A 57,671-nucleotide genomic window follows, 5' to 3' on the forward strand; every position below is an offset into this window, starting at 1 on the left:
ACCAGATGTCTTTTTGTGTAAAAAAATATTGGTGTTCCTACACATTTCTGTGTAACAACACCAGATATCATAGACCCCCTAACGTTTGGCGGTCGCTATTTTTATGACTAAATACTTTTTTAATTTTCTTGTTGTAACTGAATAAATTGAGCAATCGCTTCTTTGGACTGTTCCAAGCCCGCTAGACTAGGCTCATAGTGTTGTGCTAAGTAATAATAAAATAAAATATCGACGGCATACAACAAATTTAAAAGCGTTGTAGTGGCGCCACTACGCAAAGGAACTTCTTGAGCTTGCGCGACACATAAAGGAATTGCCGCCAATTGCCGCAAGGAATTAGCCGTATTCTTAGTCAAAGAGACGGTGGTCATCCCTAATTTTTGCGCTAGTTTCATCAAGTGCAGTCCTTCTTTGGTTTCACCGCTATTGGAAATGCCCCAGTATAATGCGCTAGCCGGCGCCACGGCCATCATGGTAGCTAAGTCGTGTTGATCACTGGTACAAACCACCATCTTGCCTAAGCGACTAAATTTTTGTTGCAAATCGGCCCCCACTAAAGCTGAAGCACCAATCCCGTATAAAAAAAGCACTGGCGCCACTTCAATGGCGGCCGCAACTTTTTTTACTTCGGCTTCTTGTAAAACTTGATTGGTTTTTTCAAAATTAAAGACAGCGTCGGTAAATAATTTTTGCTTGAGACTACTAAGACTTTCGGCGGGCAAAATGTCCGTCTTTTTTTCTAAATGGAATTCTTTAGACATGGCGGAAAGCTGTACTTTTAAATGAATAAACCCTTTGACCCCCAAAGAGTGACATAACCGAATGACGGCCGCCGCTGACGAATCGGCTTTTTCCGCTAATTCAGCGGCACTTAAATTTAAGACTTCTTGCGGTGCAGCTAAAATACAAGCTGCAATTTTTTGTTCTGAAACAGGTAAAGTAGGTAACTTTTCTTTAATTGTAAATAAAATATTTTCCATGGTGTGCTCCTTAAAAATTTCCTCTCTTCTTCATGATAAAAGGAATTGACCGTAAAAGAAAGAGGAAGCACCACAAAAATAGTTGCCTATTTCGGGCGCTTCCTTTAATCATCTACCTTTTTAAAGATTACCTAAGAGATCTTCTGGTTTAGTACTAGAGGCATCACCGGATAATTCAGAAGGTTCCATCGCTTCTTTGGGCACACCGAAGAAGTAGGTCAAGACAAAACCACCAGCGTAAGCCGCTAATAAACCAAGGACATAGCCCCACCACATACCGTCAGGAATTAAAGGAATCAACGCGACCCCAGAAGGGCCAATGGCGGTTGCTCCGATATTGCCAATGGCGCCAATCACGGCACCACCAATCCCACCACCAAGACAAGCCGTAATGAAGGGACGTCCCAAAGGTAAGGTTACTGCATAAATTAAAGGTTCACCAATCCCTAAAATCCCTACTGGTAAAGATCCTTTAATGATGTTCGTTAATTTTTTATTTTTACGACATTTCATCCATAAAGCAAAAGCCGCACCCACTTGACCGGCACCAGCCATGGCTAAGACAGGTAACAATAAGGTTTTACCAGAACTAGCAATCATTTCAATATGCACCGGCGTCAAGATTTGGTGTAAGCCAAACATAACTAATGGTAAGAAGGTCGCCCCTAAGATAAAGCCTGAGAAGGCTCCCCCGACGTTTAAGACCCACGTAATGGCCCCCACCAAGTTAGTAGAAACAAAACCGGCAATCGGCATAATGATGAAGATGGTTAAAAGACCCACCACCAATAAAGAAATGGTTGGCGTAACAATAATATCCACCGCATCAGGAATAACTTTTTTCAAATTCTTTTCGACAATAGATAAGATATAAACAGCTAAGATTACACCAATGACCCCACCTTGGCCGGCAGCTAAAGGTTGGCCGGTGAAAATATTCGGTAGTGGCGTATCAGGATTCATCCCTACGAGGTAAACAACACCCCCAATAATTCCCCCAAGTCCTTCGGTGGAACCGAAGACTTTGGCGGCGTTAATCCCAATATAGACGTTTAAGTAGCCGAACAAGCCGCCTTGAATAATTTTCAAGACTGCCATAATATTGCCCCAAACAGTTGCATCAATCATGCCAGCGGTAATTAAGTTTTGAATAATGGAAGCAATCCCACCAATAATCCCAGCCCCAACAAAAGCAGGAATCAAAGGTACAAATATACTGGCAATCACTTTTAAGGCCCGTTTAAAAGGCGTGTTGTTTTTCTTTTTATATTCACTTTTCACGACAGCAGCTTTTTCTTTAGCTTCGGCTAGTCCAGAATTTAAATTTTTATCTAAATTCTCGTCTAAGGCTTCCCCTAAATGGATTCCGGAAAGTTTCGCCATTTCTCCAGCTACTTTACTAGCGGTTCCTGGTCCCACCACAACTTGCACGGTACCACTATCTTCGACTACTCCTAAGACCCCGGGAATTTCTTTTAAACCGGGAAAGTCCACTTGATCTTCATCCCGAATGTCAATCCGGACCCGCGTCATACAGTTGTAAACTTTGCTGGCGTTGGTTTGACCACCAATTTTTTCAAAAATCTTTCGACCCATTTGTGTTTCTTTGCTTTCGCTCATGGTTGCTCCTCCTTAATTTTAGTTATCCTTTAATGTGTTACGAATGAAGCCTTCACCAGAAACTAGTTTTGCCGTCGCCTCCTTTGCATCTGTTCCCGTCAATAGCATCACAATGGCTACTTTCACCTTCCTTTCAGCAGCAATAAAAGCGGCGCGGGCTTCTTCTTTCGTACAATCAGTCGCTGCTACAATAATATTTAATGACCGCTCTGCTAGCTTTTCGTTAGTGGGTAAAACATCCACCATCAAATTTTGAAAAACTTTGCCGATACCAATCATGGAACAGGTGGACAACATGTTTAACACCAATTTTTGCGCCGTTCCTGCTTTTAAGCGCGTTGAACCAGTTAAAATTTCTGGCCCCGCTGCCACCTCAATCGCAATTTCACTATACTTAGAAATTTCAGCGCCTTGATTACAAGCTAAAGAGACACAAGTTGCTCCTACTTCTTGAGCATACTGCAAGCCACCAATCACATAAGGTGTCCGCCCGCTAGCGGCAATGCCCACCACGGTATCATGTTTGTTAAGGTTTAACGCCTTGAAATCCGCCGCAGCTAAAGTCAGGGAATCTTCAGCCCCTTCCACCGCTACGGTCATGGCTTGTTCCCCTCCGGCAATTAGCCCCACCACCATTTCTTTAGGGACACCAAAAGTCGGAACACACTCAGCCGCGTCTAGCACACCTAAGCGACCAGAAGTGCCGGCGCCAAAATAAATCAAGCGCCCTCCGGCTTGAAATGACGCGATAATTTTAGTAACTGCTTGAGCAATTGCCGGTAGGGCGGCGGCTACCGCTACAGGTACTTTTTGATCTTCCTCATTCATGGTTTGTAAAATTTCTGGAATACTCATTTCATCTAAGGCCATGGTTTTTTGATTACGTGTTTCTGTCGTTAATTTGGTTAAATCCATCTTCTTCTCCTTTTTGCCACTGCAATTGAATTTGTTGATTACCCAAAACAAAGGCTAGCAATGGTCGATCTGCTGGTTGAACATAGCCTAAGACGTTCACTTTATCGTCTTTTGGTAGTGGAACTTTGGCGATTTGTACTTCCCCCATATAACGGCCATAGGCTTGGTTGTCAATCGTGATACTGCCGCTGGGTCGCGTTACTGCATCCTCAGGAACAATTGCCGTCGTAACTGCGGCTCGCGTTTCACTAAAACGCAGTACCGCTGCTGCTTCATCGGGACGATTGTTTAACGGCTCTTGTAAAAAGGGATAGGCCGTTAAAGACGTGGCGGCTGTGGCCCGTAATAAAATCGTGGCTTGTTTTTCGTAAGCTGTAAACTGGGCAATACTGAAGTCGGATAGTTCTGGATCGCCAATAAAAACTTCATCCACTGCTAAATGCTGCGTTAAATCTAGCATTGCAGCCAAAGGGTTCAAGTACCGCTGCTTTTCTAAAGTAGGGAGTCCAGCAAATAACGGTCCCCGTAATTTTTTGTCCCCTGCCACAAAGGCCACTGTTTTAAGACCGTGAGCGTGCAGCCATTGGTTTTTGGCTAAGCAGTATTCCGCAGCCAATCCCGTTTCAGGTCGCGGATAGTAATTGTGCCAGGCTTCCATTTGGGCAAAGTTGGCACCTAATTTTTCCAGCTCGCTTAATTCTGAAGCCGTCAAAGTAGAAGCATTGAGACCGACTGGAATTTGCTGTGATAATTGCGCGATTTCCGTTAAAGAAAAGCCATAATCTACCCGCAGACCAGTAATCCCGTATGCTTTTAGCTTAGCTAAATCAATGTCTTGTCCTAGCAGTTGGTTTAAAGCGTGCTTAGAAGTATCGGCCATCACGCCTAATTGATATTTTTGGGCCAACGCCCCCAGCTTTTTGATTTGTGTTAATTGTTCAGTGACATCTTCTTCCGGAATGTGCAAGGAGGTAAAAATCCGTTGAAAACCGGCTTGCTGCATTTTTTTAAAGTAGTCCTCTTTCGTCGTTAAATCTTCACTTAAAAAAACTGAAAAACCTTTCATGATAGCCTCCTTTGTAACCGTTTCCTTTACGCATTTACTATACCACTTTAAAATTTAATTTCAAGTTTAACACTATATTTTTATAAAAAAAGTTTTTAACACCCAAAGGTTGAAATTTAGTTTTACGAATTATCTTCATGATTATGGGCTTTGTCCTAAGTTAACGAAAGAGAATAAACAGTAACGCCCTTCGTTTTCTTTACTGAGGATACTATACCAAATCTTTCCCATGACGCCAATCTCTTTATGTCAGAAAAACTAACATAAAATTAAAAAGAGGATTTTAACAAGTCTTCTTTAAAAGAATTCGCTTGCAAGCTTATTTTTCTTTCGAAAAGAAAGCGCAAATTTTTGACTAGACCATTTCCGACAGACAGATTTCCCCCTAAAAATAGCAGAAAGTCGGCCCCATTTTTTCTTCGTTGCCCACTGTTTTTCAGTGCGCGCTTCCTTAAAAATATTAAAAAAGGTCTATTTCCCACTAAAGAGAAATAGACCTACTGACTAAAATAAATTTTTAATTACTTGTAAACCACCAATAATATTGCCTAAAGCACCCCCTAAAGACGAGGTAAAAAAGAGCAACAAGATGCGCAATGCACGATTTTGCATAAAACTTTTGACGTGTAAAATATCTTCTTGAATATTTTGGAAGTCTTTGACCCGCGGTTTACGGACCCAAGCTTCCACTAAAGCCACGAAAAAGCCCACCGCTAAAACAGGTGACAAGGTTCCAATGGGTGCCATGACAAAGGCCGTCAAGATAGCTAAAGGATGACCCCAAGCTAGGGCGGTAAAAAGAGCCGCTAAACTAGAATTCCACAATAGCCAAAGGGATAGCTGTTCCATCCCATGATCAAACCCGGCCACAAAAGACCAAGCCAAAAGGCCCACTAAAATGGCTGGAAAAAGCCAACTGAGGATTTTACTGGTCCATTTTTTCGGGGGAATGGTATCCATGGCGACTAAATCAAAATCTTGGGGGAACTTTTCCACAATACCCGCTAAATGAGCACGCCCCACTACGGCGACAATCTTTTTTCCTGGCGCATTTTTTATTTTCATGGACAAGTAGCTGTCTCGATTCGTAATCAACTCTTCATAAGGTCCGGGTAAACTTTCTTTTAAGCTGAGAAAAGTTGTATCCACGAGATCCGACTGATAAAAAGCGGCCAAGTTATCTTCATCTAATTTTTCATCATCAATGCCATCTAGCGCCATAAAAGGCAAGCGGATTTTCTCCCACCCAGAAAGAGCGCGCCACATTTTTTTAAAGGTCACTTGCACATCGCGGTCCACTAGTTCTAGTTGCGCTCCGACTGCTTGTGCGCTTGCAATCCCTTGTTCCATATCGCCACCAGCTTTTGGTGCGTGCATTTTTTTAGCCATCTTCTTTTGAAAAGCGCCATAAAAAAGTTGCACTAAAAATAAAATAGCTTGATGTTGACGAATGATTTTCACAATGTCGGTTTCTTCCCAGCGCTTTTGATTCATGCGGTTTTCGTAGCGCACAGGATCCAATTCCACACAAACGGTATCTGGTTGGATGCTCTCAATAGTTTCTTTGACGATAGTGGGAGAATCCGGGGCGGCGTGGTTCGTGCCCACCAAGGTAATAGTTTTATCCCCATAAGTGACGGTTTTAACTTCAGGTTCCATGAATATTCCTTAACTTTCTGCCAAAAATTTGACGATTAGGTCATAGACTTGTTGATGCTGCGGTTCATTTAAGACTTCGTGACGCATGTTGGCCACCATGATACTTTCCACTTGGGCATAGCCAATTTTTTTCAAGGTAGCCACCGTGTCATTCAAGCCTTTGGAGCCGCCAGTAATTTTTTTATCTAACGCTCCGGCGATACTTAAAATCCGCAGTTGCGGATTTTTTACTTGATAGTTTTTAAATTGTTTCAGTTGGTAATTGGTTTCCCAGATGGTGATACTGCTGCGCACAGGATAACGTTTCAGCATTTTAGGATCGGCAGCAACTTGTTGGTTAAAGGCCTGATCGGTAGTTAACCAGTCCGTGCCACCTTCTAAATCCCCGGTCATTTTCGCCACTAGCTTGGAGTGCCCCAAAGGACCATAGCGCTTAATAAAAAGCTTACTTAAACGCATCCCTATCGCTACGGCGGGTAAATAGTTCACCGTACCCGTTAAAATTAAATTAGCTAACTCCTCATCGTGGTCTTGCAAATAAACGCGGGCTAGTAAGGAACCAAAAGAATGACCGAACAAAGTTAAGGGCACATCAGGATACATTTCTTTAATAAAATGCGTGATGGCTACTTGATCAGCAATTAGCTCTTGATAACTTTCCATTAAACCAACTGGCATTTTTTCCCCTAAAGAAGCGCCGTGGCCACGGTTATCCGATAGCACCACCACATAGCCTTGATTTTGTAAAAAAGTCGCAAAATCCCAGTAGCGTTCTTTGTATTCTAAAGCGCCGTGAATAATTTGCACGAGTCCGATGGGTCCTGTCACGGGAAAAACAGCAACGTCTAAGATACAGTCATCATGGGTTTTTAAGGAATAATATTGAATCATGGGCGTTCCTCCTATCCTGTTTATTATACCAAGTTCCGACCTTTCTGCCCTAAAAATTTATCAGCATTAAATAAATCCTAAATACTTCAGCGCTGACGCTTAAATAGCTTGCACATTAATAACGCGATCAATCCAGTCTTCATAAAATTCGCTTTCGTGACAGACGAGAATCAAGGTGCCTGGATATTTTTGTAAAGCTTTAGCTAATTGTTCTTTGGCTTCTTGATCAATGTGGTTCGTCGGTTCATCTAAAAATAAAAAGTTGGAAGAAATCAGCGTTAATTGCGCTAATTTTACTTTTGTTTGTTCGCCACCGGAAAGATTTTTTAAAGGTTCATCGACTAGTTTGGCCGCTAAACCGGCTTTGGCTAGTTGGCGCCGCAATTCTTTGGTGTTGAGTTTTTCAAAGTGTTCACTTAAATACTGCAACGGTGTTTGTAGTGGTGCAGCCCACGTTAATTCTTGGGCAAAATAATTCACCGTCGTATTTTTCGGAAAATGAAAGCTCCCGGCTAACTTAGGAATTTCCGCTAATAAGGTTTTAATTAACGTCGACTTACCGATACCGTTAAAGCCCGCTAAGGCCACTTTTTCTCCAAAGCGCACCGTCAAATTAAGGGGTGGTAACAAAGGCTGACGATAGCCAATGGATAAATCTTCCGTCTCTAAAGCAAAGCTCGTGACAATTGGGGCATAAGGAAAATCAAATTTCGGGGTCGGTACATCTTGCGGTGGCGTCAAGCGGTCAATTTTAGCCAATTGTTTTTCCCGACTTTTGGCCATGGTGGAACGAGAGCCCGCTTTATATTTGCGAATATACGCTTCCGTTTTTTCAATGTGTTTTTTCTGGGCGGCGTATTCCCGCAAATAGCTTTCTTTTTGCAATTCTTTTTGCTTTTGTGCTTGTTGCAAGTTTCCCGTATATTTCGTCAGCTTGCCAAACTCAATGTCCGCCACATGGGTCACAATTTCGTTTAAAAATTCGCGGTCGTGGGAAATAACTAAAAAAGCACCTGGAAAATCTTGTAAAAAACGACTCAGCCAAACAATATGTTCTTGGTCCAAGTGATTTGTTGGTTCATCTAGCAGTAAGACTTGTGGCTTTTCCAATAATAATTTAGCCAAAATAACTTTTGAACGCTGACCACCACTGAGATTTTTTAGTAATGTCGTCAGTCCTAGGGGCATAATTCCTAGCCCGGTCGCCATTTCTTTAATGACGTTTTCGCGATTGTAAAATTCGCTTTCGTCTAATTGCGTTTGCAACTGACCCGCTTTGACTAATAGTGTATCGTCTAAGCTGGTACTGTATGCTTCGTACAATTGGGTTAATTGTTTTTCAATTGCTAAAAGCGGCTGATAGGCTTCTTCCAAAAATTGATAAATCGTCAAATCTTCTTTCACTTTGACGTATTGATCCAAGTAACCCACTTGGATATTTTTTTGCCATGTAACACTGCCTTCATCAGGTAAAATTTCGCCGGTTAAAATTTTAATCAAGGTACTTTTCCCTACCCCGTTTTGACCAGTAATCCCCACGTGTTCCCCGGCATTTAATTGTAAACTTAATTCTTCGTATAAAATTTTATCCCCAAATTGTTGGGTAATTTCTTTCACTTGTAATAAACTCATTTTTTTCCTCCATAAAAAAAGGACTGTTAACCCAAGTTAACAGCCACCTGATTGTGATTAAGAAAGGGAAAGAAACGCGAGACAGACACCAACTAGGAGCTACCCATTAAGCACTTAGTCAAAGACTTTGCGTAACGCGTTTTCTTTCCATGAAGATTTCTTATTCCCGGCTCTTAACAAACTTCATGGTTTATCTTGTTAAGAGCAACTGTTCTAACAAATTTCAAATAGACTTTCATTAACATCACAATCACCTGCTGGACTTTTTTTATATTCTAGCACATTTATGTTCTTTGGCAAACCCTCTAAAAAAGCTCGGCACTCTTCATGAAACAAGAGCGCCGAGCTACATTACCCAAAATTCAAAAATTTCAACGCAGCCTTAGCCGCTATATCACTAGTTGTTGCAAGAATAAGAATTTAGTCAATCACAACGTATTCCACGTCCACTAACTTGGCCCAAGCGATGACTTGTTCTTTTGTTAAGTTTAAGGAAACAACCGTGTGGTGCCCACCACCATTTTCAATCCAAGCGTGAACACCTTTTTCAAAACTTGGTTTCACTTCCCATAAGACGCGAGCCACTGGCAATTTCGGCGCTGGGACAGTAGGTTCAAAAGCGGAGATTTCGTTAATCAATAATTTGTAGTGCGTCCCAAAGTCGGCCATGGACACTACCACGCCGTCCCCAGCTTTCCCATCAAAGACTAAACGGGCAGGATCTTTGCGATCGCCAATCGACAATGGGGAAACTAAAATTTTAGGGCGATTGCTGGCTAAAGTCGGGTCAACTTCTAACATGTGGGAACCCAAGATAGCTTGTTGACCTTGGCTCAACTCATAGGTGTAGTCTTCCATAAAGCCCGTGCTTTGGTTCCCCGCCATCACTTTCAACAAGCGGTCAATGGCGGCCGTTTTCCAGTCTCCTTCACCAGCAAAGCCGTAACCTTGGGCCATCAAACGTTGGACAGCTAAACCTGGTAATTGTTCCATACCATATAAATCTTCAAAGTTAGACGTGAAGGCGTTGTAGTTACCAGCATCTAAGAAACGTTTCAAAGCAATTTCATAACGCGCTTGGACCCGGACACTGTGTTCCCAAGTATCATGGTCGTAATCGCCGTAATCAAAGTCGTAAAGTTTGGCGTATTCGCTCATTAAAGCGTCGACTTCATCAGCACTAACTTCATTAATTACTTTGACTAAATCGCCAATGCCGTAATAATCTACCGTCCAGCCAAATTGGATTTGCGCTTCAATTTTATCGCCATCGGTTACAGCCACGTTCCGCATGTTATCGCCAAAACGAGCGACTTTAATTTTAAAGCTTGCGTTGTAAGCAAGCGCTACTTGCATCCAATCGGCGATTTGTTTTTGGACTTCTGGCCGTTGCCAATAACCCACCACAATTTGATTATTTTTCTTTAAACGAGCATTAATGAAGCCGTATTCCCGATCCCCGTGAGCCGATTGGTTTAAGTTCATAAAGTCCATATCCATCGTCGCCCAAGGAATACTCTCGTTAAATTGCGTAGCTAAATGCAAAAGGGGTTTTTGTAATAATTTCGTGCCGCGAATCCACATTTTAGCTGGGGAAAAAGTATGCATCCAAGTAATGACCCCTTGAACTTCATCGCGGTAGTTGACTTCTTTCATGAGTTCCGTGATTTTATCAGCGGTAATCGCTAAGTCTTGTAAAACGATAGGGTAAGGTAACACGCCACTATCATTTAAGCTGTCGACGATCTTTTGCGCGTCAGATTTTACTTGGGCTAAAGGTTCTGGTCCATATAAATGTTGGGATCCTACAATCATCCAAAATTCTTTTTGTGTTGTTGTCATGTGTATCTACTCCTTAAAATTTATTTTTGGCCATAATAGGCATCTTTGCCGTGTTTCCGTAAATAATGTTTATCTAAAATATGTTGTGGTAAAAGGGGTGCTCCAGGATCAATTTGGAACGTCAATAAATTCATCTTGGCAATTTCTTCTAAAATCACCGCGTTCATTACTGCGGCGTCAGCTGTTTTCCCCCAAGTGAAAGGCCCATGACCGTGGAGTAAAATACCTGGTACAGCCATTTCATCTAAATTCCGCTCTTTAAAAGTTTCCACAATCACGTTGCCGGTTTCTTCTTCATAGCCAGCGTCAATTTCTGCCGGCGTTAAAAAGCGCGCATTAGGTACGCCACCGTAAAATGTGTCGGCGTGGGTCGTCCCCATCGCGGCGATATCGTGCCCTGATTGCGCCCAAGCCGTCGCATAAGTGGAATGGGTATGGCACACCCCGCCAATCGTGGGAAAGGCCCGATACAAAACAGCGTGGGTTGGCGTATCAGAAGAAGGATTCAACTTTCCTTCCACCACGTTACCGTCTAAGTCGCACACCACCATATCGCTGGCTTTCATAACGTCGTAGCTGACGCCACTAGGTTTAATGACAAATAACCCTTTTTCGCGGTCCACCGCAGAGACATTGCCCCAAGTATATTTAATCATCCCTTGCCGCGGTAACTCTAAATTTGCTTGGAAAACTTTTTCTTTTAATTCCTCTAACAACTTTTTCACCTACTCCATATTTTTGACAGCGCTAGCTTCAATGGCTAACCCCTGTTTAAAAACAGTCATGTATTTTTTAAAGGCTTCAACATCAGCAGCAACGGGTTCAACGGTGGTTTCTTGTACGTCGGCAAAAACTGTCTGTTGTAAAAATTCCGCCAAAGACATGGTCCGCGCTTTAGGTAAATAACTAGCTAAAAGACCCATGCCAAAAGCGCCTCCCATCTCAGCCCCTTGGGTGACAGTCACCGGCGTTTTTAAAGCCCCCGCTAAAATTTGTTGGGCCACCACCGGCGTTTTGAAAATACCGCCGTGACCATAAATTTTAGTGATGGCGACTTGTTCTTCAGCTAGTAAGTCCATGCCAATTTTTAAAGTGGCAAAGGCACTAAACAATTGGACACGGATAAAATTGCCTAAAGAAAAATTGCTATCCGGTTGGCGGACAAATAAGGGTCGGCCGGCTGCCATTTGGGTAATACTTTCTCCTGAGTAATAGCCGTAGCTTAGTAAATCCCCCACGTTTGCTTCATGGGTTAACGCTGTCGGAAAAATTTTAGCAAAGAGCTCATCGTAACTTAGCTCTAAGCCTAGGGTTTCCGTTAATTCTTTAAACAAATGCATCCAGGCATTGATTTCTGAAGAACAATTGTTAGCGTGGACCATCGCCACCGGATCGCCACTAGGGGTGGTCACTAAATCAATTTCTGGATAAACTTCTTGTAAAGCTTTTTCTAAAACCACCATGGCAAAAACCGAAGTCCCGGCCGAAACATTCCCGGTTTTAGGCGTCACGGAATTTGTGGCCACCATCCCGGTACCAGCATCGCCTTCTGGTGGACAAAGGGGGACACCTGGCAGCAAGTCGCCACTAGGGTCTAATAGTTTTGCCCCAGCAGCTGTTAGTTCTCCGGCTGTTTCGCCAGCAACGAGTACTTTCGGTAAAAGTTGTAATACATCTAAAGAAACGCCGTGGTCTTTAGCTAAGTGATTAAAGGTCGCGGCCATTTCTTCATCGTAGTTTTTGGTTTTTTCGTTAATGGGAAACATGCCTGAAGCATCCCCGACGCCTAAAACTTTAGTGCCAGTTAATTGCCAATGAACCCAGCCGGCTAAGGTCGTGAAAAAGCTCACCTCTGATACATGTTCCTCTTGATTTAAAAGGGCTTGATACAAATGGGCGATGCTCCAACGCTCCGGTACATTATAATGAAAGGCTGCACTTAAAGCGCGACTAGCTTCACCGGTGGTGGTATTCCGCCAAGTCCGAAACGGTACCAGTAATTCATCTTGCGCATTAAAAGCCAGATAACCGTGCATCATGGCTGAAATTCCTAACCCAGCTAATTGGGTCAAGGGCTGGTTAAATTTTTCTTGATACGTCTGCTTGATTTGACCATAACAGTCTTGTAAACCGGTCACCACGTCAGTTAAATCGTAGGTCCAGAAACCGTCCTTTAGTTGGTTTTCCCACCCGTGGTCGCCACTAGCGATTACTTGCTGGTTTTCGTCTAATAAGAGCGCTTTAATTTTGGTGGACCCAAACTCGATTCCTAAAAAAAGTTCTGCTGGTGCTGTGAACAATTGTTCCTGCTCCATGCTGTAACCTCCTTCATTTTGTTACCTCCAGTATACTCTTTATGTCCGTACAAGTAAATATTATAAAGCACTTTTATCCGTACAAATATTCCGGCAAAAAAACCACTTTTTAGCATGCTTTTGGCGGGCTAAAAAGTGGTTTTGGCTTTTATTTTTAGTTATTGCATCTTAATTAAGTCGTACTGCGATTGATACAAATGATAGTATAAGCCACGTTGGGCCATTAACTCATCATGAGTTCCCGCTTCTTGAATCGTTTGGTTGGCGATGTAGAAGATGCGGTCACTATTTTTAATGGTAGACAAACGGTGAGCAATAATAAAGGAGGTCCGCCCCTTTAAGAGGGCTTGGAGACCCGCTTGCAATAGTTCTTCTGTCTTCGTATCAATACTAGACGTTGCTTCATCCAAAATTAAAATTTTCGGATTAGCTAGTAAGGTCCGGGCAAAAGCCAACAGTTGCCGTTGACCGGCAGACAAGGTGCTTCCCCGTTCTTCCACCACCGTATCGTAGCCATCTTTTAATTCCATAATGAAATCATGCGCGCGCACTACTTTAGCGGCAGCAACAATTTCTTCTTGCGTCGCATCTAAACGACCGTAGCGAATATTTTCTAAAATCGTCCCGGAGAAAATAAAGGTATCTTGGAGCATAACCCCCATTTGTTGCCGTAAGGAGGCTAAAGTAACGTGAGCGATATCGTGGCCGTCAATGGCAATCGTCCCGGCGTCGACATCATAGAAACGACTCAACAAGTTAATAATGGTGGTCTTACCGGCACCAGTCGGTCCCACTAAAGCCACCGACATCCCCGGCTGCACGTGGAAGTCCACATCTTTTAAAATTAATTTATCCGCTTCATAACCAAACGTTACGTGGTCAAAGGTGATATCCCCTTCAATTGCTGGTAAAGGTTTTGCATCAGGGGCATCCACGATTTCTGGTTGTTCATCCATCGTTTCAAAAATCCGTTCCAAGTAAGCTGTCGCGGTAATCAAAGAATTATAAAAGTTCCCGATATTAATAACTGGATTCCAGAAGTTATTGATGTAACCGATAAAGGCAATCAACGTCCCGGTGGAAACGTGAACCCCCACTTGTTGAATTCCTAAAAAGTAAATTAAGCTGGTAGCCATGACGGAAATATTGGTAACCCCCGGCCACAAAAGAAATTGAATTTTCACCGCGTGCATCCAAGAGGTACGATATTCTTCATTGATGCCATTAAAAATATTATAATTTTCTTTTTCACGGGCAAAGGATTGGGTGATTTTAATCCCGGCAATACTTTCATGAATATACGCGTTTAAGTTGGACTGCTTATTACTTAACACTTGGTAAGCTTTCCGTTGTTTCGTTTTAATCACCATCACCATGACAAAAAGGACGGGCATCAATACTAAACTGTATAAGGTTAATTTCGGATCAATCACCAACATAAAAATTAAAGTAATGAAGACGTTGAAAAAATCAGAAATTAAGTTAATCAGCCCGTTACTCAGCAAATCGCTTAAGGTGTTAATGTAGTTAACTACCCGAATTAAAATTTTGCCGTGAGGACGAGAATCGAAGTAAGAGAAGGATAGTTTTTGCAAATGTTGGAAGATGTCATAGCGCATGCCTTTTAAGACATCTTGCCCTAATTCCGTAATGTGGTAAATACGGTAGCGCATGCAGATGCCCACAATAATCAAGGTGAGTAAGAACAAGCCACCAATTAAATACAAGAGACTGGACTTGCCGTTAGGAATCGCATCATCAATGGCAATCTTAGTAAAATATGGCCCAAACATGCCACAAATGTTGGCGAAGATAATCACGGCTAAAATTTTTACAATTCGCTTTTTGTAGGGCAAAATATATTGGCCTAATCGGCGATAATGACCCCAATTAAACTCTTGGGTTAGCTCTTCATCCACGTCATATTTATTTCGGGCCATTGGTCTCACCTCCTGATAAACCTAATTGTTTTTGATACACTTCGTAGTATTTACCCTTTAAAGCCACTAGCTCTTCATGGGTTCCTTGTTCCACCACATGACCTTTTTCCATCATTAAAATTAAATCAGCATCCCGCACTGAAGAAATCCGGTGGGCAATAATGAAGGTAGTTTTCTTTTCAGTTAATTGGGTTAACTCTTTTTGAATTTTAGTTTCGGTTTCCATATCCACTGCTGACGTGGTATCATCCAAAATCAAAATAGATGGATCTTTTACTAAGGCACGGGCTAGGGAGATTCGTTGCTTTTGACCGCCGGAAAGTCCGACGCCCCGTTCACCCACAATGGTCTCGTATCCTTCTGGCATTTTAGAAATAAAGGAATCGGCATCGGCGATGTTGGCCATTTTCCGAATAAAATTATCCGGTGCTTGAGGATTCCCAAAAGCGATATTATCTGAAATGGTATCAGAAAATAAGAAGACATCTTGCATCACCATGGCAATACTTTCCCGCAGTTTGCGAATCGGATACGTCTTGGCGTTTTGTTGATCAATTTCCACCACACCAGAAGTTGGATCGTAGAAACGAGCGATTAAGTTTACTAAGGTCGTCTTCCCAGCACCCGTTTCCCCTAAGATGCCGACAGTTTGCCCCACGTGGGCCGTAAAGGAAATATCGTGTAAGACCGTATGCGTGGGATCATCGGAAAAGTGGAAGCTGACATTTTCAAACTTAACATCCCCTTTAATCCGTTCTTGCAATTGTTTGTCTTCCAGTAAAATTTTTGGTGCCGTCCCTAGCATTTGGCGAATCTTGACGCAAGAAGCATTGAAACGTTGCACGTCGTTAATCAACCAACCGCTCATGCGCATCGGCTGATTCAGCATCCACAAATAGCCGTTAAAGGCCACGAGATCTCCTAAAGTCATTTTCCCGGCGATGACTAAAGACCCGCCAAAGACGATAGTAATAATCGTTAAGCTGGAAGCAAAACCATCTAACCACGGCAAATATTTCTTTGAGACGTTCGCCGAATCCATATTGCGGCGTTTGTAATCTTCGTTGTGCTCATTGAATTTTTGAATTTCATAATCTTCCCGGGTAAAAGCTTTGACCACCCGGTTGCCCCCGATATTTTCTTCCACCATGGAGTTTAAACGGGAAAAGCTTTCACGAATCTCTAAAAAGAGGGGCCGTGCTTTTTTCGCCATTAACACCGTGAAAATAAAAATTAAAGGGGTGACCGCCACAAGGGCTAACATCAAGGGCCAACTAATCCAGCCCATCACCACAATGGCACAAATGAACCAAATGACACATTCAATCGTCTGGTAATCCACCCAAGAAACAAAGTGGCGAATCGCATCCGTATCCCCCGTCATCCGCGCCATAATGTCCCCGACGCGGGTGTGATTGAAAAAGTCGAAGTCTAGTTCTTGCAACTTACGGTAAAGAGCTTGTTTTAAATCATAGACCGTATTTTGGCCTGTGCGTTCAAACAAAATTTGGTACGTGTACCGCACCGTCGTTCGCACCAAGGTGACTCCCACCATGACAATAAGGATTGGCACCAGTAAATTCAGCTTCTTGTTGTCAATGACTTGGTCCACCAAAACCCCGGTCAAGTATGGATTAATGAGAATCAGTACGGCGTTGACTAGAATTAAAATAAGAGCCAAACCTAAACGCTTTTTGTTGGGCCGCACAAATTGCCAAATCCATTGGTAATTATTCATCGTTACTCTCCTTTGTTTCCCATAAATTTTGAAAACTGCTCACAGTAAGCCGCTTTCTTTTTTTTAAACATAGTGTATTATAAGAGTTTGACAAACCAGATGTATTCTCTATGCAACCGCTTGATGTCAAAATTCGAACCTCCCTGAAAAAAGCCCCGCAAAAAAGATTTAAAAACAAAAAAGTTAGCACTCCGACGAGGAATGCTAACTTTTTTAGGACAATTCACTTAAAAGCTGACGCCATTTAGCAACGGCTAAGGAGTGTTGTTGCACCACTCGTCCTTGCCAAAATTGATCATTTGCGTAACGGGGAATCAAATGAGCGTGAAAATGAACGCCCTCATCCATCGCTCCCCCATTATTCAGCACCACAGTTGTTCCTAACACGGGAAAGTTTCTTTCTAAAATAGCCACACATTTTTGGACTAAAGGAAAGAAGGCGGCAACTTCTTGTGGATTTAAATCAGTCAGCTTCATGACATGACGCCGGCTAATAATCAGGAGATGTCCGGCTTGTTCTGGGTTAAGATCAAAAACACCGAAAAAATCAGACGTCACGAATATTTTTTCCGTTTCTTTGATGTCCTGACAAAAAATGCAATGCATCGTGTACTCCTTTCTCCTTCAGCGTAGGAAAAAGGGGCGAACTAGCGCCCCTTTCTTCTCAGACTATTGATCGTCTTGAGTAATATTTTCAATGGATAAGTCTTGAACCGTAGCGATTTGTTGGCCTTGCGTTACGTTAGCTTTAAACGTTACCGTATCGCCAGCTTGTAAGAACATGGCGTAAGGATTATTTTGCGCATTGATGGTGAAGACCGTCGTTTGTTCTTGCACTAAGAAATTAACCGTCGTAGCTTGGCTTGTGCCTAACACTTGCACTCGTTCAATGGTGCCAGTGATGGTGGTTAAAGCTGTGTCACTAGTATTTTCGTTGTTACTACCGGAAGTAGCTAGTTTCAAACGATAGCTGTCTAAGGTGCCTTGAGCTGTATCCCCATCTACCACGATGTCGTTATCCACCGCGTTAATGTAGACGTATTTTTTGAAAATCCCTTTGCTGTCTAAGAGGGAAACAATCCAGGTTGGCACGCCATCCACATTATATAAGACCGGCATTTGGGCATCCCATTTTTTCTCAGGGTAAACTTTTTCCGCTAAAGAAATGGCTCCGTCACTATCCATTAAGCCAATACTCGTGTCGCGGTAGTAAACCATTTTTCCGGTACGGGCATTAACTAACGTGTAACCTAACGCTGAATCTTGATTATTGTCTTCAGAAGTAAAGTCCGTGAAGTACAATAAATCGCCATCTTTACTTAAAAGCGGTGTAATCCGACCGGAAGCGTAAACGCCATTTTCAGTAGGAATTTTCACGTCTTTTTTAGAGCCAAAACTCGTTTGATTCCACCAGCCTTGGCTATAACGACCAAAGTAGGTGTTCATGCTGTCAGCAGCCGAACTGGTGACCGGCGCATCGATAAATTCTGGTGCTTTTGTGGAATCGTAAAGTTTTACGTCGCCGGTTTGCGCGTTTAAGACCGCCGTTTTAAATTCGTTGTAGTGCATCTTGCCGGATACGCCGTACTCTTTGTACAACGTTTGGACATAAAAAGGATTGCCATCATCATCTAATTCTAAGTTGATGGTCCCCGTTGAGGCATAGCCAGGAAAGGCGGCATAAATCTTGCGGGCAGCGTCTTTTCCGAAATAAGCATTAGGCGAATACTTGATGGCTTTTTCTACAAATTTTGGTTGGGCATTCACATCAGTAGCCGAAATCATAAAGTACCCGGGAACTTCTTTTAACTTCAACCATTTGAAAAAGCCGTTAAATTCCACTGTAGCCACATAGACGTATTCGCCGTTTACTTTTTGGGCGGTGATGCCGTCTAAGGAAAACATATTGGAGTTGGGAATCACGGAAAAGTGTTGGAGCATTTTACGTTTGGCCGTAGCCGGTGCTAATGCAATCGGGGTTTCTGTCGTGGAAGCTAGCTTCTCGCTCTCTTCTTCGGTCGTCACTGGAATCGTGCCGTACACTTCATCGACACTGGTAAAGCTCGTGACAAAGCTGATGCCTAACAGTAAAACAAAAGCGCCGATACTGGCCCCTAGTAAAAGCGCCGGCCAATTGCGCGTAATATTGCGCTTTTCTCGCGACAACAGTCCTTGCCATAAGACTAGGAGTAAACCGCTATTCACCATTGCTCCTAAAATATTGACGGTTAGCATACCTGACAAGTTTTTATTAGGCAACACGAAATAACAGAAAGCCCCTAGCAACAAGAGTTCCACTAAAGTTAAAAGAATGACAAACTTTTTGTGGGCGTTCTTAAAAAACCAAATGGAAATTAAGCTGGTGCCTAAAATTCCTAGCCCAAAGAGGGCCGTTAATTGTACAAAGTCTAAAAACATTTTTTTCACCCATTCCCTTTTTCATTTGTTAATGGCCAGAGTATACCAAAATTCTGACGCTAGGGTATCCGTCTTAAGACGGAGTTGAACTAAAAGGGCAAATCTTCGCCAATTTTAGCTAACTTGCGGTTCACAGCTTCCAAATCAAATGCTGTGGTGGGCACTTTCCCGTTTTCTAAAGGCGCCACGCCTTTGCCTTTCACACACTGCGGGACGGTGACCACTTCTGCTGCGGTCAAAATTTTTTCGATTTTAATCGTTAATTGCCAATCGGCACCAAAGTCGTAAAGGTAATCGACTTTTTTTAACTTGTGGAAGTCTTCAGCGAGCCACGCTTCTTGCGCGATACTTTCTTTGAGCTCACCAAAAGGTTCCGTATAAGGACTGCGAATTAACCGGTCACCGGCGTGAAACAAATACAAATGATCATCGTCCCAGGCAAAAAGCGTTTGTATGACCTGATGCAGCGTTTCGTAAGTCAGATCTCCCGGCAATAAAAGTCGCCGCCAAATCGGTGGCTTGCTGTCAGCTAAATCAATGCGAACTTGAAAACCACCTGGAAAAATTGGTGCTTTTACTTCCCGTTTGTCTGCAGGTTTTATCAGGCCTGGAAAGGCAATGACGTTACTACCGGCAATACTTTTTCTTTTTTCAACGTAAGGCAAATCTTCATCAGCGGACACCAGGTCGCTATCTTCCACGATGGCGTTTAAGACTGCCACCTTTTCTTCTGACCAAACGCTAAATTGACTCATGGCCTCTAAAAAGTTTCCTTGTTGCTCTTGTAACAGCAGTAAAAAATCTTGGTAGCGCTCTTTACTTAACAGTTGTAAACGAAAGAGCGTGTGATAAAAATGTTTCAAAGCAAGCACTGAAGCCACCGCCTCTTCGGGAAAAACCGGCAAGTTAGTGGGTAAAAATTTCAAATAGACGTGTCGGAAATTTTCCGGTTGGGTCAACATTGCGATAGTTACTTGTGGACCAAAACCTTGGAAGAAGAAATCCATCGTTTCTTCCAGCACTTCCAAATTTACTTGTGGTCCCATAAAAAAGACTTCCGGTAAATCTTGCATAAAAGCTTCCATTAATGCTGCCAGGTCCAATTTTTTTATGGACATTAAGCCACCTCCCATGAATTGCCTTTATTCTACTCGAAATACTCCGCCACAACAATTGTTTTTCCATATTTTGTCATCAAAATAAAAAAAGAAGAGTCTTGCTCCTCTTCTTTTTACTTGAGATATTTCAAACTTTTTGCGCCAAACGGGACCACGTAGGAATTTTAAGCACCATGGTCGTCACCAAGACATAGATTCCAAAGGTCACCACCTCTTGCGGTGTTCGGGTCGTCAAGAGTACTGACCAACTAGTGCCATAAAGTAAATGTAACCACCAGCTATTAAAGCCCAGATAAATTCCAAAAGTCACCAAGAAGTTCACCCCTATGATGGACCACCACGTGGCAGCTTTTTGTAAGCAATACGCAAAGAGAACGCCGGCTAAAAAGGCCGAAAAACTAAAGCCTAAGAAAAAAGGAAATTTAGGAAAAAGCAACATCCCTAGCGTGTAGCTCACACCACTAAGTAAGCCCGCCATGAAAGGCGAGAAAAAGTAGCCGGCAATAATCATTAACACGAAGCTAAAAGAAATTTTCGTCAATAAAAATTGCAGCGAAAAAACACTGCCTAATAAAGTTTCCAGCGCAATAAATACAGCGCCAAGAGCTAGTTGTTTGGCCGGATTTTTAGTCATCATTATGCCTCCTTCATGGGCTTGATTGTAGCAGACATTTAAACGGCCCTCTATTTTTTTCTAGGCAAAAATATTTTTTAGAGTCTTAACGTTCGTTCTTTGCCGCAGCTAGGACATCCCTTCGCTGTAAGTTATACAAATGATCTAAAGGACCTGAGCCCTGCCCTAAGTTTAAGCCGGCTTTTAAAGCGCCAGTTAAATACTTTTTGCTAGCGGCTACCGCCTTATTTAAGGGGACACCCGCAGCTAATTCGCAAGCAATACTGGAAGATAAGGTACAGCCCGTGCCGTGCGTATTAGGATTAGCAATCCGTTCTCCCGTAAACCACTGGCCCCCATTTTTTTTGTCGTATAAAAAGTCATTGGCGGTTTCTACCAAGTGTCCGCCTTTAACTAAGACACTGCACTGAAATTTTTGCGCCAATGCAGCGCCACAAGCCATCATTTCTTCTTTACTAGTAATTTTTTGTCCCCACAAAAATTCAGCTTCTAAAATATTCGGTGTAATCACCGTGCTTAAGGGAAAGAGGAGCGTCGTTAAATTAGTTACGGCGCTGGGCTGTAAAAGGACGCTGCCACTGGTGGCCACCATCACAGGATCCACCACTAGACGTTTGACGTGGTAGGTTTGCATCTTTTCAGCAATAACGGCAATGATTTCGCTACTGGACACCATGCCAACTTTCACCGCATCTGGGACGATATCTTGAAAGACGGCGTCGATTTGTTGGGCGACAAATTCCGGGGTTGCTTCTTGCACGGCGCGCACCCCTTGGGTATTTTGCGCCGTTAAGGCGGTGATGACACTCATGCCGTACATTTTATGGGCAGCAATCGTTTTTAAGTCCGCTTGAATCCCCGCACCGCCACTGGAATCTGAACCGGCAATCGTTAAAACTTTTTTCATGCGTTGCTTCCTCCTTGCTTGAAAGGTGCCACCAATTGACGTAGAGCTTGCGCATTTTCTTGAATATCTTGCTGTTGAAAAATTTCTGAGACTAACGCCACGCCGTCAATGCCGGTGGTGTACAATTGGGCAATATTTTGGCGATGAATCCCCCCAATGGCGCAAACGGGAATCGTCACCGCCGCCGTAATCGCCTGTAGCGTCGCTAAAGGCACCGCCACCGCATCAGCTTTCGTATCGGTTGCAAAAACAGCCCCTACGCCTAAATAATCGGCGCCTTCTTTTTCGGCTTGCAGCGCTTGGGCGACCGTTTGCGCGGAAACGCCGACAATTTTTCCGGGCCACTGAGCTTTAATCGCCGCGACATTTAAATCATCTTGGCCGACATGGAGCCCATCAGCATCCACCGCTTCAGCCACCGCTAAGTTGTCATTAATAATCAAAGGCACGTGATACTTGCGACAGACAACTTGAATTTCTTTGGCTAACGCCACAAACTCCAAAAAAGCTAAATGTTTTTCCCGCAACTGAATACAGGTCACCCCACCTAGGATGGCTGCTTCTACACATTCGGCTAGCGTGCGTCCCCCTAACCAAGCTCGGTCGGTGACACCATACAATAATAAATTCTTTTTAGTAAAGCTCATAGCGGGCACCTGCTGCTAAAATTTCTGGCGTGATTAAACCAATTTCATCAATTAAAAAGTTGCGGAAGCTCGCATTGCCGGCTTGTTGGGCGACACGTTTCACTTCCGCCCGCTCGCCAGCTAAGCCCATTAAGGCGACCCCCATGACACTAGCAGCAAAAACATCTTGCGGGTTAGCTGTCACACAAGCCGTCAATAAAGCACTCAACATACAACCTGAACCGGTAATTTGCGCCATTGTAGCCACACCATTTTGTACTAACGCGACTTTTTCGCCACTGGCAATGACGTCTGTTGGTCCCGTGATAACAATTATGGCCCCAGTTTGTTGACTAAACTTTTGGGCAAAAGCCATCACTTGTGCTTGGTTAGCAGGCGTTAACTGGTCGGCCAAGTCGGCATCAACGCCCCGCACGGAACCAGCACCCAAAGCTAACATTTTTATTTCTGAAATATTGCCGCGAATTACGGTGAATTGAACTTCCCGCAATAATTGCTCTGCTGTTGTCGTCCGTAAAGCCGACGCCCCCACACCAACGGGATCCAGTAAGACGGGATGCTTTAACTGGTTGGCGGTTTGACCGGCCTGAAGCATGGCAGCAATCGTCCGTTCATTTAACGTGCCGATGTTCAAGTTGAGACCGCCACAAATAGTGGTAATATCGGCTACTTCTGCAATATCATCAGCCATAATGGGGGCGGCCCCCACCGCTAACAAAATATTGGCACAATCGTTCACCGTTACATAGTTGGTAATATTATGAATCAAAGGTTGAACCTGACGGACATTTTCAAGACAAACGTTTAACATCTTTTTTCCTCCTTAAAATATGATGGATCAAAGCACCACCGACAACAATCAACACCACCGGCACAGTGCTGCCAAAAGGCGTTGCCATTTGCAAAAAGACTTGATAGATAATAAAGCCTAAAGTCCACAAAATAAAATTCCCTACTTGCCAATTTCCTTGAGCCTTTTTCCGGAACCAGAAGAAATCAACAATTTGGATGGTAATCATGGGGACAAAAACGGAGCTAATCAAATATAAAAAGTTTTCGTAAAACGCCATGGGAACAAAAAGGGCAATCGCCATCCCCACCACACAAACAAGTAGACCGGCTGTCTTTGCTTTCGTTTGAGTCCAAATTGTCTGACTGCTAATCCCCGCAGAGTAAACATCAAGGAAAGTGGTGGTGACGGTAGATAAGACGATAATAATTAGTGCCACCACCCCTAAACCAAAACTTTTCATCATGGCGGCAATTTCTTCTTGCCCCGTGACTAAGACCCCCATCATGCCGACAAAATACATCCAACTACTAGTAAGATTATAAATAATGACGCTGACCCAAGTACTTTTAATTGGCTTTTGCGCGACACTGGTGTAATCCGAAATCAGCGGCAACCACGACAAAGGCATGGCAATGGCTAATTCCACGGCACCACCAAAAGTTAGTTCACTGCTAGGAACGCTTGCCGTGCTCCCCTTTGTCAATAAGAAACTCAAATATAAAACGGCCGCTAGTAAGCTCGCCATCGCCAAACTATTCAGTTTCGTCAGATTCCCTAAGCCCACCAGAACCCAGATTGCGGTTAAACCACCAATGACGATAACCCAAAAAGCGGTGGATAAAGGTAAAAATAATTGGCAAGCCTGCGCGCCGCTTAAAATCATCACGGCCGTCCAGCCGATTAATTGTAAAACATTAAGTCCAGCAAAAAACTGTCCACCTTTACTCCCAAAAGAACGCGCTACTGTGGTCATAGCATTTTGCCGCAACTTGCCGCCAATTAAACCTGCTCCTAACATTAAAGCGCCACCTAGCAGATGGCCAATAACAATGGCTAGTAAACCCTTTTGCCAGCCTAAAGAAGCAAAGAAAGTTCCTGATAACATTTCGGCAATGGAAATTGCGGCCCCAAACCACAGCAGACCATTTGCCGTAACACTCGTTTGTTTTTCCACGTCTTCCTCCTTGTGGAACTTGCGGACAAAAAAAAGAGAGCATCCCTGTTGGAATCCTCCCGCAAAAAGTCAGCGTAAACGTCCCTCCGTTGGCATTATCCAAATCAGGTTATGGGTCGAAGTTAATGACTTCCTCTCAGCCTGCCTACAAGCTCCCCGTGCTTATTTAATTCGCAGTCAGTATACGTCTTTCACTGTTAAAAGTCAATTTATCCCCTTGAATCTTCTTGCGCCTAAAAATCAGCCAGTAACGCCTTGAAAAACTTTTTTCCTAGTGGTACACTGAATATCCTTGTTTGGCTGACGAACCGCTGAAGGCGCACCATGTTCGTTTGGACCAACTTCTTTTGAGTATTTGCCTTGGTGAATACTCTTTTTTGGCGCTTAGTAAAACTGCCAACCATTCAATAAAAGGAGGAATCCAAATGATTCAAGTAGAGCACCTGAGTAAATCTTTTCAAGTGGCGAAACGTCAAAGTGGTTTTTTAAACGCCACCAAAGCCCTTTTTCACCGGGAGACCACTACCTTGCACGCTTTAAAAGACATTAGCTTCACGATTAATGATGGCGAGATGGTAGGCTACATCGGTCCTAATGGTGCTGGCAAAAGCACCACCATTAAAACCTTATGTGGGGTCCTGACACCCGATAGCGGGCGTTGCGTCATCAATGGGCGCACGCCGTGGTTAGAACGCACAGCTCACACTCAAGAAATCGGCGTCGTCTTTGGGCAACGCAGTCAACTGTGGTGGGACGTGCCGGTAGCCGATAGTTTTGAACTAATTCGTGATATTTATAGCGTTCCGAATCCCCAGTACCAAAAAAATTTAGCCGAACTGACGGAACTTTTGCAATTAGGAGAGCTTTTAAAAACACCGGCCCGTACCTTAAGTTTAGGTCAACGGATGCGCTGTGAACTAGCCGCCTCCCTCTTACACGATCCAAAAATTTTATTTTTAGATGAGCCGACAATCGGCTTAGATGCGGTCTCGAAAATTGCGGTGCGCAAATTCATTCAAAAGCTCAACGCTGAAAAAAAGACCACTGTCATTCTCACCACCCATGATATGCAAGACATTGAAGCCTTGGCACAGCGGATTATTTTAATTGGTCGTGGTGAAATTTTATTAGATGGTAACCTGCCTTCTTTAAAGCAACACTTCGCCGCTAGTAAAATGTTAACGGTGGAATACGCGGGGAAACTCCCAACTCTGCCCTGCGGCTTAACCTTAAAAGAACAAACTAACGGGCGAGCAGTTTGTCAGTTGAATCCTCACGAGCTTTCTGTAGCTGACGCTGTGGCTTTTTTCAGTCAAGAAGTGACCATTTTAGATTTAGCCATCACGAGTATCACCGCTGAAGAAATGGTAGCCAAACTCTATCAGGAGTACCAGATATGAAAAAATTCCAAGCACTTTTCCGCATTCGTTTTAGTAATACTTTGCAATATCGTTCGGCCGCCCTAGCCGGTATGGTGACCCAATTTGTCTGGGGAATCATGTCGCTTTTGGCGTATCGCGCCTTTTACCAAGCCGACCCCAGCGCGTTTCCCATGACCTTTCAGGAAACGACATCCTATATTTGGTTACAACAGGCTTTCTTGTCTTTATTTATGCTTTGGTTCTTTGAAAATGAAATTTTTTCAGCCATTACTAGTGGCGCCATCGCCTACGAATTAGTACGTCCCATGAACTTATACAGCCGCTGGTTCGCCCAATCTTGTGGCAATCGCTTAGCAAAAGCCCTCCTGCGCTGTGCACCTATTTTAATCATCGCCTTTTTACTCCCGGCGCCTTACAGTTTACGTTTGCCGCAAAATTTTTTAACTTTAATCCTTTTTCTAGCCTCTAGCATTTTAAGTTTAGGCGTCGTCGTGGCGCTTTCCATGTTAATTTATACTTTTACTTTCTATACGCTGTCTTCGTTAGGCGTGCGGATGATTATGGCTTCTTTAGGAGATTTTTTAGCTGGTGGCGTGATTCCTTTGCCTTTTTTCCCCGCCCCTTTTCGCCAAATTGCCCAGCTCTTACCTTTTGCCGCAGTGCAAAATGTACCGCTACGCATCTATAGTGGGAATTTAACTGGCACTGCTCTTTGGCAAGCAATTGCGCTACAACTTTTTTGGCTCGTCACTTTAGTTGTCATTGGTCACTTTTGGTTGCAACGCGCAACTAAAAAAGTCATCGTTCAAGGAGGTTAGCTGTGAAACTTTATTTAAAATATTTTGCCATGCACCTCAATAGTCAAATGCAGTACAAAGTTTCTTTTGCCTTAACCATGCTAGGCCAAATTTTAACTTCCTTCACGGCCTTTTTAGGCGTGTGGTTTATGTTTACTCGTTTTTCCCAAGTGGAAAATTTTACTTTTTCCGAAGTGCTCCTAGCCTTTGCCACTGTGCTCTTGGCTTTTTCTTTGGCGGAATGTTTCGGTCGCGGTTTTGATTTATTTCCCCAAATGATTAGTAACGGCGAGTTTGACCGGGCGTTAGTGCGCCCTCGTTCCCTGATTTTCCAAGTCTTAGCCAACAAGATGGAGTTCACCCGCCTCGGTCGCGTCTTGCAATCCTTAGTTATTTTTGCGTATGCGCTGCCCCAAAGCGGGGTCAACTGGACCGGCGCTAAAGTCCTTACTTTATTTTTAATGATTAGTTGTGGCACCGCTCTTTTCTTCATGCTTTTTATTCTCTATGCTGCCATCGCCTTTTTCACGTTGGAAGGACTAGAGTTTATGAATATTTTTACCGATGGCGCACGGGAATTTGGGCGCTACCCTTTTAGTATTTATGGTAAAAATGTTTTGCGCATCCTCACCTTCGTCATTCCCATGGCTTGGTTCCAATATTATCCTTTTTTATATTTATTAGGTCGCACCACCAATCCTTGGCTCATCATCTCCCCGCTTTTATGTTTGGTTTTTGCCTTGCCGACTCGTTGGTGTTGGCGCTACGGTTTAAAAAAATATCAATCTACTGGCTCATAAAATTTCTCAACTGCGTAACAGCTGTCGTTGCGCAGTTTTTTATTATCTACTCCTACCAACTTTCTGCAAATAAAAATAAATTCTTTTAACTTTTTTGACTATTTCTTAGAGCTGAGCTTTGAAAAAGCGTTTTTTTAATGTTAACATTATATATAGGAAGTGTTTTTGTTTTTTTAGCTAAAAAAATGGAGGTGTCCCGTATTAAGAATTTATTAATCACATTTAAAGAGACGATCTTTTCTTCCTTACCTTTAGCAGCCATTGTTCTTTTAGTCTGCGTTTTTATCGCGCCCCTAGCTGACCCAGCTGATTACTTGAAGCTTTTGATTGGTTACTTGGCCGTAACTGTTGGCCAGACTCTCTTTTTAGTCGGACTAGAGTCTAGCATCTTGCCCATTGGTAAAATTGTCGGTCAGTCCTTGATTAAATTGAAAAACCTTTGGCTCATCGTCCTGTGCGGTATCGTCTTTGGTTTTGTCGTGACCGTCGCCGAACCAGCTTTAGAAGTTTTAGCGCGGCAGACACATCTCGTCTTAGACGCGGTGGACATTCACGCCTTTGTCTGGTTAGCCAGCGCCGGCACCGGCCTTTCTGTCGGCTTTGCCCTCTTGCGTCTAATGAAAAACTGGTCCATCAAAAAAATCTTTGCCTTGGCCTATGCTTTTGTGTTTGCCATGATTTTAATTGTGCCAGAAGAATTTGTCGGCTTAGCCTTTGATGCCAGTGGCGCTACCACCGGCGATGTTTCGGTCCCCTTTATCTTGGCTCTAGGAATCGGCGTCTCGCAAACTTTATCCAAACGCAAGTCTAATGACGAAACCTTTGGAATTATTGGTATTACGTCCATTGGTCCCATTATCGCCATTTTCCTTTACGGCTTGTATCTGTTCATCAGTCGCCAAGGGAATCTCCCTTTAAACGATATCTATGATCCCGCCATTAGTGGTGGTTTTATGAGTATTCTCCAAGATAACGTTGTCGCCGTCGCTTTAGCTTTATTACCCGTCCTCTTAGCTTTTATCCCTTTTCAAATTTTTATTGTCAAACTCCCACGGCAAAAATTTATTCATTTAATGCTGGGGGCAATTCTCGTTTATTTTGGTTTACTAGTTTTCCTTTCGGGAATTGATTACGGTTTTGCCTTTGCCGGAAAATATATCGGGGAAGTCTTCTTAGATCCTGCCCGGCCTTCGTGGTTCCGCTACATATTGCTGATTATCAGCTTCTTTTTAGGCATGGCTATTACTTTATCTGAACCCGCCGTAACCGTCTTAGGGGACCAATTAGAAGAACTGACTAACGGCCATATCAAAAAGATGACCATTCGTTTAACCTTAGCCTTAGGAATTGGTTGTGCGGTAGTCTTGTCGGTGGTTAAAATTTTAACGGGTATCAATATTCTCTTCTTTTTAGCCCCTCTTTACCTGGTTGCCGTCCTCTTAATGAAACCTTCGTCTCAACTTTTTACTAGCCTCGCCTTTGATTCTGGTGGTGTGACTGGTGGCGCGTTAACCTCCGCCTTTTTAACCCCCTTAACGCTAGGAATCGCCCAAGCGGTAGCGCTGCAAGATCCAGCCAACGCCCAATCCGTTTTAACCAATGGCTTTGGTATTATCGCCTTTATTTCTGTCACCCCATTGATTGCTGTGCAAGTTTTAGGTATCCTATATGAGAGCAGAGCAGCAAAACAGGAAGCCCAAGATATTGCCGACGAGAAATTCCACTTGGCAGAACTGATGGAAGAAGAAGGAGAGTAGCATGGAAAAAAAAGTCGTGGAAATTTTACGTTTAACCATTATTACCAGCCGACGCAAAAAAGATCGCCTCTTGTCGCTATTGACGCGCTATAACGTCCACATTTTGACGGCTAATTATGCCACTGGTACGGTTAACGCTAACTTTTTAGAAGAACTAATCGGGTTAATTCCCGAAGAAGAAAAAATTATGATGAACTGCCTGATTAAAAAAAATCAAAAAGCCGAGATTTTTCAAGCCTTGCGGCAAGATTTTCATTTTGATCAACCTAATACCGGCATCGCCTTTACTGCTAAAGTCGACCAGGTTATCTTTTGACCTAAAGGAGAAAATATATGAACCCATCTATGGAAAAACGTGCCGTCCATATTATTACCCGCGCTGGCTTTGCCGATGAAGTCGTCAAGGTGGCCAGAAAAGCCGGCGCAGGTGGCGCCACCATCATTAACGCCCGGGGCGAAGGACGCCGCCACGAATTATTTTTAGGCATCACCATCGATTCTGAAAAAGAAATCATCCTCTGCTTGACGGATGCTGCAACCAGCATCAAAGTCATGCAAGCCATTCAAGAACAAGTGGGCATCGACACCCCCGCCCACTGCATCGCCTACTCCATTCCGGTGGAAGACATCGTGGGGATTGATTTGAATTTGTAAAACAAACGAGTGAACCTTTCATCACGTTACGATGAAAGGTTCACTCGTTTTTGGATTTATTTATTTGAATTTACTATTCGTATCTGATCCTTTAGCGCTGCGAAGTATTCTTCTTTCGTCAACTGGTAGAAAACATCTGTGACTAGTCGCTGAGAATCCTTACGATCTTGCCGTGCATAAGGAACCACAGCATTTTTCTTCAGACCACTTTTTTTGCATCACCATGCCAGAAGCTGGATTATCCAGATCATGCCGCGCGCAGATTCGATTAAGACCAAGCTCTTCAAAACCAACTTTAAGCAACGCCCGACACGCCTCTGTCATGTAGCCGCGACGCCAATATTTTTTATTTAACGTGTAGCCAATTTCTGCGCTAGCCGTTTTTTCGTCTAAATGATGAAAATCAATCGTGCCAATCATTTTGTTATTTTCTTTCAGGACAATAGCATAACTGCCTAAAGGTTTCGCTAAAAAAATTTGCGCGATTAATGATTCGGTTTCAGCTAAACTTTGGTGTCTATCAAAAACAAAACGTGTCGTTTCCTCATCACTAGCATACTCATACATATCTTGCGCATCAGCAAGTGCCACGGGACGCAAAATCAAGCGGGATGTTTCAAGTTGGCGGTTTTTATACAACTGCAAAAAAAATGTCATCATTACAAAACTCCTCTCGTAAGTACTTTTCAATTGTATATTGTATAGAAGCAATGCTTTCTTACTCACAAAGTTTGACTGCGTTGCATAGAGTCATTAACATAACTTGGTAAGTTGGCTGATTGTAGAAGAGCAGTCCAGTTTTCCTTTATGCCATACTTTTGACACTCTATCGTCCGGTTATCCTTGCAAATTATAGCCAGCATGCTAATTTATTGACGTTTTTCTTCTCGCATTCTTAGTTCACTTAGAGCGTTGACAAGTTTTAGCTGAAGCAATTCAGGAAGAGGATTTTCGCTAATAATTAATGCAATATACTCACCGCATTCTTCTTTAGTTAATATTTTTTCTACTAGTAATAACACTAAGTCTTCCATTTTTTCAATAAAATCTCCGACTATCCAACTAGGGTACCCATTTATTAAAAGAAAATATGCACCTAAAGAGATGGAAGTTCTTTTGTTGCCGTCTAAAAACACATGGTTTTGTGCAATAGAAAAGACTAGCTGTAATAATTTTTCTTCAAAAGTTGGATAGTATAGATCATTTTGCAGGTGAAACAAGGAGCTTTCGAGCAATCCTTTTTCTTTTACACCCGGTAATCCACCTGTTTTCTTTAAAATCATATCATGGGTTTCTATAGCATGCTGAACATCAAAGTATCTGTATTCAACCATAATTATTTATCCCTTAACCTTTCAAAGACAGCACGATGTTCTTCAATTTGCTCTTCTAACGCTTTACTTTGATCTCCCAAAAATTTCTCATAATCATTTTCAGATATTGGCCGAATGTATTCAGCCATCTTTTCATGATAAGCATTCCTAAAGCCATGATCCCTACTGGCCATTTTCAGCCGCACATCTTCAATAAGAGGCTTCTGCGCTGGATGATTAGCAAAATTATCGACAATTTCAAGTGTTTCTTGTCTAGTCAGCATTCTACCTAAAGAACTACTTTCCTTTTCAATTTCATAGGCTATACCGGCTTCATAGCTTGCTATAAGCAATAGAACCTCACTATACATAGTTGCACGAGCATTGTCCCTTTTAGCAAGAGATAAAATATTTCTGTATTCCTTAGTATTTTCTCTAAAAATAGATCTGTATATTTCATCAGTAAAAAAGGCATATTTGTACTGATTCATATCGACATATAAATTCAATGCTTGTGTAAACTTTTTTCTCTCCGACTCCTCGGCAAAAGCTCTATCTAAGTATGATGCATCTCTTTGGTTAATATATTTAACCTTTCCATCTGTTTTTTTTGTAAGAACGTCTAAAACAATATCAAGAATTCTTGACCTCACTAATCGAGCTTTTTCACTACTTTTAATGAGCATGGAAAAATTTAATATCGTCCTAAATGTAGACACGGAAAAACTCCGAGTGTTTGCACCAATCGCTATATCAGCTTTTGGTTCTTTTGATACAGCGTCTTTAAACTGAGCTAATTTCTTACCGGTTAAAACCATAAGTCCATTTTTCTCTAATTCTTTTCGATCAGACTCTATAATTCTTTCTATAGTTCTTAAATCTACTTCGAAGAATTCTGCAATCTGCGCATTTGAATAAACTTGAACGCCTTCAAATAATAAGCCGTTTAATTTATAAACATCTTCTGCTTCCTTAATTGCTAACTTATTATTTAAAATATTTTGTCTATCCAAGTATGACTCTGTTAAATCCTTATTCACTCTGCTTCCCTCCTATTTTTAAGACACTAAATCCCTTGATATATCAACGTTTCAACTTAACTGGCCGACAAAAATGTCGGTCAGTTAAGTTGAAATAAGAAAGTAGTTCTCACACCATTGCTGTTTCATTCCTCTAATCGAACTTTTCTGGTATTGGTACCAATATCTGTTACTTTTTCTCCTTCAAGAATAGCATACCTTTGGGACTATTATTAGTCTCTCCCCGCTTCTAGGAGAATTTATTTTAAAAAATTTGTAAGCATTCTAACTAGAACTTTACCTTTAATGATTATAAATGGTGCATTACTTTTTACACAAGTTTTACAAGCCTGGCAACTAACCACAACAAACAAAAAAGACACCCCCTCACTAAAAGAAAGTGTCTGAAAAGAAACCTTTAAAAATTATATTTTATTCGCACATTGGGATTCATGTAGCGACCTTTACTTTTTGTCCCTTTGCCTCGTTGAATAGCTTTTTGCGGGCACACATGGAGCAGTTGTTGCCCCACACCGGTTTTTTATCGACTTTAATATTCCGCATTGGACAAATCCACTCACATTCACCACAGGTGATGCACGTATCTTCTGCATAAAAAGGTTTCGTTGAACTGGCATATTTATGAAAAATGGGGGCGACAATTCCTGATTTGACGGAAAATGCTGCATCTAATGAGCGTCCTGCTGCTTTTTCAAGATAGTGCATCAAATTACCAACACTTCCTGCACAGCTGGCTATCGCATAAAAATAAATATCCTTGGCATCCTCCACTAAATGTTTTTCCACAAAATCCAGTACAATTTCAGGAGGCGCCCAAGCATACGTTGGGAAAACTAAACCCACAACGCCCTCACAAGCTGGCATGGGCTTCCCTGCCATAATTTCAGCAATGGAAAATACTTCATCGCCAGTTAACTCCCCTAATTTTTTTGCTAAATAAAGAGAGTTCCCTGTTCCTGTAAAATAAAATATCATTGGCCTTGACCTTCTTACTCTATAATATTTACATACCCGTAATAGTTGTACCCTTTTCTTTTTTCTGCATTTCCTCCCACTTGAAAGTTGAAAGGTGCGCCATAATGTTGACAAGCCAACGCATAATGGCAAAGAGCAATACCGATATCTATTCTAGTTAATTTATATAAAAGGGATACTGGTGGCTTAAGGATTTGCCGATAAATCAAGATTTTATCCACTTTTTTTCAAAATACCAAGGTTGTAAATTTATACCAGAAGGCGCTAGGTGCATGGCTTGAATCCCCTTATCTTCTGGTGCATTAGTTATTTCAGCAAGCTCCTTTCGTTTAAATTCGGAAAGTTGACGATGGGGAGATCCTTCCACCTTGCCAAAAGCAATCACAATCAGGTCTTTTTTCTTGCGATTTTCACTGGCATCTTTAGAAGCACCTAGCCAAGTAGCCCCTAGACCTCGTGTATTTAACCACAAGATAAACTGCTCCCCAATAAAACCAGCATTTTCTTGCTCCCCTTCTTGACCACTACCACTAATAATTAAGTACTGAGGCGCTTTTACCTGAAAAATTCCTTTTGTTTTAGTGGCAAAACGATAATCTAGGGAAACATTGGGAAAAAGTGGCTCAAAATTTTTAATCGTTGTTTCAACTTCTGCTAATTCACTTGCACTGAAGGGCTCATCAAGATACTCTCGACAAGCTTTCCGTTGACTGATGGCATCAAATAAATCCATAATTACTCTCCTTTATCACAATTAATAGAATCAATATCTAAAAAAAGCTGCTTCAAAGGCTCATAGACACTTAGGTTTAACGTATAAAATGTCATGGTCCCTTCCTTGCGCATGTGGACAACACCGGCGTCTTTCATAATTTTAAGATGGTGGGAAACAGCTGGTCGGGATAAATTTGTACAAGCTGTAATCTCCACCACCCGCATGCCTTTTTCACACGTGCCGTTATTCATCATAGTCAGTAAAATCGATTGCCGCACTTCATCGCCAATCGCTGTAAGAATCGGCTGACAGGCAATAAATCCTTTTTCAATTGCTTGAATCGTGTTCTCGTACTTTTCTGCCATGGCGAACTCCTTTCTTAATGATTTAAGTAGCTGTTTTTTTCATACATATTTTTATTTTCAAGTTTGTTCGTTTAATCGTTTAAACCAACGAACTACGTATTTAGTGTACAAATTTTATTTCGCGTTGTCAAGAAGACGCTTACAAGAAATTTGGGTAGAAAACTTAACCGTAGTGCAAAAAATAAAAAAGACACCCACTCACAAGGAGAAGGTATCTGAAATAGCGAAAGGCTGAATACTTATCTATTACGTTGAGTATCAAATACTTTTGGATAAATAAATCACTAAATCATCATTATTCAAACACGGTTCATCCTCAGCTAAATTTTTGTTGTTAAACCATAAACCAGTTCCATCCGGTATGTAACCTCTTTTAACGTACATTCTTTGCGCCGCTCCATATCCTGAATGCATCCCGACACCTAAGGTAATAATGTTGGAAAAGTTTTTTGCTTTCTGTTCGATGTTTTCCAATAGTTTATTTCCAATGCCCAACTTTTGGTATTTTTTAAAGACGTTAAAATCTGCGACTTCTGGATATAGATTAGCAAACGGTCCATGAGACGCTACTTTTATTAAGGTTACATATCCGGCTAGCTCTGTTGGAATCTCTGCTACCAACACTATTCTAGCTCCTAAAACTTGTTCCTCCCAGTATTTTTTTAAGACATCTTCTCTAGCATCCCAGCCTTGATTTACAAACATCTCTGCTAGCTTACAAATATCTTCTTGCTTCATTTTTCTAAAATTAATTCCACCCATGTCGTCTTTTTCCAATTTTTCTTCCTCGATTCTCGTGTTTCTTTTATTATACGCAATTAAGTTGGGATAAGTATATCTTACTGTCTTTTATTGAATTTAATACAAACGTCACTCTGAGACGAGCAAAATATTTTTTGCTAACGCTCTCAAATAATGAATCCCAATAAAATTTAGATATCCTTATATGCAATTTAGAGTAGTATAGTAGCTAAGAGAAGAAGTTTAATTTAAATTTAAAAGAAAAAGGTGACATAATGAATAATGAAGACGAAGAAATTGTAATTAGTGAAATTATGAAAATCAAGGTTGTAGCGGATAAAAGCGATTGGGAATTACGAGGAATAATGGCCCAAAGGCAGGAAGAGCTGTTTCTATCAAATGCTGAATTATTTCAAAGTCCTTACTTAGAAAAAGATTCTGGAATTACCAAAATAAAAAAATGGTTCAATAAAAAAGCAAAAGAAGCTGAAACAAATAATCCAAATAAAAATATCTTTAAAGTCGATAAGTTTTTACGTCCACTTAAGGATCCAGATTATTCTTCCATACATTGTCTAGCCGTTTATGAATTAATAAAAAAATTTGATAAGTATAAGTTAACAGATGATAACATTCTTTACGTCAACATGAATTTTTCCTCAATCAACATGACCTTAGATGATTATATAGAAGCTTTTAAAATAGCCATAAACGCAGCCGAAACTATAAATAAAGAAAAAGAAACTGAATATGTCTATGTTGTCCACAGAAACGATGGAATGGTTGCTGTTGTTGGAAAATCGTCTTTTACAGATGCAAAAAATAGTTATGGAGATTTGTTTATGGAATTAAATCTAACCGGTTTAGCTGGAACTGCAAATATTATATTGCGAACAAAGTTTGGAAATGACTTTGCAGATGATTTGCCCAGTTATTATAAATTAGCTTGGGTTATTAAGGTGCCTGAGGATTACACATCGATAGATAAAAATAGAGCCTCTACTTTTGAAGAAGATCTTGGTAATTTTCTAATAAAAAATGATGTTCCTATTTTGAATTACTACTCACATATATTCAACTAACTAAATACTATCATCAAACATATAATTTTCTTTGCAACTATAAGCTTCTATCATAAGGAGACATCTCAAGGAACTAGATTAATGGAGTTCAAAGTACACTGATCACCGACTTCGAAAAATCACACTATATATTTTTGCACAGAATGAATAGACCTCGATTTCTACGAAAAGATCTATTTATTCTTCTACACAAAGATGGCTCTATATCAAATTGATTTGATATAGAGCCATAAACTATTCATTTCTAAAAAAACGGAATCGAAAGATTAACGTTTTTAGAATTGTGAAGCTTTACGAGCTTTTTTAAGACCTGGTTTCGCTTATAAAGAACGCAAACAGATTGTTTATTGTTTAATTTCAAGGGTTTTATAAATTTTTAAAAGTCTTTACATCAATCAGTTTCAACTGATTTCAAGCAACTCGTACAGCACAACGTACATCAAAAAAATACGCAAACCAGAACACGACTACTCAACATAAATAACGAACTAATAATTATTTATGTTTGACATATCATACCTAGAAATATTCAAGATTAATTCTCTACAGCCGCCTTAAACAACATTATATCTCATCAGCTTTCTAACTCAGACGAGTGATATTTCTCAATGACTATTTTTAAAATCTCAACAATTTCAATATTTCCATCTACATATTCTTCTACTAATTTCATCGTCTCTTCGGAAGGCATTACTGCATCTAATGCTGAGTATGCCAAAGCAGTATCTCGAAGTTTTTGCCGCTCAATTTTCGTGGTGTATCTTACATTATGTTCGTCATCAGTCATACCCTACGACTCCTTATGGGTTGCTTACTAATAAAATACTGACACATTTTTTCTGTATTAAACTACTCCTTTTTGATTACATAATAGTTTAAAATCATTAAAACCATAACAGATCCTTTGAGGGATGGAATTATTATTTAGATTGCAGCAATACTGTTAGCATCTCGTATGTCTGCGTTTTATCAAAAGGAATATCCTCATTTTGAGGAATTTCATTTATTCGTGTCTGTAATTCATCTAAGAACTCCAGCATGTCTTCTTGTACATGTTCATTAACGGACAACGGATCGAGATTTTTCAAAGAACCTAATAGTCTTGCTATATCGTTTAAATGCTTCTTGATGTTTCTACTATCCACGCGCATGGTTCCCTGTTCACGTTTTTTAGTTAAATCCAACCAGGCTTTTGCTTTAAACACAATAAGATATTTACTGTCCAGCACTGAATAGCCATCTACAATAATTTTTCCTTTTACGAGAAGATCATAATAGTCTTCATCCAGTAATAACGCAGATAAACTCGTATCCTCATCAAAATGTACTGGGGCTGTTCTTAATGTACTACTAAACCAATTTGGTGTTACACAAAATAGCTCTATAATTGCTGGATAATCTGGATTATCTGTTTTAGAGCGATATAGTTTTCCCTTTTCATCCATTTTATTTGGTGTGTACCCACCTACATGAATAAAGTCAACAAATGCCTGATAAAACAACCGATCTTTCTTTTCTTCGATAATCACTAAGTCATAATCTTTTGTTGAACGACTGTTCAATCCGTTTTGATGTAAAACAAGTGATGTAGCAGTACTACCAATTATCACATAACGATCCGAATAATCTTTAAAGGCTTCTAGAAATGCATGTATCCTAATAAAGTAGACACCTTTTTTGCTATACTATTAATTATTTAGACATCTTTTGAGAAAGGAATTTTGATTATGGTAGACAAGCGTAAATCTCCACGAAAATTTGACGAAGAGTTCAAAAAATCAATCGTAAAACTTTATGAAGGCGGCAAATCACAAAACGCATTAGCTAATGAATATGGAATCGCCCTGTCCTCTGTAGCTCGTTGGGTGAAGCAATATTCTGAAGTTAAAATTGATGATGATACGATCCTCACGGCTCGACAGATCAAGCAATTACAGAAACGAAATCTTCAGCTAGAAGAGGAAAACTTAATCTTAAAAAAAGCGATTGCCATATTCACGCCACACTCAACGAACGACTAAATGCAATTCGTATGTTACATCACGAACACTCTATTGTTACGCTTTGCAGGGTTCTTAAGGTTAATCGCTCGACTTACTACAAACGTTTTTCTGGAAAGATTTCCCCCAGAACAGCAGAAAATCAACAGTTGAGAAAGACAATCTTAGAAATCTATACAACTTCTCAAAAACGAGTAGGTCCTGCAAAAGTACGACGTATGCTTCTACGTGACTATGGCATTTCTATCAGCATTGGCCGAGTTTATCGCCTAATGAGCACTATGCACTTACCTAAAATGTCTACAGTGAAACCTGCCTTTAAACCGACCGAAGGTCAGACTTCTTTGAAACGCCCAAATCATTTGAAGCAAGCATTTAACCCTCCTGCACCAAATCAAGTATGGACGAGTGATTTTTCTTATATTCCTATTGGAAATAAATCATTTGTTTATCTTTGTGTAATTTTAGATTTATTTTCTAGGAAAATCATTGCTTGGTCTGTCAGCAAAAAAATTGACACAGCTTTAGCTATTACAACAATAGAAAAAGCAATCCAAGTCAGAAATCCTCAGGCTTCTGTTCTTTTTCACACAGATCAAGGTTCCCAGTACACTTCATTTGAATTCAGGAAGTTTTTAGAAAATCATTCTATTGTTCAATCCTTATCGAAACCTGGATATCCTTGGGATAACGCCGTAACAGAAGCTTTCTCCAAATATATGAAGAAAGAGGAACTCAACAGGAGAACCTTTTCTTCTCTTCAAGAAGTCCAACTGGCTTGCTTTGAATATATCAAGGGATTCTACAACACGCAGCGCCCTCATGACACCCTAGATATGCTTACACCAAATGAAATGGAGGATAGATATTTTGATTCTCGCTAAGTACCTTCTCTTTTTGTGTCTACTTTATTGACAGTTATCCAGAGAGAAACACACAGTTACTATTTGCGACATGCAAGATGGCATTGCAAGCTTAGTTCCTAGCTACCACCTACATTTTTTTGGCGAGATTTCCACAGGGCTTCAACTTCATCGCTTCGATCAGCGGTCAAACGGTTTTGGTTTGACGGCTGGTCGAAACGATGAGATACTCACCCGCTGGAATCTCGAAAAAATTCTCACAAATCGTGTCCGAGGTATTGACTCAAATCCACTTCATACCTTCTCCTTGCTTATTCTAAATTTCACTTAGAACTATTTTTTTTATAAGTTGAAAAATTTAATAATGGAATATCAATCAAAGAAATCACCTGTATAAAAATTTTCATTACCTAGTTTTTTAACGGTCAGTTTAAACATAACACAACCATCAGGGCATACAAGGTCTTTAGAGAACTCATCTTGACCGCCAATATTTATTAAATTCCCGCCACTTCTAACAGCTTCCATAGTTGGAAACATAATCATCATCATTTTAGAACAGATACCATAGCCATCTTGATTAACAGGACATCCATATGTGCAAGAATAGGTATCTCCAATTTCTTCTCCATTTCTACAATATCGTTCCGTTTGATTTCCTCTTAAAAATCCAGTCACTTCAATGTTAAATTCATATTCTTCTTCGTACCATTTTTTCATTATTATCTCCTTTAGAAATCTCATTTTATTTTTTTTACGGGACGAATATATTTCCAGTATTTACTCGGGTCAAAGTAAAAATACATAATTCGTCCGACAGAAGTGTCATAAGTATAGCCTGTTTCATTAAAATCAAATGTCTCCATAGCTATTTCCATTTTTTCTTCAACACTTCTATTTTCTTGTTCATAATCAAATTCGCCATGTTCAAAGACTAAATATTCTGATTCAGGAATATCCATTAATTTCATTTGTGAAGGGATAGCCTTTTGATAATTAGAAGGGAGTCGAGCACCATAACACTCTGTTCTAGAAAATCCCCAATCACACAACCGTCCCTCAGGATTACTGATATAAGCCATGAGTTGTCCACTTCCACTATTTGCTTCTTCACCACTATAATCGTCGAGCTTTCCCTTTACACTATCTAACAATCCACAAATAGTTTCATAATCTTGTCCTTTAATATCTTTTTGCTTATCCCAAAAATCCCAATACCCATTACTTTCTTTATTTTCAATGTATAAAAATTTATGTGCGGAAATTGTAACAAAATAAGTCTTTACGTTATCTGATTTTTTAATTTTACCAATTTCCTCTAAGCCTAAGAAATAACGATCATATGGCGTTAGCTTTGTTCGAAGTACAATAGGTATGGGGTCTTTTCGATAATCGCTAGGAGTTATTCCAAAAGTTGATTTAAAAGCCCTAGTAAAAGCTTCATGCGACGAAAAACCATAGTCAAAAGCAATTTCTATAATAGATTTATTGTTATCTCTAACTTCCTTAAAAGCAAAAGCTAATTTTCTCTGTCTAAGATAGTCCCGAAATGTCATCCCTAGAATCTCTTTAAACTTTTTGGTTGTGTAAAATTCAGAATACCCTAATTTTTTGGAAAGAAATCGAAGTGTTAAAGATTCATTGCTATAATTTGAAATAGATTTATCAATCTCATTAATAATCATTTGAAATGATTTTTCCCACTCATACACTCATCATCACCTCTTTCTAATACTTTTCATTATACTAAGAAAAGAACTTTAATACTTGACTTTATTTGTTAATTTTGTAAAGGGCCATGATAAAATGTAGGAAAAGGGCCATCGAAAATGTAGGTTAGATTTAAAATCTGATATTCTTTTTCATGAAACATTCAAGGAGAGTGACTCATGCGAAAAGATGTCTTAGAAGGAGTCTTACGACACATTATGAACGATATTCAACCTAACTATGCAGCCATGGCCAAGCAATATAATTGTGATTACCGAACAGTCAAGCGTTACTATGAAGCTGGAACTAAAGGGGAAGTAGAACAGATCAAAAAGAGACAATCTTCTGCTCCCCTTTTATTAAGCGGTTTTGAAGAAATTATTAAAGATAAAATGGAGTTAAGCTGTTCCGCTTCTTCAATTTATTATTTTATTAAGAAAAAAGGATATCAAGGTGGCTATACCACCGTCAAACGATATTGTCGGAACTATCGAGAAAAGCGTGTAAAAAAAGCAACCATTCGAATTGAAACGACGCCAGGTCTTTCTGCTCAAGTCGATTGGAAAGAAAATATTAAGATGGTGAGTAAACATGGTGAAGTCTTTTACTTCAATCTTTTTCTATATATTCTAGGCTATTCTTGCATGAAATACTTAGAGGTAACCTTTGATCGAACCCAAGCGAATGTCTTCAATTGTTTGGTCAATGCGTTTGAGTACTGCGGGAATGGTATTCCTCAAGAAATTTGGTTTGACAATATGAAAACAGTTGTTGACAGAAGTAAAAGCCAATTTAGTCAAACCGTTTTTAACGAAAAATTTCGTCAATTTGCTAAAGATGCTGGATTCAATCCGATTGCTTGTCGCCCTTTTCGTCCACAAACCAAAGGCAAAGTTGAAGCTTTAGCTCGTACTGTTAACCGCTTAATGGTCTTTAACTACGAGTTTGAAAATGAGCAGGAGCTAAAACGAATCGTCTATGAGTTTATGAATGACTTAAATAATGAACGTTCTCAAGCAGTGAATAATCATCCCTCTAAGCTTCTTATAGATGAACAATCGGTGTTGCGTCCTTTCAATCGTTTAGAATTAGTCAGATATATTTCTAGAACCCAACACGTAATTAGAAAAGTTTCCATTGAATCCATGGTCCAATATCAAAACTCAAAGTATTCTGTTCCCGTGAAATATATTGGTAAAGAGGTAACTTTAGATGTCCGTAAGGACAGTCTATTCATTTGGTATGGCCATCAATGTATTCGCTCGCACCCATTAAGCAAAAAAACCTTAAATTATCAACGTGATGACTCTCTTGAGATTCTTCGATCTGATGTCTTCAAATACTTAGAAGACGAAGAGTTGGAGCGCTTTGTAGAAGAAAATTTAGATGCTTACGATGAATTATAAGGAGGCTCATATGTCAAATTACCATCAGTTATTAAATCAATTATCAGATTTAAATCTTACCTGTATCAAAGAAATTTTACCTGCCCATTTAGATGAAGTAGCTAAAAATGAACAATCTCTAGTTGATTCTTTATTTGAATTAACACATCAAGAAATATTGCTCTGCCAGTTCCTCGACCGATGGGCCAGACTGGTTTAAATCTAAGATCGTCTTCTTAAAGTCTTCATCAAATTTTTTCTTGGCTTTTGCCATCGTGGACACGTCCTTTTCTTAGTAGTTAGATTCTACCAAATCGTGTCCATGAAATCATCCTAACATCACACATACCATGAGAAAAACATTCGGATATAAGTATTATCGACAATTCAGGGATATTCCCACATTGATGAAAATTTTGAATCATTCTAGTCAAGCAGTGACTATCCGATACATCGGATTAGAAGAAGAAATACGAGCTAGCTTGGATAAGTTCAATCCCTTAGATTAAATTGGTGGTTACAAGATATTTTACAACTCACTTAAAATAACGTATAGTTGGATAGTAATCAAAATAAATAGTTAAGAAAGGAGAAAGAATGTCAATATTATCAACAGTATTGATTGTTTTAGTAGCTTTGGAATTTTTCTATATCCTATATTTAGAAACATTTGCTACAACTTCAGACGCTACAAGTCGAGTATTTAACATGACAAAAGAAGAGTTAAAAAGCAAAGCTTTAAACACACTTTTTAAAAATCAGGGTATTTATAATGGTTTGATTGGTGTTGGGTTATTATATAGTGTTTTTCTTTCAAGTAATCCAATCGAAATTAGTAGATTACTATTAATTTATATTATTTTAGTGGCATTATATGGCAGTATTACAAGTGATAAAAAAATTATTCTAACCCAAGGTGGTTTAGCTATTTTAGCACTTATTTCAACATTCTTTTAAGCAAATAAAAAGCACAGTCAATTAAGAGTGTGCTTTTTGTTTGTTTCTTTTTATCTGAACCGTATTATATTTCCGTCTATTTGAATCACTTGGGAGCGTCAATAATTTTGTGTAAATAACTCGTCCTTCTGCAAAATAATGGGTTACTCAGTAAACATTGAAGCTAATGTATCCGTCACTTGTTGGAAGCCTTTATGGCTTCTATTTAAGAATTTTTGATTGTATGTATCAAAGATGGATACTAGGAAACGCTCTAATGATTCTTCATTTTAAAACTGCTCTTTTCTACGGCTGTATTTCTTGATTTGTTAATTGAAAGATTCGATTAAATTAGTTGAGTAAATGCTTCGGCGGATACCAGGCGGAAACTCATAAAAAGTCAATAAATCTTGATTTTTTATCAGTGACTGCGTCACTTTAGGATAAGTTTTCTGCCACTTCTCAATCATACTCCCTAAAAAGGTATTTGCCTCTTCCTTTGAGCTAGCTTGATAAACAGCCTTAAAATCATCACAGATTTCTTTTCGATCTTTGACACGTACTTTATGAGCAATATTACGGGAAACGTGAACACAGCAATGTTGGTATTTAGCTTTAGGATAAATCTGGTGAATCGTATCTTTCATGCCTTTTAAGCCATCGGTAATAAACAGTAAGACATCATGAACCCCTCTGGAGTAAATGTCCTGTAACAACTCATTCCAAACGTAGGTTGATTCAGTCGGAGCAATCGCATAACTTAGTACTTCTTTAGTGCCGTCTTCTCGTATACCAATGGCAATATAGATTGCTTCTTTGGAGACGGTTTGCCGTTTTAAAGGAATATAAGTAGCATCCATGAAAATAGCGACATACTTATCATTTAGAGTTCTAACTTTAAATGCATTTACTTCTTCAGTCAGCACTTTAGTCATGTTGGACATGGTTTGGGGCGTGTAGTGATGCCCATACATTTTCTCAATCAAGTCTGCGATTTCCGACATGGTAATACCTTTTCGGAAGAGGTGAATGACGGTCTCCTCTAAGGTATCATTCGTCCGTCTATAAGCAGGAACAGTCTGTTGCTTGAACTCGCCGTTGCGGTCGCGCGAAATCTGGAGATGAAGTTCCCCGTACTCGGTCTTGACCGTACGGTCATAGGAGCCGTTACGAGAATTACCCGTGTTAAAACCAATGCGATCGTACTTTTCGTAATCGAGGAAAGCCGTTAACTCCGTTTTGAGAAGCGTATTGACAGCTTTTTCCAAATGGACACGGAATAATTCATTCAAATCGCCTTTGTTCGCTAGAGTCTTTAGAATTTCTGTAGTAAAATCGTTCATATGGAAGTCCTCTTTTCTGTGAATGTGTTGTGGTAACTCTATTCTACAGAAGGGACTTCCTTTTTTCTATTTACACAAAATATTTTACACTCTCAAGTAAACTTGCATTCAGGATAATTAGAACAACCATAAAACGATTTTTTTAATACAATATTATTTCCACACTTAGGGGTAGCGTCAGGAAAATGCGGATTTACAACGATAAGGAATTTCCAATATAAAAAGCCTGATTTCCCATCACCTAAATTGAGAAATTAGGCTCTTTTTTCGTTACTCCATAAACAGCATTCTATTACTGAATATGTAATTTACTTCGGGATAACAGGGACCCAGAGTTCGTGTCTTGGTTTATGCTTCGGACCGTAATAACATTCTATACACGGTAAATTTGCAAGTTCATACTCGGAGGTAGGGACCCACTCGGAATATAAACGTTTCCATGCATCCACTATGTTCGGAAAAACTGCCCATGTACTTGCGGGAATAATAAGCGTCTCCATATTTTCTGGGGATTCCCCATCGTATCTTACGCCCATGAAATAGGAAAATTGTTCATCTGTTATGGCAGCTTCTTTTCCGCAAACCCCCAGAAGGCTTTCAAGCGTGCATTTTGGATTTTCCCATGACATATCTACTAGTTCTTGCATAAATCCATCTTTTTTCGCAGTGTTCCAAAGCGTAGGGATTGTTTTAAATGCTCTGCTTGTTTTTACTGGCTTACTTTTTCCAACAATTCTTAATTCAAAATCAAGGTTTTCAATTCTGTACTCCATCTCGGTATCTCCTTTAATAGAAATTTGAAAGGAAATTCTGGGAAAGGCTTTTAACTGTACCCCTCTATTACGAGCATTGGAAGGGGTTACTCCATGCATTTTTTGAAAAGCACGTGAGAAAGTATCAGAAGAAACATAACCATATTTAATTGCCACATCAATGATCCGAATATCACTTTTTTGAATTTCAAATGCTGCGAGTGTTAACCGTCTACGTCTAATATATTCTGATAGCGATATACCTGAGATTGAAGAGAACATTCTTGAAAAATGAAACTCAGAACAATTAGCTGCTTTTGCAATCTCTTTGTAGTCTATTTCTTCATTCAAGCTATTTTCAATGTAGTTTAACGCATTGTTCATTCTTTCTAGCCAATCCATAAGTTTACTCCCTTTCAATATTTACTTTAAAACAAAATAGATAATAATTGCCGACATTTCATGCCTAAAAATGTTGGTATCAAAAAATAAACCTTTTGATAGAATCAGGACAAACTATTTGTTTCCTTCCGATAGCCTTCTATATAATGAAGCCCTAGACACATTAGTAATTTCGCAAATTTGATTTACAGTCATACCGCCTTCTTTATATAGTTTTACTGCATATTTCATTCCTGCGTGATTTTTATGATATTTCTTTAAACGACCCTTAAACTTCCCTTCTTTCTTAGCCAGCTCAATCCCTTCTCGTTGACGCATACGGATAAGATCTCGTTCTAATTGGTTCACACCAGCCATTACTGTAATTAAGAATTGGCTGTATGGATTATCCTCTGATAAATCTAGCCATGTATCCTTGAGTGATTTTAAGCTTGCCTTTTTCCTGCGTATTAAATCAATCAATTCAAATAAGTTCTGCGTACTCCGAGTGATCCGAGTTAAGTCTGTAACATAAATAATGTCTCCTTCCTGTAAATCCTCTAACATTTTTTGAAGTTGCTCGCGATCCTTTGCTGCCCCAGAAACTTTTTCTTCAAAAATAATATCCATACCGATTTCGTTTAATTGCTGAAATTGTCTTGAAGGATTTTGGCTAGTCGAACTGACACGTATATAACCGATTTTTCGCAAAAATCACCTCGTTTTTGAGACAAGTCTTATGAGACACTCTTGCTGTTGCGATCCTATTTGGTGCTATTACAATAGCTACTGGTGCTGCTCTTACCATCACAATTACTAATTGGGATGGTTCAAGTGGAATCTGAATATCACTTAATTGGATAGGTGGAATTACAGGTCAGAGGAACGCAATAAACATTTAAAAAATGTTATACAAGCATCTGTTTTGTAATCAATTTACGCTAGAGTAACTCATCCACCCGTGAAAACGGATGGATTTTTAATACCCCTAGAAGGGGGCAACACTCGTGGCCCCTTAAAAGGGCTTTTTAACAGACTGCCACTCGCTCACCTTCGCTCATTTACTTCTCTTCACTTTTTAAATGGGTCTACGTACTCTCTTTTACTTATACTATCCCGAATACGATTATCCGCTTCTTGTTCACGAATATATTTCTCAATTGTCTTTGGATTCAATCCTACTGTGCTCACATAGTATCCCTTTGATCATAAAGATTTGTTTCCATATTTGTACTTGAGATTTGCATATTGTTCATGGGTTAGCATGGCACTCCGACCTTTCAGATATCCCATGAAACTGGATATACTCATTTTAGGAGGGACCCGAACTAGCATATGAATATGGTCTGGCATTGCATGTGCTTCGATGATTTCCATATCTTTCATTTCACATAACTTCCCTAGTATTTTTTCAATGTCTTTTCGTAATTATCCATAAATGACTTTCCGTCTATACTTTGGTGTAAAGACAATGTGATACTTACAATTCCAACGAGTATGTGCTAAACTTTTATCGTCATTTGACATAAAAAAACTCCTTTCCATACGATGAGCGGTTGGTAGCCACTCACTAGTCCATCGAAAGGAGTTTTTTATCGCTAAAGCTACTTCATCCACGCGTAGAAACGCATCGATGGTGCCAGCTTGATACCTGCTAGAGGCTGGCCACAAGAACTAAAAATCAACTGCCCGAGAACAGAGTCGACTAAGCCAGCTACGATACTGGCAAGTCATCCCATTACTTCTCCGGTAATCACACCGCTGATAATGGTCCCATTGATCAATGTATCAAATAATCGTTATACTAATCCCCTTTAGGTTTCTTGCATCAATCTGTGATAACTGTCAGGCACAAGTAGAGTTACATCCTTGCTTTCTTCTTTAATCCAGATTTCTTATCAGTAGCAGGTTTAGGAACTTCTCATAAGCTTATTTACAATCTATTAAAACGATTGCTGGCTGGTTTTACGTAGTAAGATTCTGAAAAAGTGAATTCTATTGAAGAACGTATGGAGCGTTTCATTCGACCATTGTCTTTACTTAATAGACCCTAGGTTCATTATTTTTATCGATTTTTTCTTGGGCTTTGTTGGTTCCCCGATTGACCACTTGTTTGGCTTTATCCGTCTGTTTTGCGGCAAAGCGGCCGGTGGTTTTCGCGGCACTGGTTACTTTGTCTTGCACGGTCTCGCTGTCGGCTTCGTATTCATTTTTGGTTTTGATGTCGACCACATGCACATTGACTTCGATAACATCTAAGTGGGTCATGTTGTTCACTTCGTCATGAATCACTTGTTTAATCTGATTGGCAATCTCGGGGATATCCCGGCCGTATTCGATGACCACGTCCATGTCCACGGCAACTTGTTCTTTGCCCACTTCGGTTTCGATGCCGGAAGTCACATTGTCCGTATTGACTAATTTTTCGGCAATGTTCGAGAAAAAGCCGCCATCCACGGTTAACAAGCCATCGATTTGATCCACGGCGGTGCCGACGATTTTTTGGATAACTTTGTCGTCATAGGTCAACTCGCCACGAATGTCACCGGAGTCGGAAGTAGGCCCGTCTTTTTTCACGCCTGGATGGGTTTCATGGGCGGGTTGCCGGTTTTTTTCGAATTGTTTTACTGTTTCATGGACTTCTTGTTCGTAGTCGTTAATCCCTTCAGCAGGGAGAGGGACCGCTCCCGGTGTTGCCAGTTTGTCGTCAGGACGATTCATTTTGTGTTTGTCTACCATTTTTATTCCTCCTAGTTAGTTTGTGGGGATGATTGCCCCGAAGTTTAGTAGCGCTTATTTCGTTGAAACAGCTGGGTTAAACGTTCATTTTGTTCCAAGTAAAAGCCCAAATAAATGCCTAACAGGGTCAGTAAAAGAATCAAAAGCGTCTTGAAAAAACCGATTGTGACAAGTAAGATGGCGAGAACTAAGCCGATGCTCCCACAGACAATGGGGAGTTTGTATTGGTAAAACAAGTATTTCATGGTACTCCCTCCTTAAATGACTCTGGAATGACTCGTGGCACGCCAATCTTCTTGCTCAAATTCCGTGTACGCCACATTGACTTTGACTTGCTCGGTGGTACCGAGTATTTCTTGGAGTTCGCTTCTGATTTCTTCCATTAATAATTCAGTTTTGCCGATATGAGCAGAAGTTCTGGTCAATTGGCCCTTCACATTGACGTTGATTTTACGTTTGGTGGCGTGTACCCGCACTTTGGGATTGCCCACAAAACCGACACCTATTAGCTTGGAGCGGACGAAACCTTCGATGGCCTTTTTATCCAACGAGAGTTGGCCTTTGTCGTTATTGAGCACAAAGGTCTGCTTAACCCGGGGATAAAAGAGAAAGAAGAAAATCAAGAGTAAAAGCGCGATGAAAAAGACGAGCGCCACCCAGAAAAGATATTGTTGCAAAAGCTGGTTGGTGAAAGTGTTGAACAAGAGGCGATTCCGGTTGAAAAGCGGAAAAGGTAACGCAACACTAGATGAAGTAACGAGCATTACCATGAGTAAAACCGACATCAACAGTAACGAAAGAACGATTCCGAGTGCTTTAAGCCCACGATTCATAGTGCACCTCCTTTCACAAACTGAGAGTGAAGGCGACTAGCCCTAGCTACCAGTTTTTTGTTGGTTTTGCTTGCGGGCCATTAACACATATAGTAAGGGAATGCCCAAAATGACCGCCGCAATTTTTAGAAATTTCTTCATCTGGATTCCTCCTTTTGTAAAAAATCAGCACTTGTGCTAGTCAAAACCTAGGAGAAGCCCTAGGTGTAACCGCGGTTTGCTTATTTTTTGTGCGCCCACTTTCTTTCACGAATCCTCACCTCTTTTTTGTCAGTGACTTGTTTGGTGATTTATTTGGTAAAGTCTTTGCGTTTTAAATAAATGGTGGTCAAGATACTTACAACGACCGCGAGGATCATCACGAAGAAAAAGCCGTTTTTTGTCTCTTTGCCTGGGAGTCCCCCGGTATTCATGCCCCAGATGCCGGCAACGAGAGCAGGTATGGAGACGACTAAAGTAGCGGAGTCCAAGAATTTCATCAAGTGGTTTAAATGATTGCTCATCATATCGGAAAACAACCCGCCGATGGTCTCAAGCAAATCACGATAAATCAGGATTCGTTCCTCTGCATGGGCTTGGCGCAAGCGGATGTTGTACACGAGATTTTCGTCGCCTAGTTGCTGGGCGAAATCGGTTTCTTCCCAGAGATAATTCAAGGTTTCTTTTTGGCCTTGCAGCGTGTTGTCCAGATACACGACATCCCGCTGCGTGTCTGCCAAGCGAAAGAGTTCTTCGTTTTTCGTAGTGATGCGAGCCGCTGCGTCTAGCTCATCGATGATTTTTTTGATGGTTTTTAATTCCTTTAGAAAATGCGCATAGGCTCGTTTGATGATATAGGCGCAGAGTTGCTCTTTATTCGTGACTTTATGAGCGGAACGGGTCAAAAAAGAAGTCAGAAAATCTGAATTATCTCCCACAAAAGTCAAGGTCATTTCTTTAGCAAAAATCAAGATTAACGGTTCTAAGCGTTTTTCAATGGGGAGCTCGCGATTGTCGCTTAGGTTCATTAAAGAAAGAATCGTCAACTCCCCTAGGCGGTCGTTATTCATTTTTTCATAGTGGTTGATTTCTTCTGCATCGTCACCGCCGAGAAAGATGTCTTTTGGCAATTCGTATTTCTCCACGATTTCGGTGAGTTCGACTTTGGTGGCTTTTTGCAAGACAATCCAGTTACTTACGTCTTGGGTCGCTTTTTCTATGCCAGAATCTGTTATCTTAAAAGTTGAAATCATCTTAATCCCCCTATAATATTTCTAACCAATGGACCACAAGCAATAAATAAAATAAGTAACGATAAGAAAACGCTTACTTTTAGTAAATAACAACATTTCATCCTCGAATCTCAGAATAGAGCATTTGCTTTTTTTCGTCAAATGATGTGCTGTTTTTGCATAAAAAGGCGTAATTCTTTTCAAAAAATGAAATTTATATTAACATAGAATTGTAACATCGACATTATGTTAGGAGTGAGGATATGACAGATCCAGTGTTAAAGGATCCACGGGAGTTATATTATGAATCAGAATTTCCGAAACAGGATCAAGAAACCCCGGCCCTACAGAAGAAGATGAAACCTGTGCCGGACTGTGGGGAAGAGAGCTATGTTGGTCATGAGCGCTTACTTAATCGTCGGGTTTTGATTACCGGGGGCGATTCGGGGATTGGCCGAGCGGCGGCGATTGCGTATGCGCGAGAAGGCGCCGATATTGCTTTGCAGTTTTATCCGGGAGAAGAACCGGATGCCAAGCAAGTGGCCAAGTATGTGGAAGAAGCGGGGCGCAAAGCCGTCTTACTACCATTTGACTTGCGCGACGCTGCGGCACCTGAAAAAATGGTGGCTCAAGCAGTGAAAGAACTAGGCGGATTAGACACGCTGGTGTTAAACGCGGCGCAACAGATTACTCAGCCTTCTTTAGCAGAGTTGACCATGGAGCAAGTCCGGGATACTTTTGATGTGAATATTATTTCCATGTTTGCCACGGTGAAAGCCGCCTTACCACACTTGCCGGCAGGGTCCAGCATTATCACGACCACCTCGGTGCAAGCGTTCAGTCCAAGTGGTCATCTCTTGGACTACGCGGTAACGAAGGCCGCGATTGCCAGCTTCACGGTGGGATTAGCCAAACAGTTGAGCAAAAAAGGCATTCGGGTCAACGGTGTCGCACCGGGACCGATTTGGACAGCCTTGCAACTAGACGAAGGCCAACCGGAAGAAAAATTACCGGTCTTCGGGCAAGACTCTTTAATGGAGCGGGCAGGACAGCCGGTAGAATTAGCGCCAGTCTATGTTTTCTTAGCCTCCAACGAAGCAAGCTACGTAACCGCCCAAATTTACGGGGTAACCGGTGGCGAAGCAATCAACTTATAGAAAGGACTTGAAAGCACATGAAAAAGCAAGGAAAAGTCATGATGATTGTCTCGTTGGTGGCGACTTTGCTGCCGGTGTTGCTGAAGGTCAAAGAAATACACGATGACTATCGCAAACAGGAAAAAACGAACAAGTTGTCGTGAAGCTAGGAAAGAAGCAATCTAATTAATAGAGGAGGAATTTATTATGGGTCTTATTTGGTCATTAATTGTCGGAGCGATTATCGGAGCGGTGGCAGGTGCCATCACTGGAAAAGGGATGGGCTGGATTGCGAATATCGTGGCCGGTTTAGTCGGTTCCGCTATCGGACAATCACTCTTTGGTTCTTGGGGACCGTCATTAGCCGGGATGGCATTGGTACCATCGATTATCGGAGCGGTGATTCTCGTTGCCGTGGTGTCATTCTTCTTCAGTCGTAGGACGAGTAATTAAACTGTATTGTAAGTTCTTCCCCAATGACATAAAAAGTCATAGCCTCGGCTAATAGTCGAGGTTTTTTTGATTGGTAAAAGAATTTTTTTACCAATACTTAACTGATCAGTATCAGTTGACTGCTTCAATCTAACCAAAAATTATACCACTTAATATCATAGTTTGAACCGCTCAATCAAGACTAGAAAATATGTAAGTCTCTTTTCAGGAATCGAAATTGAAGCTAGGTTCCTATTTTCTCCTAGGGCACGAATGACCTCTTGTTACAATCAGAGTGGATAAAAAGCCGTTAAAAACGAAACTTGTTTTGTTCCTTCGCCATCTTTACCCTAAGTCTACTTTGAATATGGCTAGCGGCTTGAATTGCAACGACAATGAAGCCGAAGAGGAATGTCGGTTATCCTACATATCTTTCATTTGGACTGAAATGTACTTGCTCTTGATTGATTCTGAAGGTTTCACACATGACGACAGCAACCACTACCTCGTAACATAAGAAAATCGACTGGAGATACAGAGCAAAATGGCTTTATTGTAGGTGATAAAGTACGTCATAGACTCTTTGGTCTGAAGAAGTTGTGTAAATCGATGAAATTTATTTAGAGATTCTTTTCGAAAGTAAAGAGTAGCAACAAATATTGCTCCTAGAAAACTTGAAAAGATTACTGAAGTCTAATGTGAGCGTTACTAATATTGTTCAAAAAATCTAACTCTTTTTTTCAAGTTCAATCCGTTTTTTTAATCAGTAGGGGCTGTGAAAAAAGTCCCTTACAAAAGCCCATGAAATGACGAAATTCCGTTCATTTCACGGGCTTTTTTTGGGTAAAATAAAAGAAGTATAGGTAGCCACCCATACTTCCACTTTAATCCTGAAAGGACTAAACAAATGTATCCTAATTATAACATGAATCAACTTACATTGGACATCAGTACCTCATTCGAGCCAAAAGAAAATCACGTAGCCCTTTTTATCAACGAGTTAGTGGCATCTCTTCAAATCAAACAACCTTACCTTTTTGGAAGACCAAGAGAATATGATTTGGGTGCAATGATGAAGTTGGTTCTTTTTGCCTATACGAGAAAAACGTTTACTATTCGTAAGATTGATCGATTGGCAGAAGAAAATCTTTATGCCCGGTGGTAACACGGGGGTACCAAACTCATTGGAAATCCCTCTGATGGTTGCTACAAAAGGCTTCACGAGCATTCTTCAAAGATTCGATTTTTGTCAAAATTAGCTAAATAAAAAACCAAAAGACGTGTGAACGGACCGGCTGCCAGCGGCAGAGCCGAGTTCGTTTACACGTCTTTTTTGTGTTTTATCAAAAAAGAAACTTTTTCGAAATGAGGCGATTAAGGAGCAAATAGTTTAAGAATCTCTTACAAGTCAATTCAATTGCCTGTTGTTTCGAAAAATTGCCCTACTCAGATTGTAGTAGTAATGGAAGAGAAATCATCCATAAAGAAAATTATGAGAAATTCCACATTTTTTGGAAAATAGGGGGTTCCAAATTGTTCTTGTTAGTGAAGGGAGGAAATTTTATGCAACTGATTCGTGCACCCACTCTACTTTGTTTCAACCAATTAAAACAAAGACTAAATTCAAAATCAAAGGAGAAATACACATGTCAAAAAAATTAATGATCCAAAAAGGAACCAGTATCTCACTCAACGATTCAGAAACTGTCAATCTAGCCAGTCTACGTTTCGATCTCAAACAATTCAAACTCCCGCAACGTTTTGTTGTAGCCAAAAGTGATATTCAAATGCGGATGGAACGTGAACAGAACCATGTGGGCGAACGTGTAGAAACCGGGCTAATGACCCTCACCTTCAAAGTCTATGATCGGGCTTTTGTCGAACTGGTTCTGAATAACGGCGGAACAGAACTCGGCTCCCCGATTACCATTGTGGTCGAGCATCAAGAAGAATTACCCATTTTAGATAACTATGAAGACGGCGAGTTGATTCCCATTCGTTTTAATGGTTTAAATGTCTATCCCCGAAAAATTCAGAAAAAGTCATTTGTGGGAGAAGGTCAACCAATGATTGACACCTGGCAATTTGCAGCATTGAAAATCAGTGCCACCTCCTATCAACTAGGAGAAGTGAATGAACCAAACACACCGGCAAAGTAACGAATGTCTGATCGATTTTCTGCGTTTTTCATTACCGGATGCTTCGATGGAAAAAGTTGCGGACTTACTGGGAATTGCCCTTTCTGACTTTACTTCAGAAAAGAAAGGGAGTCCTTTTCCCACTTACGATTCTCACTATTCCTTTGCAGATATTATCATTCACCAAAGTGACCACCACCACAATCTCTTAGTAAACTTATCGGGTCAAGGGTGTCGCCAATACGAAGAATATATGTCTAGTGTGGAGGGTTGGCATTGGCAGAAATTCTTAGCCACCATTTTAAAAGCCAAAGGAACCATTACTCGTGCCGACTTGGCAATGGATTTATTTGACGGCTCCTCTCCTCCTGTATCTACTTTGCAAAAATACGTGAGGAACGGCCAACTCAGCTCTCAAAGCCGCCACTTTCGGGAAGTAAACAGTGGGCAACTACAGGAAGGCATTCTGACTGGTCATACGCTTTACATTGGCGCTCAGCCACAACTACTGCGGATTTATGACAAAAAGCAAGAAATACGCGATAAAACGGGAGAAATTGCCCAAGTCAACGAGTGGGTTCGCTGGGAATTGGAGTTAACCGATCAAAAAGCTCGGCAAGCCGTAAAAAAGCTTGCGAAAGGAATACCACTCAATACGGTAATTCGTGGCATTTTAGCTTCCCACTACAGCTTCAAGACCAAACCCAAAGGCCCCGTCAACTATCACAACAAAGCTCGTTGGCCGAACATGAAATGGTGGGATAAATTTGTGGGGGACATGCCCAAAATCCCCTTACGTGTAGTTCGTGAAAAGCCAACCTTTTCCAAGAAGAAAGCATGGTTAGAAAATGCCACTTCGAAATCGCTCGCCATGATTTATGAAGCTTTTCTACAAGCCTATGGCCCAGAACAAGCAGAAGTTTATTTGAGAGAATTACTAGCCAAAGGAAAAGAAAAATTCACGGAAACAGATCAGACCTTTATCGAACAAAAAATACTGGAATTGGAAAATGAAGATTCTTACTAGAGAAAGGAGGTTACCTATGCACGAAGTTCAATTTTTACTGAACGATGAGCAGATGAAACAGCTAGGAAATAGTGTTTACACACTTCTTCTAAACAATGTGAATCAAGTACGACAAGATACTGCGATCGACAAACGCTATTTAACCAAGAAAGAAACTTGCCAATATCTCCATATTGCGAACAACACTTTGGATAAATGGGTCGAACAAGGACTGCCAAAAATCACGATTCAAGGTGTTGTGCGTTTTGATCGGCAAGCTATAGACGAATGGCTCCATTGCTATACTCGCTAGAAGCGGTTTATAATCAGAACGTAGTCATTCCTACGTTCTGGTTTGCGTATAAGAAAGCAGGAAGGAACATGGCAATTACTAAACTGAAAAACAACCACTACAAATTGGAGGTGTTTTACCCCAAGGAGGTGCGACAAATTCTAGGTGTCACTACCGAACGCTACCGCAAAACATTTAGGACGAAAAAAGAAGCGGAACAAGCTGAAAAAGACCTGTCTCAAAAAATTCAACGTGTGCTTAATGAAAAGAGTGCTCGTTCATTTGAATTAAACGGGCATATCAAATTCAAAGAGTTTTATGAAACAGTTTGGTTGGATATGTATATCGCTGGTTCTACTGGACGATCTAGGCAAATACCAACTGCCACAACCATTAGCAATACGAAAGATGTCTTCCGTCTTCATATTCTACCGATGTTTGGTGAATATTCCATCAAGTTCTTAAACGACAATAAAGACTTTGTGCTTCGTGCTTTGATGAAAAAGTCCCAAATTTATGCCAATATCAAAATCATCAAAAGTTACGTCAACCAGATTTTTGATATTGCGGAGCTATTAGAGTATATCGAATACAATCGGATTGAAAAAGTGATTCGGTATGTGGGTGATCCTAAGAAACAGCAACTAAAGGCGGAACGTCAGCTAAACGGTGAAGCACTGACAGCCGAAGAATTGATTGATTGGTTAGACGCAGCGAATGAGGATTACAGCAATGGTTCTCTAATCATGCAAGACTATGTTCTCTTGATGCTAACGTTGAACCTAGGGGACCGCAAGAGCGAATCCTATGCCCTTCAGTGGAAGCATATTGATTTTGAAAATGGTTATGTCAGTTTGATTCAAAGTAAGGATAAGTTTGGCAATTTAAAATCCACAAAAGGGCGCAAAGCCACGAAGTTCAAGATTCCGACATTCCTTATTAAACTATTGAAAGAATGGAAGCAAAAACAAAAGGAAGAACTGCTACAGTTGGGCATTAAACAGACGAAAGAACAATTTCTTTTCACTTATGCCAATCGAAGTGGCGAAGTAAATATTCCGGTTCATGTGGATTACTTAAATTATCGGCTAAAATCCATTCGCCGAAGACATGAGGAACTGGTTCAGACAAACCCTCACAAACTACGCCATACCTTTAGTACGTTAGCTCGTGAAGGCGGTGCAACAATGGCGCAAATTTCTCAAGCCTTAACCCATTCGGATATCAAAACGACAGAAATATACGTTAATACCCCAAATGTTGTCGATCTTTCCACTTATGAAAAATTCGAGAAACGCCTAGATGAAGCTCGAAAAGCAAAATAAATAACTATTTAAAATAACAATCAAACAAACTAAAAAGAACGATTATATAGTGTCCGACCTAGGTCTTAAAAACAGCCAATTCAAAATCTCGTACATTTTTTCGTACCTAAGCGTACAAAAAAAGACACTTCCCCAAAATCGGAAAGTGCCAGAAACGTTGATATATAAAGGATATTAACGCTTAGAGAACTGTGAAGCTTTACGTGCTTTCTTAAGACCTGGTTTTTTACGTTCAACCATCCGAGCATCACGAGTAAGCAAGCCAGCGCGTTTTAATGCTCCGCGGAAGTCTGGGTCTACTTGTAATAATGCACGAGAGATACCGTGGCGGATTGCGCCAGATTGACCTGAGTAGCCACCACCGTTAACGTTTACGAAAACATCGTAAGCGCCTTTGGTTTCAGTTACTGCAAATGGTTGGTTAATTACTTCACGCAAGTCAGCGTGTGGAATGTATTCTTCAACAGTTTTGCTATTGACAGTGATTTTACCTGAGCCTGGTACTAAACGTACGCGGGCTACAGATTTTTTACGACGGCCTGTGCCGATATATTGAGCTTGTGCCAATGTAATTCCCTCCTTAGATTAAGTTCGTCAAGTCTAAAACTTCTGGTTGTTGAGCTGCATGGTTGTGCTCAGCGCCACCGTAGACGTGTAATTTAGTGAATTGTTGACGTCCTAAAGTGTTTTTAGGAAGCATCCCTTTAACAGAAGTTTCGATCAAGCGACGAGAATTGTTAGCACGTAATTCGCCTGCCGTTACGGATTTTAATCCGCCTGGGTAGTTGGAATGACGGTAGTAAATCTTGTCTGTAGCTTTTTTACCTGTTAATTTAATTTTGTCAGCGTTAATCACGATTACAAAATCGCCTGTATCCACATGAGGAGTGAATGTTGGTTTGTTTTTACCGCGTAGTACTGAAGCAACGACTGCTGATAAGCGTCCTAAAGGAATATCAGTTGCATCGACTACGTACCATTTACGTTCTACTTCGCCTGTTTTGGCCATATATGTTGTACGCACGTTTGTTTCCTCCAATTATTCGTTTAATGTTTGACATACACGTTGAGTTTCCGGGGCTCTTTGTGGGGCAAACAATACCATCTAACATGATACCGAATTATTACGGGGGTGTCAATCAAATTTCATGAAATAAGGAGGAAAATTCTCACTGCAAAGCCTGTGGTGACAAATTTATTTTTCCACAGCTGTTTTATCGCTTTATTTCGGGAAAAGATGTTGGTTCACTTCAGTAAAATATTCTTCATCCGTCATCCC

Annotated in this window: 57 protein-coding genes, 6 pseudogenes and 1 riboswitch (1 of these 64 running past the window's edge); of the genes and pseudogenes, 20 read left to right on the top strand and 43 right to left on the bottom strand. The window is 40.7% G+C overall.

Annotation, left to right across the window (positions count from 1 at the left end):
* Positions 1 to 119: 119 nt before the first annotated feature.
* The 20 genes from FFM57_RS02260 to cytX form a co-directional block, all read right to left on the bottom strand.
* On the bottom strand, positions 120 to 980 hold the full coding sequence (locus tag FFM57_RS02260; RefSeq protein WP_137598908.1) for a MurR/RpiR family transcriptional regulator: 861 nt from the start codon (positions 978 to 980) through the stop codon (positions 120 to 122).
* A 120-nt stretch (positions 981 to 1,100) separates the two neighbouring features.
* Positions 1,101 to 2,600 carry a PTS transporter subunit EIIC gene (locus FFM57_RS02265; protein WP_137598909.1) on the bottom strand — a complete coding sequence of 500 codons (1,500 nt, stop codon included), beginning with the start codon at positions 2,598 to 2,600 and terminating at the stop codon, positions 1,101 to 1,103.
* An 18-nt stretch (positions 2,601 to 2,618) separates the two neighbouring features.
* On the bottom strand, positions 2,619 to 3,515 hold the full coding sequence (gene murQ, locus FFM57_RS02270) for an N-acetylmuramic acid 6-phosphate etherase (protein WP_137598910.1): 897 nt from the start codon (positions 3,513 to 3,515) through the stop codon (positions 2,619 to 2,621).
* Positions 3,481 to 4,581: a MupG family TIM beta-alpha barrel fold protein gene (locus FFM57_RS02275; RefSeq protein WP_137598911.1), complete on the bottom strand. Its 1,101-nt coding sequence runs from the start codon at positions 4,579 to 4,581 to the stop codon at positions 3,481 to 3,483. Before FFM57_RS02275 ends, murQ begins: the two co-directional genes overlap by 35 nt.
* Before the next feature lie 504 nt (positions 4,582 to 5,085).
* Positions 5,086 to 6,240: a TraB/GumN family protein gene (locus FFM57_RS02280; protein ID WP_137598912.1), complete on the bottom strand. Its 1,155-nt coding sequence runs from the start codon at positions 6,238 to 6,240 to the stop codon at positions 5,086 to 5,088.
* Positions 6,241 to 6,249: 9 nt separating this feature from the next.
* Complete coding sequence (locus tag FFM57_RS02285; protein ID WP_246023354.1) at positions 6,250 to 7,131, bottom strand: alpha/beta fold hydrolase; 882 nt, start codon at positions 7,129 to 7,131, stop codon at positions 6,250 to 6,252.
* Positions 7,132 to 7,230: 99 nt separating this feature from the next.
* Positions 7,231 to 8,763, bottom strand: a complete 1,533-nt coding sequence (locus FFM57_RS02290) for an ABC-F family ATP-binding cassette domain-containing protein (protein WP_137598913.1) — start codon at positions 8,761 to 8,763, stop codon at positions 7,231 to 7,233.
* Between the two features lie 420 nt (positions 8,764 to 9,183).
* Positions 9,184 to 10,605 carry an L-arabinose isomerase gene (gene araA, locus FFM57_RS02295; RefSeq protein WP_137598914.1) on the bottom strand — a complete coding sequence of 474 codons (1,422 nt, stop codon included), beginning with the start codon at positions 10,603 to 10,605 and terminating at the stop codon, positions 9,184 to 9,186.
* A 20-nt stretch (positions 10,606 to 10,625) separates the two neighbouring features.
* Positions 10,626 to 11,321 (bottom strand): L-ribulose-5-phosphate 4-epimerase, encoded by a 696-nt coding sequence (locus tag FFM57_RS02300; RefSeq protein WP_137598915.1) that lies wholly within the window; start codon positions 11,319 to 11,321, stop codon positions 10,626 to 10,628.
* Between the two features lie 9 nt (positions 11,322 to 11,330).
* Positions 11,331 to 12,920, bottom strand: a complete 1,590-nt coding sequence (locus tag FFM57_RS02305) for a xylulokinase (protein ID WP_137598916.1) — start codon at positions 12,918 to 12,920, stop codon at positions 11,331 to 11,333.
* 158 nt (positions 12,921 to 13,078) lie between these two features.
* Positions 13,079 to 14,860, bottom strand: a complete 1,782-nt coding sequence (locus tag FFM57_RS02310) for an ABC transporter ATP-binding protein (RefSeq protein WP_137598917.1) — start codon at positions 14,858 to 14,860, stop codon at positions 13,079 to 13,081.
* Positions 14,847 to 16,598, bottom strand: a complete 1,752-nt coding sequence (locus FFM57_RS02315) for an ABC transporter ATP-binding protein (RefSeq protein WP_137598918.1) — start codon at positions 16,596 to 16,598, stop codon at positions 14,847 to 14,849. The genes FFM57_RS02310 and FFM57_RS02315 overlap by 14 nt, the downstream gene beginning before the upstream one ends.
* 213 nt (positions 16,599 to 16,811) lie before the next feature.
* Positions 16,812 to 17,204, bottom strand: coding sequence for an HIT family protein (locus tag FFM57_RS02320; RefSeq protein ID WP_137598919.1), 393 nt, complete (start codon positions 17,202 to 17,204; stop codon positions 16,812 to 16,814).
* Between the two features lie 63 nt (positions 17,205 to 17,267).
* Complete coding sequence (locus FFM57_RS02325; RefSeq protein WP_137598986.1) at positions 17,268 to 19,016, bottom strand: DNA-binding protein; 1,749 nt, start codon at positions 19,014 to 19,016, stop codon at positions 17,268 to 17,270.
* Positions 19,017 to 19,105: 89 nt separating this feature from the next.
* Positions 19,106 to 20,134, bottom strand: a complete 1,029-nt coding sequence (locus FFM57_RS02330; RefSeq protein WP_170999860.1) for a plasmid pRiA4b ORF-3 family protein — start codon at positions 20,132 to 20,134, stop codon at positions 19,106 to 19,108.
* A 127-nt stretch (positions 20,135 to 20,261) separates the two neighbouring features.
* Positions 20,262 to 20,768, bottom strand: a complete 507-nt coding sequence (locus FFM57_RS02335) for a folate family ECF transporter S component (RefSeq protein WP_170999861.1) — start codon at positions 20,766 to 20,768, stop codon at positions 20,262 to 20,264.
* Positions 20,769 to 20,853: 85 nt separating this feature from the next.
* Positions 20,854 to 21,675, bottom strand: a complete 822-nt coding sequence (thiD, locus tag FFM57_RS02340) for a bifunctional hydroxymethylpyrimidine kinase/phosphomethylpyrimidine kinase (protein ID WP_137598922.1) — start codon at positions 21,673 to 21,675, stop codon at positions 20,854 to 20,856.
* On the bottom strand, positions 21,672 to 22,322 hold the full coding sequence (thiE, locus tag FFM57_RS02345; protein WP_137598923.1) for a thiamine phosphate synthase: 651 nt from the start codon (positions 22,320 to 22,322) through the stop codon (positions 21,672 to 21,674). Before thiE ends, thiD begins: the two co-directional genes overlap by 4 nt.
* Positions 22,309 to 23,133, bottom strand: coding sequence for a hydroxyethylthiazole kinase (gene thiM, locus FFM57_RS02350; RefSeq protein WP_137598924.1), 825 nt, complete (start codon positions 23,131 to 23,133; stop codon positions 22,309 to 22,311). The genes thiE and thiM overlap by 14 nt, the downstream gene beginning before the upstream one ends.
* Entirely contained in the window at positions 23,114 to 24,289 is a 1,176-nt protein-coding gene (cytX, locus tag FFM57_RS02355; protein ID WP_137598925.1) for a putative hydroxymethylpyrimidine transporter CytX, read from the bottom strand. Before cytX ends, thiM begins: the two co-directional genes overlap by 20 nt.
* Before the next feature lie 64 nt (positions 24,290 to 24,353).
* Positions 24,354 to 24,458, bottom strand: a riboswitch (TPP riboswitch).
* A gap of 256 nt (positions 24,459 to 24,714) precedes the next feature.
* On the opposite strand from cytX, the gene FFM57_RS02360 reads away from it, so the two are divergent.
* The 6 genes from FFM57_RS02360 to FFM57_RS02385 all read left to right on the top strand — a co-directional run bounded on the left by FFM57_RS02360 (position 24,715) and on the right by FFM57_RS02385 (position 29,679).
* Positions 24,715 to 25,689: an ABC transporter ATP-binding protein gene (locus tag FFM57_RS02360; protein ID WP_137598926.1), complete on the top strand. Its 975-nt coding sequence runs from the start codon at positions 24,715 to 24,717 to the stop codon at positions 25,687 to 25,689.
* Complete coding sequence (locus FFM57_RS02365) at positions 25,686 to 26,489, top strand: ABC transporter permease (RefSeq protein WP_137598927.1); 804 nt, start codon at positions 25,686 to 25,688, stop codon at positions 26,487 to 26,489. Before FFM57_RS02360 ends, FFM57_RS02365 begins: the two co-directional genes overlap by 4 nt.
* 29 nt (positions 26,490 to 26,518) lie before the next feature.
* Complete coding sequence (locus FFM57_RS02370; protein WP_137598987.1) at positions 26,519 to 27,268, top strand: ABC transporter permease; 750 nt, start codon at positions 26,519 to 26,521, stop codon at positions 27,266 to 27,268.
* A gap of 137 nt (positions 27,269 to 27,405) precedes the next feature.
* Positions 27,406 to 29,025, top strand: a complete 1,620-nt coding sequence (locus FFM57_RS02375) for a DUF1538 domain-containing protein (protein ID WP_212741475.1) — start codon at positions 27,406 to 27,408, stop codon at positions 29,023 to 29,025.
* 1 nt (position 29,026) lies between these two features.
* A complete protein-coding gene (locus FFM57_RS02380; RefSeq protein ID WP_137598928.1) occupies positions 29,027 to 29,341 on the top strand; it encodes a P-II family nitrogen regulator in 315 nt (104 codons plus the stop codon).
* 17 nt (positions 29,342 to 29,358) lie between these two features.
* Positions 29,359 to 29,679, top strand: a complete 321-nt coding sequence (locus tag FFM57_RS02385; protein WP_137598929.1) for a P-II family nitrogen regulator — start codon at positions 29,359 to 29,361, stop codon at positions 29,677 to 29,679.
* Between the two features lie 56 nt (positions 29,680 to 29,735).
* Here the strand turns inward: FFM57_RS02385 and FFM57_RS02390 are convergent.
* The 7 genes and pseudogenes from FFM57_RS02390 to FFM57_RS02420 form a co-directional block, all read right to left on the bottom strand.
* Positions 29,736 to 30,339, bottom strand: a pseudogene (locus FFM57_RS02390) (GNAT family N-acetyltransferase).
* A gap of 209 nt (positions 30,340 to 30,548) precedes the next feature.
* Complete coding sequence (locus FFM57_RS02395) at positions 30,549 to 31,013, bottom strand: type II toxin-antitoxin system death-on-curing family toxin (protein ID WP_137598930.1); 465 nt, start codon at positions 31,011 to 31,013, stop codon at positions 30,549 to 30,551.
* Between the two features lie 2 nt (positions 31,014 to 31,015).
* Complete coding sequence (locus FFM57_RS02400) at positions 31,016 to 32,032, bottom strand: DNA-binding protein (RefSeq protein WP_137598931.1); 1,017 nt, start codon at positions 32,030 to 32,032, stop codon at positions 31,016 to 31,018.
* Positions 32,033 to 32,461: 429 nt separating this feature from the next.
* Positions 32,462 to 33,007, bottom strand: coding sequence for an EFR1 family ferrodoxin (locus FFM57_RS02405; protein WP_137598932.1), 546 nt, complete (start codon positions 33,005 to 33,007; stop codon positions 32,462 to 32,464).
* Positions 33,008 to 33,212: 205 nt separating this feature from the next.
* Positions 33,213 to 33,740: a nitroreductase family protein gene (locus FFM57_RS02410; RefSeq protein WP_137598933.1), complete on the bottom strand. Its 528-nt coding sequence runs from the start codon at positions 33,738 to 33,740 to the stop codon at positions 33,213 to 33,215.
* A gap of 2 nt (positions 33,741 to 33,742) precedes the next feature.
* Positions 33,743 to 34,087: an ArsR/SmtB family transcription factor gene (locus tag FFM57_RS02415; RefSeq protein ID WP_137598934.1), complete on the bottom strand. Its 345-nt coding sequence runs from the start codon at positions 34,085 to 34,087 to the stop codon at positions 33,743 to 33,745.
* A 258-nt stretch (positions 34,088 to 34,345) separates the two neighbouring features.
* Complete coding sequence (locus FFM57_RS02420) at positions 34,346 to 34,849, bottom strand: GNAT family N-acetyltransferase (protein WP_137598989.1); 504 nt, start codon at positions 34,847 to 34,849, stop codon at positions 34,346 to 34,348.
* A gap of 254 nt (positions 34,850 to 35,103) precedes the next feature.
* Here FFM57_RS02420 and FFM57_RS09935 point away from each other — a divergent pair, with 254 nt between their 5' ends.
* Positions 35,104 to 35,910, top strand: coding sequence for a hypothetical protein (locus tag FFM57_RS09935; protein WP_246023358.1), 807 nt, complete (start codon positions 35,104 to 35,106; stop codon positions 35,908 to 35,910).
* Between the two features lie 574 nt (positions 35,911 to 36,484).
* Here FFM57_RS09935 and FFM57_RS02430 read toward each other — a convergent pair.
* Together FFM57_RS02430 and FFM57_RS09900 are read right to left on the bottom strand one after the other, a co-directional pair.
* Positions 36,485 to 36,697, bottom strand: coding sequence for a hypothetical protein (locus FFM57_RS02430; RefSeq protein ID WP_048603201.1), 213 nt, complete (start codon positions 36,695 to 36,697; stop codon positions 36,485 to 36,487).
* Between the two features lie 133 nt (positions 36,698 to 36,830).
* Complete coding sequence (locus FFM57_RS09900) at positions 36,831 to 37,520, bottom strand: hypothetical protein (RefSeq protein WP_212741476.1); 690 nt, start codon at positions 37,518 to 37,520, stop codon at positions 36,831 to 36,833.
* A 117-nt stretch (positions 37,521 to 37,637) separates the two neighbouring features.
* Between FFM57_RS09900 and FFM57_RS02440 the strand changes: the two genes are divergently transcribed.
* A protein-coding gene (locus FFM57_RS02440) for an IS3 family transposase (protein WP_246023360.1) occupies positions 37,638 to 38,794 on the top strand; the annotation gives its coding sequence in 2 pieces (ribosomal slippage) (positions 37,638 to 37,896 and positions 37,896 to 38,794; 1,158 coding nt in all).
* A 351-nt stretch (positions 38,795 to 39,145) separates the two neighbouring features.
* Here FFM57_RS02440 and FFM57_RS02445 read toward each other — a convergent pair.
* Positions 39,146 to 39,493, bottom strand: coding sequence for a TIGR04076 family protein (locus FFM57_RS02445; RefSeq protein WP_048603200.1), 348 nt, complete (start codon positions 39,491 to 39,493; stop codon positions 39,146 to 39,148).
* A gap of 20 nt (positions 39,494 to 39,513) precedes the next feature.
* Positions 39,514 to 40,485 (bottom strand): helix-turn-helix domain-containing protein, encoded by a 972-nt coding sequence (locus FFM57_RS02450; protein WP_048603199.1) that lies wholly within the window; start codon positions 40,483 to 40,485, stop codon positions 39,514 to 39,516.
* Positions 40,486 to 40,662: 177 nt separating this feature from the next.
* Between FFM57_RS02450 and istA the strand changes: the two genes are divergently transcribed.
* The 4 genes and pseudogenes from istA to FFM57_RS02470 all read left to right on the top strand — a co-directional run bounded on the left by istA (position 40,663) and on the right by FFM57_RS02470 (position 42,825).
* Entirely contained in the window at positions 40,663 to 41,889 is a 1,227-nt protein-coding gene (gene istA / locus FFM57_RS02455) for an IS21 family transposase (protein WP_137598935.1), read from the top strand.
* A gap of 10 nt (positions 41,890 to 41,899) precedes the next feature.
* Entirely contained in the window at positions 41,900 to 42,088 is a 189-nt protein-coding gene (locus FFM57_RS02460) for a hypothetical protein (protein ID WP_137598936.1), read from the top strand.
* 121 nt (positions 42,089 to 42,209) lie between these two features.
* Positions 42,210 to 42,377 (top strand): annotated as a pseudogene (locus FFM57_RS02465) (site-specific integrase); the annotation flags it as partial.
* Between the two features lie 88 nt (positions 42,378 to 42,465).
* Positions 42,466 to 42,825, top strand: a complete 360-nt coding sequence (locus tag FFM57_RS02470; RefSeq protein ID WP_033918653.1) for a DUF1304 domain-containing protein — start codon at positions 42,466 to 42,468, stop codon at positions 42,823 to 42,825.
* A gap of 143 nt (positions 42,826 to 42,968) precedes the next feature.
* On the opposite strand, the pseudogene FFM57_RS02475 reads toward FFM57_RS02470, so the two are convergent.
* From FFM57_RS02475 to FFM57_RS02515, 9 genes and pseudogenes are all read right to left on the bottom strand, one after another.
* A pseudogene (locus FFM57_RS02475) lies at positions 42,969 to 44,147 on the bottom strand (IS256-like element ISEfm2 family transposase).
* A 92-nt stretch (positions 44,148 to 44,239) separates the two neighbouring features.
* Positions 44,240 to 44,317 (bottom strand): annotated as a pseudogene (locus FFM57_RS09995) (topoisomerase DNA-binding C4 zinc finger domain-containing protein); the annotation flags it as partial.
* A gap of 138 nt (positions 44,318 to 44,455) precedes the next feature.
* Positions 44,456 to 45,301 (bottom strand): AraC family transcriptional regulator, encoded by an 846-nt coding sequence (locus FFM57_RS02485; protein WP_010731423.1) that lies wholly within the window; start codon positions 45,299 to 45,301, stop codon positions 44,456 to 44,458.
* 114 nt (positions 45,302 to 45,415) lie between these two features.
* Positions 45,416 to 45,991: a recombinase family protein gene (locus FFM57_RS02490; protein WP_041098603.1), complete on the bottom strand. Its 576-nt coding sequence runs from the start codon at positions 45,989 to 45,991 to the stop codon at positions 45,416 to 45,418.
* A 360-nt stretch (positions 45,992 to 46,351) separates the two neighbouring features.
* Positions 46,352 to 46,807, bottom strand: a pseudogene (gene tnpA, locus FFM57_RS02495) (IS200/IS605 family transposase).
* A 513-nt stretch (positions 46,808 to 47,320) separates the two neighbouring features.
* Complete coding sequence (locus tag FFM57_RS02500; RefSeq protein ID WP_246023362.1) at positions 47,321 to 48,019, bottom strand: Asp23/Gls24 family envelope stress response protein; 699 nt, start codon at positions 48,017 to 48,019, stop codon at positions 47,321 to 47,323.
* 44 nt (positions 48,020 to 48,063) lie between these two features.
* Entirely contained in the window at positions 48,064 to 48,264 is a 201-nt protein-coding gene (locus FFM57_RS02505) for a DUF2273 domain-containing protein (protein ID WP_048603193.1), read from the bottom strand.
* Between the two features lie 12 nt (positions 48,265 to 48,276).
* Positions 48,277 to 48,852: an alkaline shock response membrane anchor protein AmaP gene (amaP, locus tag FFM57_RS02510; RefSeq protein ID WP_048603192.1), complete on the bottom strand. Its 576-nt coding sequence runs from the start codon at positions 48,850 to 48,852 to the stop codon at positions 48,277 to 48,279.
* Positions 48,853 to 49,142: 290 nt separating this feature from the next.
* Positions 49,143 to 50,084, bottom strand: coding sequence for a magnesium transporter CorA family protein (locus FFM57_RS02515; protein ID WP_048603191.1), 942 nt, complete (start codon positions 50,082 to 50,084; stop codon positions 49,143 to 49,145).
* A 242-nt stretch (positions 50,085 to 50,326) separates the two neighbouring features.
* On the opposite strand from FFM57_RS02515, the gene FFM57_RS02520 reads away from it, so the two are divergent.
* From FFM57_RS02520 to FFM57_RS02550, 8 genes and pseudogenes are all read left to right on the top strand, one after another.
* The gene (locus tag FFM57_RS02520; RefSeq protein ID WP_137598937.1) at positions 50,327 to 51,220 is read left to right on the top strand and encodes an SDR family oxidoreductase; all 894 of its coding nucleotides are present in this window, start codon (positions 50,327 to 50,329) and stop codon (positions 51,218 to 51,220) included.
* A gap of 17 nt (positions 51,221 to 51,237) precedes the next feature.
* Positions 51,238 to 51,363 (top strand): hypothetical protein, encoded by a 126-nt coding sequence (locus FFM57_RS10000; RefSeq protein WP_007207902.1) that lies wholly within the window; start codon positions 51,238 to 51,240, stop codon positions 51,361 to 51,363.
* A 43-nt stretch (positions 51,364 to 51,406) separates the two neighbouring features.
* Positions 51,407 to 51,652: a GlsB/YeaQ/YmgE family stress response membrane protein gene (locus FFM57_RS02525; RefSeq protein ID WP_007207901.1), complete on the top strand. Its 246-nt coding sequence runs from the start codon at positions 51,407 to 51,409 to the stop codon at positions 51,650 to 51,652.
* Positions 51,653 to 52,538: 886 nt separating this feature from the next.
* Positions 52,539 to 52,793 (top strand): annotated as a pseudogene (locus FFM57_RS02530) (transposase); the annotation flags it as partial.
* Positions 52,794 to 53,277: 484 nt separating this feature from the next.
* The gene (locus FFM57_RS02535) at positions 53,278 to 53,790 is read left to right on the top strand and encodes a hypothetical protein (protein WP_137598938.1); all 513 of its coding nucleotides are present in this window, start codon (positions 53,278 to 53,280) and stop codon (positions 53,788 to 53,790) included.
* A complete protein-coding gene (locus FFM57_RS02540) occupies positions 53,765 to 54,796 on the top strand; it encodes a replication initiation factor domain-containing protein (RefSeq protein ID WP_137598939.1) in 1,032 nt (343 codons plus the stop codon). The genes FFM57_RS02535 and FFM57_RS02540 overlap by 26 nt, the downstream gene beginning before the upstream one ends.
* A gap of 16 nt (positions 54,797 to 54,812) precedes the next feature.
* The gene (locus FFM57_RS02545; RefSeq protein WP_048603186.1) at positions 54,813 to 55,088 is read left to right on the top strand and encodes a helix-turn-helix domain-containing protein; all 276 of its coding nucleotides are present in this window, start codon (positions 54,813 to 54,815) and stop codon (positions 55,086 to 55,088) included.
* 68 nt (positions 55,089 to 55,156) lie between these two features.
* Positions 55,157 to 56,392, top strand: a complete 1,236-nt coding sequence (locus FFM57_RS02550; protein WP_137598940.1) for a tyrosine-type recombinase/integrase — start codon at positions 55,157 to 55,159, stop codon at positions 56,390 to 56,392.
* A gap of 174 nt (positions 56,393 to 56,566) precedes the next feature.
* On the opposite strand, the gene rpsI is transcribed toward FFM57_RS02550, so the two are convergent.
* From rpsI to FFM57_RS02565, 3 genes are all read right to left on the bottom strand, one after another.
* Positions 56,567 to 56,959 (bottom strand): 30S ribosomal protein S9, encoded by a 393-nt coding sequence (gene rpsI, locus FFM57_RS02555; RefSeq protein ID WP_137598941.1) that lies wholly within the window; start codon positions 56,957 to 56,959, stop codon positions 56,567 to 56,569.
* Between the two features lie 13 nt (positions 56,960 to 56,972).
* Positions 56,973 to 57,401: a 50S ribosomal protein L13 gene (gene rplM / locus FFM57_RS02560; protein WP_307722992.1), complete on the bottom strand. Its 429-nt coding sequence runs from the start codon at positions 57,399 to 57,401 to the stop codon at positions 56,973 to 56,975.
* A 213-nt stretch (positions 57,402 to 57,614) separates the two neighbouring features.
* On the bottom strand, positions 57,615 to 57,671 hold the 3' portion of the coding sequence (locus FFM57_RS02565) for a GNAT family N-acetyltransferase (protein WP_137598943.1). 537 nt of this gene lie beyond the right edge of the window; 57 of the gene's 594 nt are visible here — the last part of the coding sequence; its start codon lies beyond the right edge, outside the window; its stop codon occupies positions 57,615 to 57,617.

Origin of the sequence: Enterococcus nangangensis, from assembly GCF_005405245.1 — a bacterium.
Lineage (GTDB): Bacteria > Bacillota > Bacilli > Lactobacillales > Enterococcaceae > Enterococcus_J > Enterococcus_J nangangensis.

Coding starts and splice junctions, on each gene's coding strand:
- FFM57_RS02535 (WP_137598938.1), top strand. CDS start 53,278: ATGTCAAAAAAATTAATGATCCAAAAAGGAACCAGTATCTCACTCAAC.
- murQ (WP_137598910.1), bottom strand. CDS start 3,515: ATGGATTTAACCAAATTAACGACAGAAACACGTAATCAAAAAACCATG.
- FFM57_RS02550 (WP_137598940.1), top strand. CDS start 55,157: ATGGCAATTACTAAACTGAAAAACAACCACTACAAATTGGAGGTGTTT.
- istA (WP_137598935.1), top strand. CDS start 40,663: ATGCGAAAAGATGTCTTAGAAGGAGTCTTACGACACATTATGAACGAT.
- thiE (WP_137598923.1), bottom strand. CDS start 22,322: ATGAGCTTTACTAAAAAGAATTTATTATTGTATGGTGTCACCGACCGA.
- FFM57_RS02385 (WP_137598929.1), top strand. CDS start 29,359: ATGAACCCATCTATGGAAAAACGTGCCGTCCATATTATTACCCGCGCT.
- FFM57_RS02265 (WP_137598909.1), bottom strand. CDS start 2,600: ATGAGCGAAAGCAAAGAAACACAAATGGGTCGAAAGATTTTTGAAAAA.
- FFM57_RS02360 (WP_137598926.1), top strand. CDS start 24,715: ATGATTCAAGTAGAGCACCTGAGTAAATCTTTTCAAGTGGCGAAACGT.
- FFM57_RS02290 (WP_137598913.1), bottom strand. CDS start 8,763: ATGAGTTTATTACAAGTGAAAGAAATTACCCAACAATTTGGGGATAAA.
- FFM57_RS02380 (WP_137598928.1), top strand. CDS start 29,027: ATGGAAAAAAAAGTCGTGGAAATTTTACGTTTAACCATTATTACCAGC.
- FFM57_RS10000 (WP_007207902.1), top strand. CDS start 51,238: ATGAAAAAGCAAGGAAAAGTCATGATGATTGTCTCGTTGGTGGCGACT.
- FFM57_RS02310 (WP_137598917.1), bottom strand. CDS start 14,860: ATGGCCCGAAATAAATATGACGTGGATGAAGAGCTAACCCAAGAGTTT.
- FFM57_RS02430 (WP_048603201.1), bottom strand. CDS start 36,697: ATGACTGATGACGAACATAATGTAAGATACACCACGAAAATTGAGCGG.
- FFM57_RS02460 (WP_137598936.1), top strand. CDS start 41,900: ATGTCAAATTACCATCAGTTATTAAATCAATTATCAGATTTAAATCTT.
- FFM57_RS09935 (WP_246023358.1), top strand. CDS start 35,104: ATGAATAATGAAGACGAAGAAATTGTAATTAGTGAAATTATGAAAATC.
- FFM57_RS02375 (WP_212741475.1), top strand. CDS start 27,406: ATGTTAACATTATATATAGGAAGTGTTTTTGTTTTTTTAGCTAAAAAA.
- FFM57_RS02500 (WP_246023362.1), bottom strand. CDS start 48,019: ATGGTAGACAAACACAAAATGAATCGTCCTGACGACAAACTGGCAACA.
- FFM57_RS02420 (WP_137598989.1), bottom strand. CDS start 34,849: ATGGGTGGAATTAATTTTAGAAAAATGAAGCAAGAAGATATTTGTAAG.
- FFM57_RS02505 (WP_048603193.1), bottom strand. CDS start 48,264: ATGAAATACTTGTTTTACCAATACAAACTCCCCATTGTCTGTGGGAGC.
- FFM57_RS02275 (WP_137598911.1), bottom strand. CDS start 4,581: ATGAAAGGTTTTTCAGTTTTTTTAAGTGAAGATTTAACGACGAAAGAG.
- araA (WP_137598914.1), bottom strand. CDS start 10,605: ATGACAACAACACAAAAAGAATTTTGGATGATTGTAGGATCCCAACAT.
- FFM57_RS02520 (WP_137598937.1), top strand. CDS start 50,327: ATGACAGATCCAGTGTTAAAGGATCCACGGGAGTTATATTATGAATCA.
- FFM57_RS02410 (WP_137598933.1), bottom strand. CDS start 33,740: ATGGATTTATTTGATGCCATCAGTCAACGGAAAGCTTGTCGAGAGTAT.
- FFM57_RS02280 (WP_137598912.1), bottom strand. CDS start 6,240: ATGGAACCTGAAGTTAAAACCGTCACTTATGGGGATAAAACTATTACC.
- FFM57_RS02285 (WP_246023354.1), bottom strand. CDS start 7,131: ATGATTCAATATTATTCCTTAAAAACCCATGATGACTGTATCTTAGAC.
- FFM57_RS02470 (WP_033918653.1), top strand. CDS start 42,466: ATGTCAATATTATCAACAGTATTGATTGTTTTAGTAGCTTTGGAATTT.
- thiM (WP_137598924.1), bottom strand. CDS start 23,133: ATGTTAAACGTTTGTCTTGAAAATGTCCGTCAGGTTCAACCTTTGATT.
- FFM57_RS02415 (WP_137598934.1), bottom strand. CDS start 34,087: ATGGCAGAAAAGTACGAGAACACGATTCAAGCAATTGAAAAAGGATTT.
- FFM57_RS02365 (WP_137598927.1), top strand. CDS start 25,686: ATGAAAAAATTCCAAGCACTTTTCCGCATTCGTTTTAGTAATACTTTG.
- thiD (WP_137598922.1), bottom strand. CDS start 21,675: ATGAAAAAAGTTTTAACGATTGCCGGTTCAGATTCCAGTGGCGGTGCG.
- FFM57_RS02320 (WP_137598919.1), bottom strand. CDS start 17,204: ATGCATTGCATTTTTTGTCAGGACATCAAAGAAACGGAAAAAATATTC.
- FFM57_RS02305 (WP_137598916.1), bottom strand. CDS start 12,920: ATGGAGCAGGAACAATTGTTCACAGCACCAGCAGAACTTTTTTTAGGA.
- FFM57_RS02330 (WP_170999860.1), bottom strand. CDS start 20,134: ATGTCCATAAAAAAATTGGACCTGGCAGCATTAATGGAAGCTTTTATG.
- FFM57_RS02485 (WP_010731423.1), bottom strand. CDS start 45,301: ATGGATTGGCTAGAAAGAATGAACAATGCGTTAAACTACATTGAAAAT.
- FFM57_RS02395 (WP_137598930.1), bottom strand. CDS start 31,013: ATGGTTGAATACAGATACTTTGATGTTCAGCATGCTATAGAAACCCAT.
- rplM (WP_307722992.1), bottom strand. CDS start 57,401: ATGGCCAAAACAGGCGAAGTAGAACGTAAATGGTACGTAGTCGATGCA.
- amaP (WP_048603192.1), bottom strand. CDS start 48,852: ATGAATCGTGGGCTTAAAGCACTCGGAATCGTTCTTTCGTTACTGTTG.
- FFM57_RS02540 (WP_137598939.1), top strand. CDS start 53,765: ATGAACCAAACACACCGGCAAAGTAACGAATGTCTGATCGATTTTCTG.
- FFM57_RS02515 (WP_048603191.1), bottom strand. CDS start 50,084: ATGATTTCAACTTTTAAGATAACAGATTCTGGCATAGAAAAAGCGACC.
- FFM57_RS02260 (WP_137598908.1), bottom strand. CDS start 980: ATGGAAAATATTTTATTTACAATTAAAGAAAAGTTACCTACTTTACCT.
- FFM57_RS02335 (WP_170999861.1), bottom strand. CDS start 20,768: ATGACTAAAAATCCGGCCAAACAACTAGCTCTTGGCGCTGTATTTATT.
- FFM57_RS02370 (WP_137598987.1), top strand. CDS start 26,519: ATGCACCTCAATAGTCAAATGCAGTACAAAGTTTCTTTTGCCTTAACC.
- FFM57_RS02445 (WP_048603200.1), bottom strand. CDS start 39,493: ATGAAAAAATGGTACGAAGAAGAATATGAATTTAACATTGAAGTGACT.
- FFM57_RS02545 (WP_048603186.1), top strand. CDS start 54,813: ATGCACGAAGTTCAATTTTTACTGAACGATGAGCAGATGAAACAGCTA.
- FFM57_RS02325 (WP_137598986.1), bottom strand. CDS start 19,016: ATGTTTTTAGACTTTGTACAATTAACGGCCCTCTTTGGGCTAGGAATT.
- FFM57_RS02405 (WP_137598932.1), bottom strand. CDS start 33,007: ATGATATTTTATTTTACAGGAACAGGGAACTCTCTTTATTTAGCAAAA.
- FFM57_RS02315 (WP_137598918.1), bottom strand. CDS start 16,598: ATGAATAATTACCAATGGATTTGGCAATTTGTGCGGCCCAACAAAAAG.
- FFM57_RS02525 (WP_007207901.1), top strand. CDS start 51,407: ATGGGTCTTATTTGGTCATTAATTGTCGGAGCGATTATCGGAGCGGTG.